The organism is Sedimenticola hydrogenitrophicus (genome assembly GCF_029017505.1).
Lineage (GTDB): Bacteria > Pseudomonadota > Gammaproteobacteria > Chromatiales > Chromatiaceae > Sedimenticola > Sedimenticola hydrogenitrophicus_A.
Genome location: NZ_JAQGEI010000014.1, coordinates 57,065 through 108,695 on the forward strand (window position 1 = coordinate 57,065; position 51,631 = coordinate 108,695).

At 61.1% G+C, this 51,631-nt stretch carries 74 protein-coding genes and 2 pseudogenes (2 of these 76 cut by a window edge); 49 read left to right on the forward strand and 27 right to left on the reverse strand.

Annotation, left to right across the window (positions count from 1 at the left end; genetic code table 11):
• Nucleotides 1-481 carry the 3' portion of an NAD(P)-dependent oxidoreductase gene (locus tag O9K64_RS10575; protein WP_275098031.1) on the forward strand. It extends 395 nt beyond the left edge of the window, so only the last 481 of its 876 coding nucleotides appear in the window; its start codon lies beyond the left edge, outside the window; the stop codon is at nt 479-481.
• A 380-nt stretch (nt 482-861) separates the two neighbouring features.
• Here O9K64_RS10575 and O9K64_RS10580 read toward each other — a convergent pair.
• The 20 genes and pseudogenes from O9K64_RS10580 to O9K64_RS10675 all read right to left on the reverse strand — a co-directional run.
• Nucleotides 862-1,218: pseudogene (locus O9K64_RS10580) on the reverse strand (transketolase-like TK C-terminal-containing protein); the annotation flags it as partial.
• Nucleotides 1,219-1,232: 14 nt separating this feature from the next.
• Nucleotides 1,233-1,352, reverse strand: coding sequence for a hypothetical protein (locus tag O9K64_RS10585; RefSeq protein ID WP_275098032.1), 120 nt, complete (start codon nt 1,350-1,352; stop codon nt 1,233-1,235).
• 29 nt (nt 1,353-1,381) lie between these two features.
• Nucleotides 1,382-3,028, reverse strand: a complete 1,647-nt coding sequence (gene pgm / locus O9K64_RS10590; RefSeq protein ID WP_275098033.1) for a phosphoglucomutase (alpha-D-glucose-1,6-bisphosphate-dependent) — start codon at nt 3,026-3,028, stop codon at nt 1,382-1,384.
• The gene (locus tag O9K64_RS10595) at nt 3,018-5,126 is read right to left on the reverse strand and encodes a glycogen debranching protein (RefSeq protein WP_275098034.1); all 2,109 of its coding nucleotides are present in this window, start codon (nt 5,124-5,126) and stop codon (nt 3,018-3,020) included. Before O9K64_RS10595 ends, pgm begins: the two co-directional genes overlap by 11 nt.
• A 44-nt stretch (nt 5,127-5,170) precedes the next feature.
• Nucleotides 5,171-5,758 carry a histidine phosphatase family protein gene (locus O9K64_RS10600; RefSeq protein WP_275098035.1) on the reverse strand — a complete coding sequence of 196 codons (588 nt, stop codon included), beginning with the start codon at nt 5,756-5,758 and terminating at the stop codon, nt 5,171-5,173.
• A complete protein-coding gene (locus O9K64_RS10605; RefSeq protein ID WP_335342273.1) occupies nt 5,755-6,075 on the reverse strand; it encodes a hypothetical protein in 321 nt (106 codons plus the stop codon). Before O9K64_RS10605 ends, O9K64_RS10600 begins: the two co-directional genes overlap by 4 nt.
• Before the next feature lie 48 nt (nt 6,076-6,123).
• Nucleotides 6,124-8,703 carry a heavy metal translocating P-type ATPase gene (locus O9K64_RS10610; protein ID WP_275098036.1) on the reverse strand — a complete coding sequence of 860 codons (2,580 nt, stop codon included), beginning with the start codon at nt 8,701-8,703 and terminating at the stop codon, nt 6,124-6,126.
• Between the two features lie 153 nt (nt 8,704-8,856).
• Entirely contained in the window at nt 8,857-9,117 is a 261-nt protein-coding gene (locus O9K64_RS10615) for a heavy-metal-associated domain-containing protein (protein WP_081822465.1), read from the reverse strand.
• 102 nt (nt 9,118-9,219) lie between these two features.
• Complete coding sequence (locus O9K64_RS10620; protein WP_275098037.1) at nt 9,220-10,518, reverse strand: glucoamylase family protein; 1,299 nt, start codon at nt 10,516-10,518, stop codon at nt 9,220-9,222.
• A 156-nt stretch (nt 10,519-10,674) separates the two neighbouring features.
• Nucleotides 10,675-11,241 carry a hypothetical protein gene (locus O9K64_RS10625; protein ID WP_275098038.1) on the reverse strand — a complete coding sequence of 189 codons (567 nt, stop codon included), beginning with the start codon at nt 11,239-11,241 and terminating at the stop codon, nt 10,675-10,677.
• A 148-nt stretch (nt 11,242-11,389) separates the two neighbouring features.
• Nucleotides 11,390-11,872, reverse strand: a complete 483-nt coding sequence (locus O9K64_RS10630; RefSeq protein ID WP_275098039.1) for a hypothetical protein — start codon at nt 11,870-11,872, stop codon at nt 11,390-11,392.
• Nucleotides 11,873-12,017: 145 nt separating this feature from the next.
• The gene (locus O9K64_RS10635) at nt 12,018-13,304 is read right to left on the reverse strand and encodes a class I SAM-dependent methyltransferase (protein WP_275098040.1); all 1,287 of its coding nucleotides are present in this window, start codon (nt 13,302-13,304) and stop codon (nt 12,018-12,020) included.
• A gap of 53 nt (nt 13,305-13,357) precedes the next feature.
• Nucleotides 13,358-13,489 (reverse strand): hypothetical protein, encoded by a 132-nt coding sequence (locus O9K64_RS10640; RefSeq protein WP_275098041.1) that lies wholly within the window; start codon nt 13,487-13,489, stop codon nt 13,358-13,360.
• Nucleotides 13,490-13,684: 195 nt separating this feature from the next.
• Nucleotides 13,685-14,815, reverse strand: a complete 1,131-nt coding sequence (locus tag O9K64_RS10645) for an NAD(P)/FAD-dependent oxidoreductase (protein ID WP_275098042.1) — start codon at nt 14,813-14,815, stop codon at nt 13,685-13,687.
• Between the two features lie 8 nt (nt 14,816-14,823).
• The gene (locus tag O9K64_RS10650) at nt 14,824-15,108 is read right to left on the reverse strand and encodes a DUF5676 family membrane protein (RefSeq protein WP_275098043.1); all 285 of its coding nucleotides are present in this window, start codon (nt 15,106-15,108) and stop codon (nt 14,824-14,826) included.
• Complete coding sequence (locus O9K64_RS10655; RefSeq protein WP_275098044.1) at nt 15,105-15,407, reverse strand: YHS domain-containing protein; 303 nt, start codon at nt 15,405-15,407, stop codon at nt 15,105-15,107. Before O9K64_RS10655 ends, O9K64_RS10650 begins: the two co-directional genes overlap by 4 nt.
• An 80-nt stretch (nt 15,408-15,487) precedes the next feature.
• A pseudogene (petA, locus tag O9K64_RS10660) lies at nt 15,488-15,775 on the reverse strand (ubiquinol-cytochrome c reductase iron-sulfur subunit); the annotation flags it as partial.
• Nucleotides 15,776-15,816: 41 nt separating this feature from the next.
• On the reverse strand, nt 15,817-15,963 hold the full coding sequence (locus tag O9K64_RS10665; RefSeq protein WP_275098045.1) for a hypothetical protein: 147 nt from the start codon (nt 15,961-15,963) through the stop codon (nt 15,817-15,819).
• Nucleotides 15,930-16,190 carry a copper resistance protein B gene (locus tag O9K64_RS23785; RefSeq protein WP_420493166.1) on the reverse strand — a complete coding sequence of 87 codons (261 nt, stop codon included), beginning with the start codon at nt 16,188-16,190 and terminating at the stop codon, nt 15,930-15,932. The genes O9K64_RS10665 and O9K64_RS23785 overlap by 34 nt, the downstream gene beginning before the upstream one ends.
• A gap of 376 nt (nt 16,191-16,566) precedes the next feature.
• The gene (locus O9K64_RS10675) at nt 16,567-16,854 is read right to left on the reverse strand and encodes an Arc family DNA-binding protein (protein WP_275098046.1); all 288 of its coding nucleotides are present in this window, start codon (nt 16,852-16,854) and stop codon (nt 16,567-16,569) included.
• A 104-nt stretch (nt 16,855-16,958) separates the two neighbouring features.
• Here O9K64_RS10675 and O9K64_RS10680 point away from each other — a divergent pair, with 104 nt between their 5' ends.
• The 8 genes from O9K64_RS10680 (at nt 16,959) to O9K64_RS23790 (ending at nt 20,555) form a co-directional block, all read left to right on the forward strand.
• Complete coding sequence (locus tag O9K64_RS10680; protein WP_275098047.1) at nt 16,959-17,120, forward strand: Arc family DNA-binding protein; 162 nt, start codon at nt 16,959-16,961, stop codon at nt 17,118-17,120.
• Nucleotides 17,121-17,191: 71 nt separating this feature from the next.
• Nucleotides 17,192-17,818 (forward strand): Bro-N domain-containing protein, encoded by a 627-nt coding sequence (locus tag O9K64_RS10685; RefSeq protein ID WP_275098048.1) that lies wholly within the window; start codon nt 17,192-17,194, stop codon nt 17,816-17,818.
• Nucleotides 17,811-18,380, forward strand: coding sequence for a hypothetical protein (locus tag O9K64_RS10690; protein WP_275098049.1), 570 nt, complete (start codon nt 17,811-17,813; stop codon nt 18,378-18,380). Before O9K64_RS10685 ends, O9K64_RS10690 begins: the two co-directional genes overlap by 8 nt.
• 1 nt (nt 18,381) lies before the next feature.
• Nucleotides 18,382-18,585 carry a hypothetical protein gene (locus O9K64_RS10695; RefSeq protein ID WP_275098050.1) on the forward strand — a complete coding sequence of 68 codons (204 nt, stop codon included), beginning with the start codon at nt 18,382-18,384 and terminating at the stop codon, nt 18,583-18,585.
• Between the two features lies 1 nt (nt 18,586).
• Complete coding sequence (locus tag O9K64_RS10700) at nt 18,587-18,793, forward strand: hypothetical protein (RefSeq protein ID WP_275098051.1); 207 nt, start codon at nt 18,587-18,589, stop codon at nt 18,791-18,793.
• Between the two features lie 16 nt (nt 18,794-18,809).
• The gene (locus O9K64_RS10705; protein ID WP_275098052.1) at nt 18,810-19,424 is read left to right on the forward strand and encodes an antA/AntB antirepressor family protein; all 615 of its coding nucleotides are present in this window, start codon (nt 18,810-18,812) and stop codon (nt 19,422-19,424) included.
• A gap of 85 nt (nt 19,425-19,509) precedes the next feature.
• On the forward strand, nt 19,510-19,689 hold the full coding sequence (locus tag O9K64_RS10710) for a hypothetical protein (protein ID WP_275098053.1): 180 nt from the start codon (nt 19,510-19,512) through the stop codon (nt 19,687-19,689).
• A gap of 608 nt (nt 19,690-20,297) precedes the next feature.
• Nucleotides 20,298-20,555, forward strand: coding sequence for an ogr/Delta-like zinc finger family protein (locus tag O9K64_RS23790; protein WP_420493167.1), 258 nt, complete (start codon nt 20,298-20,300; stop codon nt 20,553-20,555).
• Nucleotides 20,556-20,803: 248 nt separating this feature from the next.
• Here the strand turns inward: O9K64_RS23790 and O9K64_RS10715 are convergent, their stop codons facing one another.
• From O9K64_RS10715 to O9K64_RS10725, 3 genes are all read right to left on the reverse strand, one after another.
• Nucleotides 20,804-21,565 (reverse strand): DNA adenine methylase, encoded by a 762-nt coding sequence (locus O9K64_RS10715; protein WP_275098054.1) that lies wholly within the window; start codon nt 21,563-21,565, stop codon nt 20,804-20,806.
• Between the two features lie 156 nt (nt 21,566-21,721).
• On the reverse strand, nt 21,722-22,732 hold the full coding sequence (locus O9K64_RS10720) for a phage portal protein (RefSeq protein ID WP_275098056.1): 1,011 nt from the start codon (nt 22,730-22,732) through the stop codon (nt 21,722-21,724).
• A complete protein-coding gene (locus O9K64_RS10725) occupies nt 22,732-24,492 on the reverse strand; it encodes a terminase large subunit domain-containing protein (protein WP_275098057.1) in 1,761 nt (586 codons plus the stop codon). The genes O9K64_RS10720 and O9K64_RS10725 overlap by 1 nt, the downstream gene beginning before the upstream one ends.
• 147 nt (nt 24,493-24,639) lie before the next feature.
• Here O9K64_RS10725 and O9K64_RS10730 point away from each other — a divergent pair, with 147 nt between their 5' ends.
• The 24 genes from O9K64_RS10730 (at nt 24,640) to O9K64_RS10845 (ending at nt 37,673) form a co-directional block, all read left to right on the forward strand.
• Nucleotides 24,640-25,479 (forward strand): GPO family capsid scaffolding protein, encoded by an 840-nt coding sequence (locus tag O9K64_RS10730; protein ID WP_275098058.1) that lies wholly within the window; start codon nt 24,640-24,642, stop codon nt 25,477-25,479.
• A gap of 9 nt (nt 25,480-25,488) precedes the next feature.
• The gene (locus O9K64_RS10735; protein ID WP_275098059.1) at nt 25,489-26,532 is read left to right on the forward strand and encodes a phage major capsid protein, P2 family; all 1,044 of its coding nucleotides are present in this window, start codon (nt 25,489-25,491) and stop codon (nt 26,530-26,532) included.
• A 70-nt stretch (nt 26,533-26,602) separates the two neighbouring features.
• Complete coding sequence (gene gpM / locus O9K64_RS10740; RefSeq protein WP_275098060.1) at nt 26,603-27,247, forward strand: phage terminase small subunit; 645 nt, start codon at nt 26,603-26,605, stop codon at nt 27,245-27,247.
• Nucleotides 27,248-27,339: 92 nt separating this feature from the next.
• Complete coding sequence (locus O9K64_RS10745; protein ID WP_275098061.1) at nt 27,340-27,804, forward strand: head completion/stabilization protein; 465 nt, start codon at nt 27,340-27,342, stop codon at nt 27,802-27,804.
• Complete coding sequence (locus O9K64_RS10750) at nt 27,801-28,007, forward strand: tail protein X (protein ID WP_275098062.1); 207 nt, start codon at nt 27,801-27,803, stop codon at nt 28,005-28,007. The genes O9K64_RS10745 and O9K64_RS10750 overlap by 4 nt, the downstream gene beginning before the upstream one ends.
• Nucleotides 27,998-28,345: a DUF6107 family protein gene (locus O9K64_RS10755; protein ID WP_275098063.1), complete on the forward strand. Its 348-nt coding sequence runs from the start codon at nt 27,998-28,000 to the stop codon at nt 28,343-28,345. Before O9K64_RS10750 ends, O9K64_RS10755 begins: the two co-directional genes overlap by 10 nt.
• Complete coding sequence (locus tag O9K64_RS10760; protein ID WP_275098064.1) at nt 28,315-28,872, forward strand: D-Ala-D-Ala carboxypeptidase family metallohydrolase; 558 nt, start codon at nt 28,315-28,317, stop codon at nt 28,870-28,872. Before O9K64_RS10755 ends, O9K64_RS10760 begins: the two co-directional genes overlap by 31 nt.
• Complete coding sequence (locus O9K64_RS10765) at nt 28,872-29,423, forward strand: hypothetical protein (RefSeq protein WP_275098065.1); 552 nt, start codon at nt 28,872-28,874, stop codon at nt 29,421-29,423. The genes O9K64_RS10760 and O9K64_RS10765 overlap by 1 nt, the downstream gene beginning before the upstream one ends.
• Nucleotides 29,410-29,997 (forward strand): 3TM-type holin, encoded by a 588-nt coding sequence (locus tag O9K64_RS10770; RefSeq protein ID WP_275098066.1) that lies wholly within the window; start codon nt 29,410-29,412, stop codon nt 29,995-29,997. Before O9K64_RS10765 ends, O9K64_RS10770 begins: the two co-directional genes overlap by 14 nt.
• A gap of 2 nt (nt 29,998-29,999) precedes the next feature.
• Nucleotides 30,000-30,215: a TraR/DksA C4-type zinc finger protein gene (locus O9K64_RS10775; RefSeq protein WP_275098067.1), complete on the forward strand. Its 216-nt coding sequence runs from the start codon at nt 30,000-30,002 to the stop codon at nt 30,213-30,215.
• A complete protein-coding gene (locus O9K64_RS10780; protein ID WP_275098068.1) occupies nt 30,212-30,721 on the forward strand; it encodes a phage tail protein in 510 nt (169 codons plus the stop codon). The genes O9K64_RS10775 and O9K64_RS10780 overlap by 4 nt, the downstream gene beginning before the upstream one ends.
• Complete coding sequence (locus O9K64_RS10785; protein WP_275098069.1) at nt 30,718-31,179, forward strand: phage virion morphogenesis protein; 462 nt, start codon at nt 30,718-30,720, stop codon at nt 31,177-31,179. The genes O9K64_RS10780 and O9K64_RS10785 overlap by 4 nt, the downstream gene beginning before the upstream one ends.
• 62 nt (nt 31,180-31,241) lie before the next feature.
• Nucleotides 31,242-31,673 carry a phage baseplate assembly protein V gene (locus O9K64_RS10790; protein ID WP_275098070.1) on the forward strand — a complete coding sequence of 144 codons (432 nt, stop codon included), beginning with the start codon at nt 31,242-31,244 and terminating at the stop codon, nt 31,671-31,673.
• A 21-nt stretch (nt 31,674-31,694) separates the two neighbouring features.
• The gene (locus O9K64_RS10795; protein WP_335342274.1) at nt 31,695-32,117 is read left to right on the forward strand and encodes a PAAR domain-containing protein; all 423 of its coding nucleotides are present in this window, start codon (nt 31,695-31,697) and stop codon (nt 32,115-32,117) included.
• 9 nt (nt 32,118-32,126) lie between these two features.
• Nucleotides 32,127-32,450 (forward strand): GPW/gp25 family protein, encoded by a 324-nt coding sequence (locus O9K64_RS10800; protein ID WP_335342275.1) that lies wholly within the window; start codon nt 32,127-32,129, stop codon nt 32,448-32,450.
• Nucleotides 32,447-33,346 carry a baseplate assembly protein gene (locus O9K64_RS10805; RefSeq protein WP_275098072.1) on the forward strand — a complete coding sequence of 300 codons (900 nt, stop codon included), beginning with the start codon at nt 32,447-32,449 and terminating at the stop codon, nt 33,344-33,346. Before O9K64_RS10800 ends, O9K64_RS10805 begins: the two co-directional genes overlap by 4 nt.
• Nucleotides 33,339-33,575, forward strand: a complete 237-nt coding sequence (locus O9K64_RS10810) for a hypothetical protein (RefSeq protein WP_275098073.1) — start codon at nt 33,339-33,341, stop codon at nt 33,573-33,575. Before O9K64_RS10805 ends, O9K64_RS10810 begins: the two co-directional genes overlap by 8 nt.
• Nucleotides 33,572-34,147, forward strand: coding sequence for a phage tail protein I (locus O9K64_RS10815; protein WP_275098074.1), 576 nt, complete (start codon nt 33,572-33,574; stop codon nt 34,145-34,147). Before O9K64_RS10810 ends, O9K64_RS10815 begins: the two co-directional genes overlap by 4 nt.
• Nucleotides 34,140-34,778 carry a gp53-like domain-containing protein gene (locus O9K64_RS10820; protein ID WP_275098076.1) on the forward strand — a complete coding sequence of 213 codons (639 nt, stop codon included), beginning with the start codon at nt 34,140-34,142 and terminating at the stop codon, nt 34,776-34,778. Before O9K64_RS10815 ends, O9K64_RS10820 begins: the two co-directional genes overlap by 8 nt.
• Before the next feature lie 11 nt (nt 34,779-34,789).
• On the forward strand, nt 34,790-35,443 hold the full coding sequence (locus O9K64_RS10825) for a hypothetical protein (protein WP_275098077.1): 654 nt from the start codon (nt 34,790-34,792) through the stop codon (nt 35,441-35,443).
• A gap of 1 nt (nt 35,444) precedes the next feature.
• Complete coding sequence (locus O9K64_RS10830; RefSeq protein ID WP_275098079.1) at nt 35,445-36,620, forward strand: phage tail sheath protein; 1,176 nt, start codon at nt 35,445-35,447, stop codon at nt 36,618-36,620.
• 78 nt (nt 36,621-36,698) lie between these two features.
• On the forward strand, nt 36,699-37,208 hold the full coding sequence (locus tag O9K64_RS10835; protein ID WP_275098081.1) for a phage major tail tube protein: 510 nt from the start codon (nt 36,699-36,701) through the stop codon (nt 37,206-37,208).
• Nucleotides 37,209-37,275: 67 nt separating this feature from the next.
• Complete coding sequence (locus O9K64_RS10840; protein ID WP_275098082.1) at nt 37,276-37,515, forward strand: phage tail assembly protein; 240 nt, start codon at nt 37,276-37,278, stop codon at nt 37,513-37,515.
• Nucleotides 37,516-37,538: 23 nt separating this feature from the next.
• Nucleotides 37,539-37,673 carry a GpE family phage tail protein gene (locus O9K64_RS10845; protein WP_275098119.1) on the forward strand — a complete coding sequence of 45 codons (135 nt, stop codon included), beginning with the start codon at nt 37,539-37,541 and terminating at the stop codon, nt 37,671-37,673.
• Here O9K64_RS10845 and O9K64_RS10850 read toward each other — a convergent pair.
• Nucleotides 37,642-37,860, reverse strand: a complete 219-nt coding sequence (locus O9K64_RS10850) for a hypothetical protein (RefSeq protein WP_275098083.1) — start codon at nt 37,858-37,860, stop codon at nt 37,642-37,644. The two genes, O9K64_RS10845 and O9K64_RS10850, sit on opposite strands and share 32 nt — an antisense overlap.
• Between O9K64_RS10850 and O9K64_RS10855 the strand changes: the two genes are divergently transcribed.
• The 6 genes from O9K64_RS10855 to O9K64_RS10880 all read left to right on the forward strand — a co-directional run bounded on the left by O9K64_RS10855 (nt 37,859) and on the right by O9K64_RS10880 (nt 42,691).
• Nucleotides 37,859-40,225, forward strand: coding sequence for a phage tail tape measure protein (locus O9K64_RS10855; protein ID WP_275098084.1), 2,367 nt, complete (start codon nt 37,859-37,861; stop codon nt 40,223-40,225). The two genes, O9K64_RS10850 and O9K64_RS10855, sit on opposite strands and share 2 nt — an antisense overlap.
• Before the next feature lie 7 nt (nt 40,226-40,232).
• Complete coding sequence (locus O9K64_RS10860; RefSeq protein WP_275098085.1) at nt 40,233-40,631, forward strand: hypothetical protein; 399 nt, start codon at nt 40,233-40,235, stop codon at nt 40,629-40,631.
• 3 nt (nt 40,632-40,634) lie between these two features.
• On the forward strand, nt 40,635-41,039 hold the full coding sequence (locus tag O9K64_RS10865; protein ID WP_275098086.1) for a phage tail protein: 405 nt from the start codon (nt 40,635-40,637) through the stop codon (nt 41,037-41,039).
• Complete coding sequence (locus O9K64_RS10870) at nt 41,036-42,037, forward strand: contractile injection system protein, VgrG/Pvc8 family (RefSeq protein ID WP_275098087.1); 1,002 nt, start codon at nt 41,036-41,038, stop codon at nt 42,035-42,037. The genes O9K64_RS10865 and O9K64_RS10870 overlap by 4 nt, the downstream gene beginning before the upstream one ends.
• Nucleotides 42,038-42,117: 80 nt before the next feature.
• Nucleotides 42,118-42,372 carry a type II toxin-antitoxin system RelE family toxin gene (locus O9K64_RS10875; protein WP_275098088.1) on the forward strand — a complete coding sequence of 85 codons (255 nt, stop codon included), beginning with the start codon at nt 42,118-42,120 and terminating at the stop codon, nt 42,370-42,372.
• Entirely contained in the window at nt 42,356-42,691 is a 336-nt protein-coding gene (locus O9K64_RS10880) for a helix-turn-helix domain-containing protein (protein WP_275098089.1), read from the forward strand. The genes O9K64_RS10875 and O9K64_RS10880 overlap by 17 nt, the downstream gene beginning before the upstream one ends.
• 165 nt (nt 42,692-42,856) lie before the next feature.
• Here O9K64_RS10880 and O9K64_RS10885 read toward each other — a convergent pair whose 3' ends face one another.
• The gene (locus tag O9K64_RS10885) at nt 42,857-43,648 is read right to left on the reverse strand and encodes a hypothetical protein (RefSeq protein ID WP_275098090.1); all 792 of its coding nucleotides are present in this window, start codon (nt 43,646-43,648) and stop codon (nt 42,857-42,859) included.
• 111 nt (nt 43,649-43,759) lie between these two features.
• Here O9K64_RS10885 and O9K64_RS10890 point away from each other — a divergent pair, with 111 nt between their 5' ends.
• The 9 genes from O9K64_RS10890 to O9K64_RS10930 all read left to right on the forward strand — a co-directional run bounded on the left by O9K64_RS10890 (nt 43,760) and on the right by O9K64_RS10930 (nt 48,066).
• The gene (locus tag O9K64_RS10890) at nt 43,760-43,951 is read left to right on the forward strand and encodes a hypothetical protein (RefSeq protein ID WP_275098091.1); all 192 of its coding nucleotides are present in this window, start codon (nt 43,760-43,762) and stop codon (nt 43,949-43,951) included.
• A complete protein-coding gene (locus O9K64_RS10895; RefSeq protein WP_275098092.1) occupies nt 43,948-44,622 on the forward strand; it encodes a hypothetical protein in 675 nt (224 codons plus the stop codon). Before O9K64_RS10890 ends, O9K64_RS10895 begins: the two co-directional genes overlap by 4 nt.
• A 145-nt stretch (nt 44,623-44,767) precedes the next feature.
• Nucleotides 44,768-44,965 carry a hypothetical protein gene (locus O9K64_RS10900; RefSeq protein WP_275098093.1) on the forward strand — a complete coding sequence of 66 codons (198 nt, stop codon included), beginning with the start codon at nt 44,768-44,770 and terminating at the stop codon, nt 44,963-44,965.
• Nucleotides 44,966-45,082: 117 nt separating this feature from the next.
• On the forward strand, nt 45,083-45,562 hold the full coding sequence (locus O9K64_RS10905) for a phage regulatory CII family protein (RefSeq protein WP_275098094.1): 480 nt from the start codon (nt 45,083-45,085) through the stop codon (nt 45,560-45,562).
• Entirely contained in the window at nt 45,559-45,849 is a 291-nt protein-coding gene (locus O9K64_RS10910; RefSeq protein WP_275098095.1) for a hypothetical protein, read from the forward strand. The genes O9K64_RS10905 and O9K64_RS10910 overlap by 4 nt, the downstream gene beginning before the upstream one ends.
• Nucleotides 45,850-45,881: 32 nt before the next feature.
• Nucleotides 45,882-46,184: a hypothetical protein gene (locus tag O9K64_RS10915; RefSeq protein WP_275098096.1), complete on the forward strand. Its 303-nt coding sequence runs from the start codon at nt 45,882-45,884 to the stop codon at nt 46,182-46,184.
• A 12-nt stretch (nt 46,185-46,196) separates the two neighbouring features.
• Nucleotides 46,197-46,787 (forward strand): Nmad5 family putative nucleotide modification protein, encoded by a 591-nt coding sequence (locus O9K64_RS10920; RefSeq protein ID WP_275098097.1) that lies wholly within the window; start codon nt 46,197-46,199, stop codon nt 46,785-46,787.
• A 10-nt stretch (nt 46,788-46,797) separates the two neighbouring features.
• Nucleotides 46,798-47,850 carry a DNA polymerase III subunit beta gene (locus tag O9K64_RS10925; RefSeq protein WP_275098098.1) on the forward strand — a complete coding sequence of 351 codons (1,053 nt, stop codon included), beginning with the start codon at nt 46,798-46,800 and terminating at the stop codon, nt 47,848-47,850.
• Between the two features lie 15 nt (nt 47,851-47,865).
• Nucleotides 47,866-48,066: a hypothetical protein gene (locus O9K64_RS10930; protein ID WP_275098099.1), complete on the forward strand. Its 201-nt coding sequence runs from the start codon at nt 47,866-47,868 to the stop codon at nt 48,064-48,066.
• Between the two features lie 43 nt (nt 48,067-48,109).
• On the opposite strand, the gene O9K64_RS10935 is transcribed toward O9K64_RS10930, so the two are convergent.
• Nucleotides 48,110-48,418, reverse strand: coding sequence for a hypothetical protein (locus O9K64_RS10935; protein WP_275098101.1), 309 nt, complete (start codon nt 48,416-48,418; stop codon nt 48,110-48,112).
• 96 nt (nt 48,419-48,514) lie between these two features.
• Here O9K64_RS10935 and O9K64_RS10940 point away from each other — a divergent pair, with 96 nt between their 5' ends.
• Nucleotides 48,515-51,181 carry a toprim domain-containing protein gene (locus O9K64_RS10940; RefSeq protein ID WP_275098102.1) on the forward strand — a complete coding sequence of 889 codons (2,667 nt, stop codon included), beginning with the start codon at nt 48,515-48,517 and terminating at the stop codon, nt 51,179-51,181.
• A gap of 315 nt (nt 51,182-51,496) precedes the next feature.
• Here the strand turns inward: O9K64_RS10940 and O9K64_RS10945 are convergent, their stop codons facing one another.
• On the reverse strand, nt 51,497-51,631 hold the 3' portion of the coding sequence (locus O9K64_RS10945) for a HigA family addiction module antitoxin (protein ID WP_335342277.1). It continues 150 nt past the right edge of the window; the window shows 135 of its 285 coding nt (coding positions 151-285); its start codon lies beyond the right edge, outside the window; the stop codon is at nt 51,497-51,499.

A 51,631-nucleotide genomic window follows, 5' to 3' on the forward strand; every position in this document is an offset into this window, starting at 1 on the left:
CGCCATCAACGGCACCCTGACCATCATGGCGGGTGGAGATATCGAATCCATACAGCGCGCCCTCCCCCTCTTCGATGTGCTCGGATCGAAGTTTACCCATGTCGGTGATGTCGGGGCCGGTCAAATCGCCAAAGCGGCAAACCAGATCATTGTCGGACTGAACATCGGTGCGGTTGCCGAAGCGCTGGCGCTGGCGAAGAGTGCCGGTGCAGACCCGGCCAAGGTTCGTGCGGCGCTCATGGGCGGCTTTGCCGGCTCACGGATACTTGAAGTGCATGGTCAGCGGATGATCGAGGAAAATTTTAAACCGGGCGGGAAAATCACAACACAACACAAAGACCTCATTCAGGCGCTTGAATTGGCCGCCCTGTGTGGCCTGGATTTACCCGCTACCAAACTCAATACGCAACTCTACAAATCCTTGATCGACCAGGGCCTGGGCAATCTCGATCACAGCGCGTTGATCAAGGCGTTAAAGTAAGTTATTGATGTACGGTGCCCGGGGCCGGGGTCGAACCATTAATTATATCAATTACTTATATACGTCAGGCGATGCCTGCTTCATGTCCGCGCCTCGACCCGCCCGGATGCGGGTGGACAGGCGCAACTCGCCGGCGGACAGTCACAGGCATGAAGTGAGGCGTGCACCCGGTCCAGATGCCGCGCATGCCCATCGAAACCGTGCTCCCAAAGGTCGAGGACCCAAACGCGGGCCGCATTGTTGAGCGGGAACCAGGCGAGCGCATAGGCCCACACCAGCAGAGCATAAGTCCAGCCGATCGGCTCGAGCAGCCAGCCGTAGACGGCAACCAGCGTCCCGGCGACCTGCGTCGCCTCCGTGGTCCAGAACAGGTGCGGAGATCAGACATCCTTCCTTTCGATCAGGGCCAGCGCTCGTTGGCACACGTTTTCCACACTGAATCCATATTCGCGCAGCATGGCCGGCCCCGGCGCCGAAGCGCCGAAGCGTTCCACACCCAGAACGTCTCCCCGGTCACCCACGTAGCGATGCCACCCCTGGCTCACCCCGGCCTCGACCGCGAGCCGCGCCGTGATGGAGGGCGGCAACACTGCGTCGCGATACGCCTGGGATTGGGCCTCGAACAGTTCCCAGCTCGCCATGGAGACGAGGCGCACTGCGACGCCCTTTCCCTGCAGACGTTCCGCCGCGGCCACGATCAGTCCGACCTCGGAGCCGCTGGCGATCAGGGTCAGCTCGGGCTTGCCGTCCGCTAAGCCATCGCGGCCGCACCGAGTGGCATGCCCGGATGCCCGCTGTTCGCCTGTTGCACGGCGTCCACCGACAGAAACCGCACGGTGTTGATGCAAAGCTGATCGAGTAGGTCTGACATGGTCACTCCTTCTATATGTGCAACGCGCGTCAACGATCCGACAGCGCGCGGTCGACGATGGCCTGCGCCTCGCGCAGGATGTCGCGCAGATGATCTTCGCCGCGGAAACTCTCCGCGTATATTTTGTAAATGTCCTCCGTGCCGGACGGCCGTGCGGCGAACCAGCCGCTGGCGGTGATCACCTTGATGCCACCGATCGGCGCGTCGTTGCCCGGCGCGCGGTCGAGCACGTGCTCGATCTTCTCGCCGCCCAGTTGCGTGATCCGCACCTGCCGTGGCGAGAGTTTTGACAGCCTCTCTTTTTGCGCCGGCGTGGCGGGCGCCTCGACCCGGTCGTAGGCGGGCTCGCCGAACTCGCGCGTCAGCTCGCGGTAAATCTCGCCAGGATCGCGGCCCATGCGCGCCGTGATTTCGGCGGCAAGCAACGCCGGGACGATGCCGTCTTTATCCGTCGTCCAGACGCTGCCGTCACGCCGCAGGAAGGATGCCCCCGCGCTCTCTTCGCCCGCGAAGCCAAGCGAGCCATCGAGCAGACCATCCACAAACCACTTGAAACCGACCGGCACTTCATAGAGCTTCCGGCCGAGCTTCGCCGCGACGCGATTGATCATCTGACTGCTGACTACCGTCTTGCCAACCGCCGCATCCTTGCTCCACTTCGGTCGATGCTGGAACAGATAGTGGATGGCGACGGAAAGATAGTGATTGGGCGGAAGCAGGCCCGTGCTCCGGGTAACGACGCCGTGCCGGTCGTGGTCGGTGTCGCAGGCGAAGGCAATGTCGAAGCGATCCTTGAGGCCGATCAAGTTCCGCATGGCATAGGACGAGGACGGATCCATGCGAATACGTCCGTCCCAATCGAGCGTCATGAACCGGAAGGTCGGGTCGACAGCATCGTTCACAACCGTGAGATTCAAGCCATAGTGTTCGGCAATCGCGGCCCAGTAATGGACGCCGGCGCCGCCGAGTGGATCCACGCCCATACTGATGTTGGCACCACGAATCGCCTCCATGTCGATCACCTTGTCGAGCTCGTTCACATAAGCGTTGAGATAGTCGTGTCGGTGCGTCGTGGCGGCGCGCAGCGCCCGCTCGAAAGGCATTATTTTCATGCCCTGGAGGCCGCTTTCGAGAAACTCGTTGGCCCTGGCTTCGATCCAGCCGGTGACGCCGGTATCCGCCGGCCCGCCGTTGGGCGGGTTGTACTTGAAACCGCCATGGTCGGGCGGGTTGTGCGACGGCGTGATGACAATGCCGTCCGCCAGTCCTTTATCGCGTCCGTGGTTGTAAGTGAGTATCGCGTGAGAGATCACGGGGGTGGGCGTGTATTCGTCGTTCTCGGCGAGCATGACTTCCACACCATTGGCCGCCAACACTTCGAGCGCACTGGCAAACGCCGGCACGGAAAGCGCGTGCGTGTCGATACCCAGAAACAGCGGGCCATCGATACCCTGCTGTTTGCGGTACTGGCAGATGGCCTGACTGATGGCAAGCACATGCCATTCGTTGAAGTTATTTTCGAACGAGGAACCACGATGTCCCGACGTTCCGAATGCAACCCGTTGCGTGGGCACCGAGAAGTCAGGCATGTCGGTATAGTAGGCCGTGATGAGCCTGGGCACATTGACCAGCATCGCCGGCGGGGCGGGTTTCCCCGCCAAAGGATTAATTTTCATTGCGGTCACCCCCGTCCTGGTCGCGGACCAGCACAACGACGGCCCGGGACGGCACGCGATATTGCAAGGACTGCATGGGACTTTCGTTGCCGGGTTCGAGAAAGTCGAACGGGCTTTCGAGACTGGTATCGACCACCCGCCGCCACGCGTTCGTTGCGCCCTCCTGGATCTGAAAAGTCAGTTCCTCCCACCAGGCGTTGATCATCACGTAGATGTCGAGGTCATGGTGCGATGCGCCGTGCAGCGCAAAAGCGAGGCTGCGGGAATCGTAGGCCAGATCGGTAGCGTGGCCCACCCCGTACCAACGGACATCCTCGCGCCAGAACCGGCTCCGCGCCAGCGACGGATGCGCCTTGCGAAACGCGATCATCAGCTTGAAGAAGCGGATCATGTCCGCGTTTGCGTGCAGACGGCTCCAATCGATCCAACCCGCTTCGTTATCCTGATTGTAAGGGTTGTTGTTCCCGGCCTGGGTGTGCATGAACTCGTCCCCGGCGCGGAACATGGGCGTCCCGTTCGACAGGAACAACAGGCAGCAGAAGTTCTTGATCTGTTGTTTGCGCAGATTCATCACTTCGGGTGGCGCGCCCTCGTCGCCTTCCCAGCCGCAGTTCCAACTGTGGTTTTCCGCCATGCCGTCCGTATTGCCGTGGCCGTTCGCCCAGTTCCGCTTCTGGTTGTAGGCAACCAGATCGTAGAGGGTGAATCCGTCGTGCGAGGCGATATAATTGACGCTCTGATGGGGGTGATAGGCGTTCATCCGATCGTCGGGGAACAGATCGTCGCTGCCGTACAAGCGGCGCATCAGGGCCGACACCCTACCGGGATCTCCCTTTAAGAAGCGCCGGAGATCGTCCCGGTATCTGCCGTTCCACTGGCAGGTCATGATCCCCGGAAACGCCCTGCCCAGTTGATACACCCCGGCGGCGTCCCAGGGCTCGGCAATCAGACGCAGGTGCGCCAGATCCGGATCGGAGGCCATGTCGCTGAGCAGCGGCACGTCGTTGGCATTGACCGAGCCGTCCGGGTTTCGGGTAAAGAGGGAAGCGAGATCGAAGCGAAATCCGTCCACGTGCATTTCGCACGCCCAATGGCGGGCGCTGTCCATGATCATCTTGCGCACGGCGCGGTTCGCCGTATTGAGCGTGTTGCCGGTGCCGGAGAAATTTTCGTAGGGCGCGTCCGGCCGGTCCGCCATCAGATAGTAGGTGCTGTTGTCGATCCCCTTGTAGCTGTAGACCGGGCCGGTGTGATCGCCCTCGCCCGTGTGATTGTAGACAACGTCGAGGACCACCTCGATATCCGCCTGGTGCAGCGCCTTGATCATGTCGCGCACTTCGTTGTGTTGCGCCCTGACCGTGTGGTCGCTGAGATAGCCATGGTGGGGGGAGAAGAAGTTCAGCGGCATGTAGCCCCAGTAGTTGCCGTCGGAAGGGTCGTATTGGAACACCGGCATCAACTCCACCACGGTGACGCCCAGGTCCTTCAAGTACGGGATTTTCTCGATCAGGCCCGCAAATGTTCCGCGCGCTTGATCCCTGACTCCGGAATTGGGATTCCTGGTGAATCCTCCGACGTGCAGCTCGTAGATGACGGTATCGGCCTCGTGCCGGGGGCGCTGGTCGCCTTGCCAGTTGAAGCGCTCGCTGTCGCCGGTCAGGACACCCAGGAGCGCCTTGCCGGCGTTCGAACCCGGCCGGATGGCGGCGAGCCGGTCGAAAGCCGGGGGAAAGAACACGGACTTTGCATAGGGGTCGAGCAGGATTTTTTCGCGATCGAACCCGTGCCACTCGAACCGGCCATTGGGAGCGGGTCCCTCGACACTGTACGCGTAGTAGGACGCGCCCTTCATTGACGCAAGGGGTATGCGGCAATGCCAGATCCTGCCGGTTTTGTTCTTGAGGTAATCGAAGCGATAGGCCAATAACGGATTGACGATGTCGCGCTCGGAGTAGAGCAGCAACGTGACGCTCTCCGCGTGCTTCGAGTACAGCGCGAAGTTGCAGGCGTCCTCTGCTTCTATCCTGGTCGGGCCCAGGGGGAACGGCAGCCCTTCGGTGGTCGCCCATCGGGATGATGTGGTCTCTGGTAAGGTCATGTTTGCTCCTTTGTCATTTTCCATGTCGGTGACTGGTAGCGCCGTCATTGTCGCGCGTCGTTGAGCAGGCGAATGACCGGCTCATCCAGGTCATGGTCGTAACCCAGAACGCTCAGGGAAGCTGCCTCGAGATACAAGCGGCGCGCTTCCAGAGCAGGCAGTGCAATCCAGCGCGCTATGAGGATGCGTAACAGGTGGCCGTGCGCGAAGACCAGCACATCACTCTCCAGCGCACGAATCCGAGCAATGACGCGATCCACGCGCGTACTCAGCTCCGCCAATGTTTCCCCTCCCGGGCAACCGTCCTCGAACAAACGCCAGCCGGGGCGTTCGGCCCGGATGTCTGACGTGCGCCGGCCTTCGTAATCGCCGTAGTCCCATTCCATCAGATCGGGATCGATCTCTGCGGATTCTCCGAAACCTGCCAGTTCACCGGTCCGCCGTGCCCGTTGCAGCGGGCTGGTGAGCACTTTGGCGAAGGTCAAGCCCCACAGCCGCGCGCCCAGCTCCCGCGCGTCGCGCTCGCCCCGTTCGGTAAGCGGAATGTCCGTGCGGCCGGTGTGCTGTCCGCTGAGCGTCCACGCGGTCTCGCCATGCCGGACTAGATAGACTTTGGGAAGTACGCCGCTCATTTGCGCGTGGAGCCTTTCATCCCTGTTTCCTTACCACCCCATTTCCAGACGTAGATCATGTCGAGGTCGTATTTTTTGATGAGCCGGTTCAAATGCACGTAAATAAAATTTTGCCCGGGGATCGTGCCCCAGTGGCCCAGCAGCATGTGCTTCACATCCGCAAGCGTCAGCGGCCGCTTCAGCAGCGGATTGTCGTACAGATAAATCTGGCCGACCGACAGGTAGTTGGCGGCCCGCCAGTAGGGATTCATCTTGCGCAGTAGATCAGGCGACAACGGTTTGGCTGTGAGCTTAGGCTTTTTCGTCTTGATGACCATGCTCATTCTCCTTTTCAATTGGAGGGCCCTCACGCGGCTACTTTCTGGTTAGGCTGCGGGTTCGGCCGGCACCGCAGACGCTTTGGTTGGCTCTGGGGTTGCTGGCCCGCCAGGCGTCCCGGGTGCCGCTGGCTTGCCAGGCTGGCGGATGCCTGCCAATTTGGTGCGCTTCAGCAACAGCGCATTGATCGCCACGATGAGGGTGCTGCCGGACATCGACAGCGCCGCGACTTCCGGGCTCAGCACGAAGGGGTACAGGACGCCCGCAGCGAGCGGGAACGCGATCACGTTGTAGCCCACCGCCCACCACAGATTCTGGTGCATCTTTCGCACCGTGGCACGCGACAGCTCGATCGCGCCGACGATGTCGTACGGGTCGCTCTTCATCAGTACGACGTCGGCGCTTTCCATCGCGACGTCGGTGCCGGCGCCAATGGCGATTCCCACGTTGGCCTGAGTCAGCGCAGGCGCGTCGTTGACGCCATCGCCCACCATCCCTACCTTCTTCCCGGTGGCCTGCAGCTCCTTTACCTTCTCGGCCTTCTTGGCCGGCAGCACGTCGGCCAGCACGCTATCGATGCCGAGATCTGCGGCGATGCGCTTGGCCGTAGCCGCGTTGTCGCCGGTCAGCATCACCACCTCGATATTGCGTTCGCGCAGCTTGGCGACCGCAGCTTTGGAAGTGGGCCTGATCGCGTCGGCGATGGCGATCAGGCCAATCACGCGGGCGGCCTGGGCCACATGGACCACGGTGCGGCCGTCCCCCTGCAGGCGAGCGGCCTCGGCCTCCAATGGCCCGAGCGCGAGCTTTTGCGTATCCATCAGAAGCCGGTTGCCGAGGAACACCGTTCCGTCGGCAGTCTCGGCGCGCGCGCCTCTACCGTCGAGGCTTTCGAATCCGGTCGGTGCCGCGACGGTGAGGTTCTCCGCCCGGCGCAGGATGGCCTGGGCCAGCGGATGGTCGGATCCCTGCTCGACGGCGGCGGCGGCGGTCAGCAACACGTCCTCGGTGACCCCTTCCGCCGTCACCATCTCCACCACCTCCGGCTGGCCGATGGTGAGCGTGCCGGTCTTGTCGAAGATGATGACATTGAGCTTGGTGGCGTCTTCCAGCGCCGAGGCTTTTTTGAACAGGATGCCGTTCAATGCGCCCAGGCCGGTACCCACCATCACCGCCATGGGCGTGGCCAGTCCCAACGCATCCGGGCAGGCGATCACAAAGACCGTGATGGTCAGCGTTACCGCGAACAGCAGCGGCTGTCCGATCCACCAGAACCACACCGCAAAGGTCGTTAGACCGATGACGATCGCAGCAATTACCAGCCATTGCGCGGCCTTGTCCGCCAGGAGTTGCGCCGGCGCTTTCGAGTTCTGCGCCTCCTGCACCAGCTTTACGATCTGCGCCAGCGCCGTGTCGGCCCCGACCTTCGTCGCCTTGTAGCGAAAACTGCCACTCTTGTTGATGGTCGCACCGATTACCGTGGCGCCCGGCCCCTTCTGCACCGGCATCGACTCGCCGGTGAGCATGGACTCGTCGACCAGTGATTCGCCGGTCTCCACCGTGCCGTCGACCGGAATCTTGTTGCCAGGCCGGATCACGACAATCTCGCCCGCCAACACCTCCGCCGTCGGAACTTCAACCTCGGCGCCGTTGCGGATGACAGAGGCCTTCGCCGGGGCAAGGTTCATCAGCGCTGAAATGGCCGCCGAGGCACCGGCACGGGCGCGCATTTCCAGCCAGTGGCCGAGCAGGATGAAAACCAGCAGGACGGCCACGGCTTCGAAGAACTGCCCGCCCTCCTTGAAAAAGAAAGTAGTGACTACACTGAAGAGATACCCGGTGCCGACGCTCAACACGACCAGTACCGCCATGCTCAGGGTGCCGGTCTTGAGCGCGCGCCAGGCGGAGACGAAGAACGGCCAGCTCGGATAGACGACGGCGAGGGTGGCAAAGATGAGCAACCACACGTTGAGGTCCAGATCAAACGGTGGCGCGGGCGGAGTAAACAGCCCCATCGGTGAGTAGAAAAAGATCGGCACGCTGAAGACCAGGCAGATCCAGAAACGGTTACGCATGTCGCGGACCATGGCCGGCAGGTCCTTGCCGCCATGCCCCATCTCGTGCGCTATCTCCGCCGCCTTCGCGGGCGGCGCATCCGGCCCCGTGTGGCCTTCGTGGCCCTTGCCTGCGGGAGCCGCGGGCGCGACGTCGGGTGCGGCAGCGGCGTCCGGTGCGGATTTCGGCTCAGCAACAACGGGTGTTGACGGCGGCGTGCTAGGCGGCGCTTGGTCGCTTCTTCCACCACCTGCTGAAGCGGCCGGCGTGGGGGCGTCAACAGGCGCGTCGTGGGGTGGTTTCGGCTCGGCGGCTGCAGTGGTGGGCGGCGGCGCGACCGGGACCGCTTTATCCTGTTGTCCGTCGCCTGCGGACAGCTTCCCGCGTTGGTGCATGAGTACCTTGATATCGGCGACGTTGAGCAGGGTTTCGTCGTAGCGCACCGTGGCGTTTCCCGCAGCGTAATTGACTGTCGCGCTTTCGACACCCGGCACCTCGCCAATCCGCTTTTCCACTTCGTCCACGGTCAATACCGACAGCATGTCGCGCAACTCAATAACGCTCGTTTTCATCGTGCCTCCTTAACGGTCTTCGTATTCAAAATGCCTTGTTACATCTCCGATCACTTCGCAAGCGGCTATGTACCGAAGAAACTTTCTACGCGCGGTCGTATTCAGCTCGGATGCTTCCTTTCGTCGATTACGGTGCCGTTGGTGGCATCGTTACTACCCTTCGGAGGGCGGATTCCCGGGCTTGCATAGATGCTTGGGCACGAGTTCGCCGCTGCAGTGGTAGCCACACTCATGCACCTTGGCCTTGATCGTCTTGAGGTCGATCACCGTTTCGTCATAGACCACCGTCGCGCTGCCCGAGACATAATTCACTTCTGCCCGTTCGACCCCGCGCAATTTGCCCAGCTGCTTTTCCACTCCATGCGCGCTCAATGCCGACAGCATCCCGCCTACTTCAATAACGCTCGTTTTCATCGCGCCTCCTTAGTCGTCTTCATCTTTGACATGTCTCGTTGCATCCCTGGTTACTGCGGATCCAGCCGGATCAGCCGCTCATTTTTTAGATGAAGCTGGCCTTCATAGCCAACCCCCCGTGAAACCCGCTCGGCGCAAGCCGCCGACGATGTATGGGCAGTTTCGCATCAACCGCCACAAGAACCCCGTCTGATGATTTTCGATCATCAGAACAGTCGGCCCTTCATTGAGCCCGAAATGCCACGGCGATACCCAGCCGTGGGGATTGCCGGATGCAGCAGGGTAGGTCGGATTGAAGGACGCTTTGAAGCCGTAGCGGTTGGACTCTGTCAATTTAACATCATGAATACAGTAATCGAGCACGGGCAGCACAATCTCGGGCGCGAATGGCAGTGACGCCGCCACCGCCCACGGCGCGATCGTGCCGTCGTCGGGTCCGTACGGCACGCCACGGCCCACGTAATCGAAGAACTGGCGCTCGATGCCGGCTACGTTGATGGTGTCCGGACCGGGACCTTCGCTCGCGGTCAGGCCCCAGCAGTGCCCGCCGTAGTGCGCGAACTTGAGCGGGTTATCGATGGCGTACTCGTGTTGCACATAGGTCGCGCGCCGGCTGTTCTCGAAATAGTCTATGTCCTTGGCACGCATGAAAGCGTCCTGGATACCGCGAAAGTCGACCCAGATATGGGAGAGCTGGTGCGTGAATAGCGGCCCCGCATAGAGATAGTCGTATCCGTAGCAGTGTTCCCACCGGTAGGTGGCAGCCCACGCCGCATAGGCGCTCTCGGGCAGCGGATGAGTCGGCGAACCCAGCCCCAGAATGTACAGCAGCAGTGCCTCGTCGTAGCCTTCCCAGCGGTAGTTGAGGAAGCCGCTTTCAGGCTTCCAGCCGTGCGTCACGGTCGCACCCTGGTTCTGCGCCCACGGCCAATCGGCGCGGCGATAGAGCGCGTCGGCGAGGGTGCGGATCTCATGTTCTTCGGCCGTATCTGCGTCAAAGTACATACCCGCCGTCAACGCCCCCGCCAGCAGTAAAGCGCTGTCTATCGTCGACACTTCGCATTGCCAGGCGCGCCGCCCGGTCTGCATGTCAAGAAAATGGTAGTAAAACCCCTGATAGCCAGTCGCATCAGGCTCGGGGCCTTGCGGGCTGTTCCAGAAAAACCGCAGGGTCGCAAGCGTTCGTCCCACCGCGGCGCCACGCGACATGAATCCGCGCTCGACGCCCACCGGGTAAACCGCCAGCGCGAGGCCGGTGGCGGCAATACTGGCAGGCCAATCTGCTTCGGTCTTGTCGATCACCAGCCCGTTGACTGGATTCGTCTCGTGCAGAAAGTAATTAAATGATGCGCGCTGCAGCGTTTCCAGTTCAGCATCGGCGGTCAGTTTCTTGCTGCTCATGGTTCCCCCTGGCCTGCGACTCCCGGGATAACTCGCCTAGTGGTACCTAACGTTCTTCGGCTCGACCACGGCTTTCCTCGCCCGGTGTGGGCTTGTTCGGTTTGCAGCTTTTGTTCCATGACCGTCTCCTCCATCTGAGGTGGAAAAGTGAATGTCTTATGTCGTCGCCATGCTCAGGCAACGCTGGGTGTCCAGCGCGATGAGTGCTTCCTCGTCGACCGGAATGACATAGGTCGCCGGGCGGGAATCTGCTGTGGAGATCCGCGTCTCTATGCTCGGAATCACCTGATTGGTCTGGGCATCGCGCTCAAGGCCACACCAGTCCATCCCGGCGCAGATCCGGGCGCGTATCCCGGGGGCGTGCTCGCCGATACCGCCGCCGAAGACGATGGCATCAGCACCGCCGAGCACGGCGAGATAGGCGCCGAGGTATTTGCGGGCACGATGGCAGAATGCCTTGATGGCAAGGCTCGCACCGGTATGGCCCTCTGCTTCCAGCGCAAGCAGTTCCTGCATGTCAGCACTGGCACCGGACAGCCCCAGCAGGCCGGCGCGGTGATTCAGGCCATCAGACAACTCTCGCGCCGTCACGGTACCGCGCTCGAGCAGACTCAGCACAACACCAAGCAGACTGGTTGGCACGTCCGCGCCCACCCCAAACAGCTGGAACTTCAGTGAGGAGCTGCCGCTGTTCAACACAAGAATGTTATCGTCGATTTTCACATGTAAGCCGCCTCCATTAATTCACGTATTCCCAGTATTCTGCTGCTTCATTCATGGACGTTTCTCCCCCCAATCTGCGATTCCATATACCGGCCTCGTACACTCACTTTCACTCGATCTAACTGCGCACGGAAGCACGGCGCACCCTTCATCGCCCGACCTGCCCATGCGTGAAGGTCGCTTCGATCGCCCGCGCCTGTCCCGGACGGCGTAGGCGCAGCTGGATGCGGTAGATCCCTGTGCTCGGCATGCTGAAGTAGTTGCCATAGGTGGTCGTATCCGCGATGCGCATGGGTTCCAGGGTCTTCCGTTCGAGCCGCATCCCCAGTTCGCTCACCGCCGCCGTCACCTGCGCATCCTCGATGCGCCGTCCGGTGGCATTGTCGAACAGCGCCACCACCAGGTGGTTGCGGTAACGTCCCGCCGATACACCGCCGTGCATCTTGCTCTCCTCGTGTTCCCTGGCATGCCCCTGGACGATCTGGGCCGGCATCACACCCAGATAGATCGTCACGCCGTCGACGACCTGGAAGGTCTCGGGGGCATCCGTCGCTACTGCGGCGTTCAGCGCAGTCATGCCGATCACCAGCAGCAGGGTTTTCCACAAGCGTTTTACAGAGTCGGTGTGCATTTCGTGTCCTCCTGTCCAGAATCTGTCTCAAAGGGAAACGGCGTGGTTGAGGCGACGATATCAGAGTGGTCCCCCGCGGCGCGGTCCGGATACAACCTGCCCTGCCGTGCCGCCCATCGCGGTCCCCTCACCTCTTCGCGCATCTTCAGTCATACAGATCCCTCCACGTCAGCCGCAACCGATCCGGACTGCCGTCCCTAGTGGCTGCCAGAATCTGGTACACGCCGATCGTGCCCTGCTCGAACTGCAGCGCGCAGGCCGCCATGTACAGGCGCCAGAGACGATAGATGGATTCCGGCACCAGGCTCTGCGCCTCGGCCTTGCGGCTCTCGAGCCGCTCGACCCAGTGCCGCAGTGTCAGTGCGTAATGCCGCCGCAACGCCTCCACGTCGAGGATCTCGAAACCGGCGTGCTCCATGACGCGCTGCACATTGCCGACCGTGTCCAGTTCGCCATCCGGGAACACGTAGCGGTTGATGAAACGCGTGCCCACGGACTCGCCCCAGCCTTCCCGATCCTGCGTGATGCCTTGATTGAGAAACAGCCCGCCGGGCCTGAGCAGACGCCTGGCGAGGTCGAAGTAGCGCGGCAGGTTCTTGAGACCGACATGTTCGAACATGCCGACGCTAGCGATCTTGTCGTAGCGGGCTTCCCCTTGCAGCTCGCGGTAATCCCTGAGTTCCACCGTGACCCGATCATGCAACCCTTCGTCCCGAATGTTTTCCAGAGCATAGTCGTACTGGTTGCGGCTCAGGGTGATGCCGTGCGCCTGCACGCCGTAATGTTTCGCCGCCCAGCGGATCAGCGCGCCCCAGCCGCAGCCGATATCGAGCAGGCGTTCACCGGGCTTGAGTCGCAGCTTGCGGCAGATATGGTCCAGCTTGTTGCACTGTGCCTGGTCGAGACTGTCGTCCGGGGTCTCGAAATAGGCACAGGAGTAGATCATCTGCTCGTCGAGCCACAGCCGGTAGAAGGCGTTTGAGACGTCGTAATGGAAGGCGATGGCCTCGCGGCTGCCGCCTTTCGAATGAGCACGCCACGGCCGCACGGTCTGGAAACTGCGCAGTGCCGGTGCCGCATGGACGGAAGCGGATGCGCCACCGATGAACAGCGCCGCGAACAGGAAGTCCGCCTTCTCGAAGACGGACAGGTTCAGGGTCTGGAGATGGTCCCGCATTTTCAGGGCCGTATAGAGGTCACCCTCGACGTCCAACCAGCCCTGGAAGTACGCCTCGGCCAGTCGTAACGGATCACGAAACAGAATCAGGTTACGCAACAGGCGGGGCTCATGAACAATTAGGGTAACCTCAGGCGCTCCCGCCCCGAAGCTCAAGGTGACCCCATCCCACAGGCGCACCGCCAAGCTGCCCGGGTAACCGCGGAACACGCGTTGCAAGATCTGCCGGGCGCGTGCCGATGCGGTGAGTTCCATTGATGCTGCTTGACGTTGGTGCAGGACCATTGTCGAATCCTCCGCGTGGCCGGTCAGCGCACATAGGCGTCGCTGGTGTAGCGACGCAGCATGCGGTGACTGTTGAAGAACGATGCGTTCTTGGCGATGGTGCCATTCATGACCGCGATCCAGCCCGGGCGGTTGTCGTTGTACAGGGGCAACACCACTTGCTCGAGCTTGTCGTAGAGCGCGGCCGCGACCTCCTTGCCCGTGCCGTGCGGGCCTTTTGTTCACCGATCAGCGAACCTGTGGAGTACCTCTCTTCGTCAGACCGATGCGGCCATATGCCGACACTGACGCCGTGTCACTGACAAACAGCCAAGCTGTCATCCCTCTTGCGGCCGGGCCGCCAACCAGCGTTATGCATGCCACTCCCGGCCATGCCGGCACCAGACGCAGCTGCAATCGACGTGATTGCAACTCTCGTCCTTGCGCTGACTCCGGAAACGCCGACGTGCCAGCGGTGCCAATAGCCGTCTGACGAGTGAAGGGCAGTAGTAGCGATGCAACAGTTCACGAGCATCCGAACGGTTTTCCTGCTGGTGCAGCAGCCAACGATAACCGCGATTGCCCAGCAGGCCGTACAGGGCGCGGTTCACCATCGCCGCTGCCATCAACGCCCCCAGTTCCTGCCGCCAAAGCCTGTCGTAGTCGCTGCCTTCCAGCAGACTGCACGCCGCCAGCACCCCGGAGGTCATGGCCGCGCGCATCCCGAACCCCCACAGGGTGTCCTGGAAGCCCGCCTGTTCACCCACCACCGCATGCGCGCCGGAACGCGCAGTGACCGGGATGCGGAAATTTCCCACGCCGCCGTGTGGACGAGGGTCGATCATCTCCAGTCCGACCAGTCGTGCGAATGCCTCGACGGTGCGCTGCACGTAGCGTGCCTCCTGTTTGAAGCCGGTGAACATGCAGCTCTTCACCGTACCCTTGCCGCCCATGACCAGCAGATAGGCATACCCTTTAGGGGCGAGATCGTCGTCGCAGATCGCCCAGAAGCCGTCCGCCATATGCGTGTCGAAGTGATAGCCGACCGCGATGACATCGGCCGCCTTCGGGCCGGTGGCGAAGATGGCGGGACCATGCACCTGCTGGACCCGGCTGTTGAAGCGCACCTCCACCCCCAGTCCGATGGCCTGGCGCAACAACGCCGTGTCCAGCGTGTCCGGCCCGGGACCGCGTTCCACCATGTAAAACAGTGGCTCGTGGCTGTAGATGGCATACGCCTTACCCCAGGCGTCGAAGACGGTACCCTGGCGACAGGGGAGCCGCTTGAAGTCGGTGGCGACCCCCAGTTCCCGCAACACCGCCAGGGCATCCTGCCGGGTGGTCCAGTTCTCCAGTCCCTGCAGATCGCGCTTGAAGCGGTAGCCCACTTCGGCCTGTGCCTCGTGCACGATCACCGGCCGTCCCGCGCGCGCCAGGGTGATGGCGGCCGCCAGCCCGGCCGGCCCGGCCCCGGCGATTTCGATGGCGGTGTCACTCATCATTCCACTTCCTATTGCCGTGCTGTTTTCTTTGCGCTGGCGCTGCGCGCGGCAAACACGTTATAAATAGGCACCCAGACCAGCGCGAAATACCAGCCGTAGCCGTAGCTCTCGATCAGTCCCAGGAAAAAGCCCTGCCAGCTCAGCCACTCGAAACCCGGCAGTAGCGCCTGCCAGGTCTGGTACATCGCACGCGCGGGGAACAACAGATCGAACGCCACGCACAGGGTAAAGGTGATGGCCAGAAACAGACTGGAAGCGTGGCCCACCGCGACCAGAGAGATCCCCGGTTTCATGACACACCTCCCACATCGCTGCCGGTGGGCTTCAGGTACTTATCCGGGTCGGCCTCGAACTTGTCCAGGCAGTTACGGCTGCAGAAGCGGTACAGCGTGCCCTGGTGCATCTTGCCGTAGCCCTGGTCCGCCGTTACCGTCATGCCGCAGACAGGATCGGTATGCTCGCCTGCCGATCCGCCGTGGCCCGCCTGCCCGCCATGGCCTCCGTGACCATGCACCATGTGCGCCCCGCAACCGTAACGCATCATGATATAGAACAGTCCTCCGAGAATCAGAAACCATAGTAGCCCTTCCATATTCACCTCCATGACCGGTATCGATTCGCATGCACTACCAATTCTGCCCCATCAGTACTCTGGATGGCTCACCCGGCGATTCAAGCCCGATGCAATCCGCTGTTATCCGGACCGATTCCCGCCACCTCCGCAGCCGGATCGACGCCAATCTCCACCACTGTCTCACTGATATAGCGGTACGGCGGCACCACCAGGTTGGTGGGTGCGGGGACATTCTTGTAGACTCGTCCGGCAAAATCGAACTTCGAACCGTGGCATGAACAGAAGTAGCCCCCCGGCCAGTCCTGGCCGAGACCCAGTGGCCCCACTTCCGGGCGGAACGTCGGTATGCAGCCGAGATACGTGCAAATGCCGATCACCACGAACAGCTAAGGCATAGTCGAACGCATGGTTGTTCTGTTCATCGTCTTCATTGCTGACGTTCTGGCGCCTGCAGCGGGCAGCAGATGGATTCATCCCCGAATTCCGCTTCGGGGCTGAGCAGCAGCGTTGTCGGTACAAATTTGACCCCGAGTCGGCGCGCTAGTTCAGGGTTCTCGTCATAGTTGACCGCCACCGGTAGCCACTCCTCTCGCACCAGTTGGCGTACACCAACACGAACACCGGGCGCCGGGACGCGCTGGCCTCCTCAAAGGTATCGGTCCCGTACCCGCGCCAGTCGATAGCCGTGTTCTCGAGAGCGAACTCGCGCCGGATCTCATAATGCATACGGACACCCGCGGCCACCTCGGAGTGGCCGGACCCGATACCGCGCTCGCTATCGTCTTCGCCATAGAAATCCACCTCGATACGTTGTAGTGGTCCATAGAAAGCGCTCTGACAAGAACCAATCTACCTTGTCACTTCCCGAGAGCGCCAGGTTCGTATCTGTCGGTAAACCGCTGGATGAAGGGCGTCCGGAATTAGACAGACCATCATTCTACTGGCAGTGGCGATAGGAGGCCCCGAAAAGACGGGTGGAATGATTGTGCAAACTCGCTGTGCAAACGCTTCCGTTCGCACCTCGTTCTTGATCGTGGAATTTTAAAGTGAGTTATTGATATATGGTGCCCGGGGCCGGACTTGTTGATTACTAATTTATCAATACGTTAGGTTATATTCGGTGCCGTTTTTTGTACTGTAGATTTGATTTCAACATCTGAAGCCCCCTTTTTTGGGCTTATTCTTTTTCCGTCACTTTGACCTTTCCGCTATCGATCCCGGCCTTGAGTGCCAGGCTGGCGATAGAGGCAATGCCCTGCCCCATCATCTCGCACATCACCACGATCCCCTTTAAAGGATCATCATCCATGAATTCCTTGGCCTTATCGCCTACAGCAAAGCTCTGTTCCAGGCGATGAGTGATTTCGGCGTTCATTGTTCGACCATTCGCCTTTGCAGCACTCTCAATCGAATGCTTTAGCTCAAGAGAAAGCCGGATCTTCATTTGTGGGGGTTCTTTACTCATCCGCTAAAAATAAACCACAACGGTTCTTGACACAATAAACCGTGACGGTCCATACTGCCAATGAACCGCAACGGTTTATCTGAATAATTTGGAGAAGAGAAGATATGAGCAGAACCGACCCACAAGTAAAAGTAAGGCTTCCTGCTGAACTCAAGGATTACATCCAGGAGACGGCCGGAGAAAACCATAGAACCATGAATGCGGAAATCGTCTTCCGGCTGGAGCAAAGCAAAAAACAGGACAACGTCAATGAACAGCAGAAATGATGAAGGCCCAGGTGCTGGAACACCTGAGCCTTCGATGAACATCACCCAAACCACAATGTAAGGACAGTTCAATGAACAATAATACGCCACATCAGAATTTCCGCAATAGCACCAACATTCAGGTGCTGCCCAATCCGTTCGACTTCGAGACTCATAACGTCCGCATCGCCATCGGTCGCGATGGAGAGCCATGGTTCTGCGCGAAGGACGTATTTGAAACCCTTGGAATTGCCTGGAAAGGTGTTTCAGGGAGTCTGAAAAACACCCCGGAAGAGTGGCAAGGGGTCTGCTATCTTCAGACCCCTGGCGGCACTCAAGAGGCGGTTTTCCTCTCAGAACCGGCTGTCTATCAGACCGCTTTTATCTCCAGAAAGCCCGAATCCATCGCTTTCACCAAGTGGGTGTGCGAGGAGATCCTACCCGCCATCCGCAAGCAGGGCTACTACGGCGCCCTCCCCGCCGGCAACCAGGTGCAGCTCACCACGGTGATGATCAAGCTGCTGGACCCGGAGCGCACAAGCGCTCACTCGATGGCGCTTTTTTTGTGCCCGCCCGTTTTATGGCGGGTCGCATGGGGGCACCCTCGGGTGCGCCGCTCTCCGGGCGGTAGTTCCAACCCTGTGCGGCCTGCCACCCTTTCCCGATTGGAACCGGACGGTGGCAGCTCTTCAACATACCCGGAGAACTGTCATGACTAATACCACCCAGAGCTTCCAGTGGGGCGACATCGCCCTGAGCCAGGTCGCCTACGTCGACGGCATCCCCCACGCCACCCGCCAAGCCATCGGCGAGTGGCTGGAATACGCCGATTCACAGAAGGCGGTCGACAACCTTCTCGACCGAAATCCACACATCGAGCACTACTCAACACCCCTCAACCTGAGGGCCGTTGACGGCAAAATGAGGGACGTTTCGGTCTACCACCCCATCGGCTTTTTGCTGATTGTCATGGAGTCCGGCCAGCCCAAGGCGCTCGCCTGCAAGGTCGCCGTGGCTGAGTTCGTCTGGCACTTCGCCGGGCCGCACGGGGCCGACACCAAGGAGCGCAACGCCTACCTCAAGGAGATCGAGCGCCTCACCGACCGCATCGCCGGCGCAAGGAACGCCATGGTCTACCGCCAGCTGGTGCGCATGATCGAGTATTACTGCCACCTCGCTGCCTGGCCACAGCCGGATCTCACCCTGCGCACCACCGAGATCGACCAGCTCCCCCTGCCCCTCGGCGAGCAGACCCCGGCCCTGCCGGGTAAGGGGGTGTAGCATGGTTGAGCGCACAGCCCGGCCGGGCGACATCCCGGCAGACCAAGCGGCCCAGCTGCGTAGCGGGCTCGCCTACACCCGCCAGGCGCTGATCGCCGCCATCGACTCCCTCGAAGAGGACCTCCTTGACCTCGAGGACGTACGCAACATCATCCACGCGCAAATGGACACCCTCGATCGGGCCGCCCTCGGCCAGGGGGTGTGACATGACTTCTGAGCAGATGCGCAAACGCATCAACCACCAGTGCGACTGGATCGATGACCACCTGCAGGCCCTGGATGCCGCGGCTATCGGGATCGGCAAGAGCGGCCCGGAGATCCAACGGGAAGCCGCCAGCCGCCTGCTGCGGATCGTTATCGACAGCACCCAGAGCCTGGTCAGCGAGCTGCGGGAAACCGTGGATAATCTGTAAGGAGATGTAAATCGACATGAATGAACTAATCAAGATCGAAGCCCGCGAGCTGTCGGGTACCTCTATCCAGACCTGCAATGCCCGCGTGCTGTGGGAGTTTGTCGAGAGCAAGCAGCAATTCGCCGACTGGATCAAGGACCGCATCGAAGAATACGGCTTTGTCGAGGGCGAGGACTTTTACTCAATTTTGAGTAAAAGTACTGGAGGCCGGCCCCGCACTGACTACCACCTGACCCTGGACATGGCCAAGGAGCTGGCCATGATCGAGAACAACGACATCGGCCGGCAGGTGCGGCGCTATTTCATCCGCGCCGAGGCCGAGCTGCGCGCGCGCATCGAGGCGGAGTGGCATGCGCGTGAGAAGGAGTTACTGGAACAGGCCAGTCACATGCTGCCGCTGCCCGGCGTGGATAAGCGGGCGCGCGACGGGCTGCGGCTCAGGGATACACTGACCCTGCGCGATCAGAGCCGCAAGACGCTGGCGCAACTGCTGGAGGCCGACCATCCGGCGCAACGGAAGAATCTGTGGTATCTGTTCAAGCAGGTGAATGACGCGTTGGGTGTGCCGACGCCGACACTGGCTGAGATCGAGGCAGTGCAAAATCCAGGGCCGGACCATGGATTGAGATAAACGAACAGGAAGGAATAAGGGGCCGCAAGGCCCCTTTTCTGATATACCGTTACTAGTAACGATAAGCAACAATGATAGGTATCAGATGAGCGATAAGAGACACGACCACACCAAGAGAGAGCGCCAGGCCAGGTACCGGGCACGCCGGCAAGTGGAAGGCTTGGTTCTGGTGCAGTATTGGGTTCATCGATCAGATGCGGAGACCGTGGACCAACTGATCGCGCCCTACCGAGCGAATCCGGAATCCAGCAAGGCATCAACGTAGAGGGCGAGGATTGGACTATTTCATAAATTTATGAAAAAGCCCTCCGCTGGCGGCAGGCCCCGCACCGGCTAACACCTTACCCGCCGTGGACACCATTAATCCAGTAGATCATATCGCATTGATAATTATGACTTTTCATATAATCCCTGTGGCCACACGGATAAGGGATGGTTTTGAGCAGCGCCGGCCGTATTTGGTCGCTTTCTGAAAATCCGTGGGGGGTCCGGAAAAAGGTGGTTATGGTGATCAAGTCAGCAAAAGCGACGCACCCTATTGAATAATCAGGAGAATTCCGAATCGCCAAAAGGTTGTTTTCTGGTGATATGAGGGTAATCTGATTACCCTATATAGGGGTGATTATTATAAAAATATATTCCCTTTACTATCAGTACATTACAAAAAACAACCTTTGAAACCACCCTAAACCACCTTTGAAGGGTTGTTTTTTTATTCAACAACTTCAACAGGATACGTGCGGTTTTTTGGAAAATAACCCTGACCACCCTTTTCCGACGCCCCCCCGGCACATTTTTTAGTACACGAAGAGATTTCTTTAGTAAAATCAGTCCTGTACAACACGCTGCTCTAATAATAATGGAGAATCATTAATGGCCCGCCCGACCATTACTCAATGCCCTCACTGCCATTCAAACTGCACCGTTAAACGAAGCCAACAACTGTCCCCCATGTGCCGAGAAATCACCGCCGCCTGCTCGAATGTTGAGTGTGGCTGGACCGGTGTTTTCTACCAGGAGCCCGTCCGGACACTGAGTCCATCCGCCCTACCCGATCCGGCTATATCGATTCCGATATCAAGCCACATCAATACCGACAACGTTAAGAAATCGCTGCAGCAAACTGCATGAATATGCCGATTCCCTGACCGACGCTCAACCGCACCTAGCGCCAGGCCCACCCCGGGCTGGGGCTTATGTGCGGCTGCGTAAATTTCGACACTTTTAGCGGGCAGGCGCGGCGGGGGGAGAACTGCGCGCGCGCCGTGGTGGTGGGAGGCCTGGGCCTGGGCGGTGGCCGGGCTGAAGGCGTGTGCCGTGTGCGGTGGGCGTAAAAAACCCGGCGGCTGCCGGGTGTGGTTGGTGAGTGTCCGTTTTGACTATGGCCAGTTTCGGATAATCAGCTCGTTACGCTTTGCCTGGGAGCTCTTCGATACCGTGTAGGCGATGGGAACCGTTTCAATGTTCAGTCCTGCAAAGATCTCCCGCATCTCCGGGATATCATTCAGGGTGATCAGCATGTGCCCCTGGATCGATCCGGCCAGGTCGGCGATCTGCTGATACTGCTCCAGACCGAACTCCACGTCATACCCTTCGGTCCCCCAGTAAGGCGGATCCAGAAAGAACACCGTCTCCGGCTTATCATACCGTCTAATGCATTCGGCCCATGGCAGGTGCTCGATGTAGGTTCGTGCCAACCTCAAGTGGGCTTGGCTGAGATCCTCCTCTATACGCAGCAGGTTCAGCCTGGGCGGGGTACTGGCAGCCACACCGAAGGATCGGTTCTGCACCAGCCCGCCAAAGGCAGATTTCTGCAGGAAGAAGAACCGCGCCGCCCGTTGGATATCTGTCAGGGTCTCCGGGTCCACCCGCTTTGCCAGCAAGAATTCCTCCCGGCTGACCAGCGCCCAGCGGAAGTGCCTGATCAGTTCGTCCAGGTGGTACTTCACCACTCGGTACAGAGTGACCAGGTCGCTGTTGATGTCGTTAATCACCTCAACCTTGGAGGGTTCCTTCATAAAGAAGATGGCCGCACCGCCGGCGAACGGCTCGACATAAGTCTGGTGCCCGTTAATGTGGGGAAGGATATGTTTTGCGAGGCGACGCTTGCCGCCGATCCAGGGAATGATGGGTTTATGCACCTTGATACCTTTTAATTATTTAAGCGAATAAGTACAATCCACCCGCCGTGTGCACGGTCGGGAGTCTTGGCTCGATCTGGTGCTTGCTCACCTGGTTGGGTGTTGCCCGGATGTGTTCCAGCACTCCGGGCATCGCTCCCGTTTGCGCGGCCGCTGTCAGGCAGCCGTTTCTTCAATGGCGTAGGGTGCGAAGCGGATCACTTCGATTTCCAGCCAGTCGTTGATCTCTTTGAACCGCTCCTGCAGTGGGACGATCTCGTTGCGATTGAACACCTTGGCGGCGTCCTGTACCGATCCGAAGCCGCTGGTATTGGTGGGGATGATGCCCATCAGGTGCGGCGGTACCCGGTGCACCGCCAGGACATCGTCGCGGGTGACGTTCTTGATATTGAAAAATTCGTCCTTGGCCTGGACCTCGCTGATCGGGATGATCTGTATGCCGTCCTTTTGGCCGTTGGGGGCATACATGAAGAGGTTGCGGAAGTTTCCAGGGCCTTTGGACTCCTTCAGCGCCTTGCGCAGGGCGTCGATATCCCCCTCCTCCTGGGCGGCATCGCTCATGTAGAGGATGAACCCGGCATGGCTGCCGTTTTGGTAATACTTGCGCCGGAACAGGGTGGCCGATTCATTCAGCCAGGCGCTGTTCAGACCGGCGATATACTCGGGTACCCCGTACAGCTCCTGGTTGAAGTCGGGCTCCTGCAGCTGGAACACGGTCCCGGGATCGAACTCCTGCGCATCGTAGAGGTTCGGCACGTACCAGAACCGATCTTCCTGTCCGCGGCGGGTGTACTTTGACGGGCTGGTCTTGAGTTTCAGCGGGCCGTTCATGCGGTTGTTGACACGCTGCAGGTAGGCATCGCCGAAGATCAGGTAGTCCAGCACCAGGCGGGAGAACTCCTGCTTGGACAGCAGCGGGTGGGCCATGTAGGAGCTGACCAGGATGTTGCGCTTTACGTAGATGGCGCTGCTGTGGTGCGGATTGGCGTTGAACGACTTGGCCAGGCCGGGGCGGCTGATCGGCGGTTCGTACCATTTGCCGTTCCACCAGCTTTCGACCAGGCCGAGGATGTCGCGCCCCTCCAGGACGGGTGACGGATCACCAAAGGTGAACGCCTCGGCGATTGTGTTCTGAGTCCGCTTGGACTGTTTTGCCTTTTTGGCCATCAGTAGATCTCCAGTATTGAACCGCTGCCCCCGCCGGCAATGGATTGCAGGGGCTGTTTATCCAGGGCATGCATGGTGGCCCACGCCAGATCGGCATGGCCGGTTTCGTTGGATCGGGCCGCTTCATAGGTGACGCGATTACCCGAGGCGGTGAGGGTCTTGCGAATCATCAGGAAGGCGGACGGGACATCGGTCCAGCCGGCGTCGAACTCCAGCCGGCCAGAGCCGATTACGTCCTTGGCCTTCAGCACCAGCCGGGTTTTCACCTCCGGGCTGTACTTGATTTTGGTGGCGCCCGGGTAGAACTTCTTCACCAGGTCATAGACGCCATAGCCGATACCGGTGATATCGATGCCGATGTGCTGCACGTTGAACCGCTTGGTCAGTGCGCGGATCTTCTCGGCCTGGTCGGGGAAGTCCATGCCGCGCCAGCTGTACTTCTCCAGGATGCGGAACTTTCCGCCGGGTACCAGCGGCGGCGCCAGCACCACGCAGCTGGCATCGTCGGTGGTGCGGCTGGGGTCATAGCCGATCCACACCGGCCGCTGGGCGAAGGGCCGGGTGGAGAAGGGTTTCCAGTCATTCCACACCACCCAGGTGTCCACCATCCCCTGCTGCAGCTCCGCCAGGCTGAAGATGCTGGCGGTGTCATCGATGAATTGACACATCAGGAGGTTGTCATACTCCTCCTGGCTGTACTCCAGGCGCAGTTCGTCCAGGTCGAACAGGTCGCAACCCTGGGCGACGGCGTCCTCCACGGTGACGATGTGGCGCCACTGGCGATCCTCGCAAAGCAGGCCATCCTTCAGATTGGCGTGGGTAGTATCGATAACGATCTGGCTGTCTTTCTTGCGGCCGCGGTTAAAGTGGCTGCCGTCCCAGAACGGATAGGCCTCATGGGTGATGGATGACGGGGTTGAGAAATAGGTCTTGGTCCACTGCTTGTGCATGGCCATGCCGCTGGCCACCTTGTTCAGCTCCTTGAAGCGCTGGATCCAGAAGTACTCATCGATATAGAGATCGCCGTGGTAACTCTGGGCGGTGCGGAAGTTGGTCCCCAGAAAATAGAGGTGCGCGCCGTTCGGCAGCACGATGGGGTCACCGGTCAGGTCGATGCCGCCCACCTCCCGGGCAAACTGGACGATGTACTGGCGGAACACGTGAGCCTGATTTTTTGATGCCGACAGGAAGATCTTGTTGCGGCCGGTGCGCAGGGCATGAATGAACGCCTCACGCGCGAAGTAGTAGGTGGCGCCCACCTGCCGGCTCTTCAGGATATTGCGGATGCGCCGATTCAGTTCGCGCTGTTTCCACCACTCCGTCTGATAGCCGAACAGTTCATCGTGGAACGCCTCTTCCAGTCGCTCCAGCGCCTCCTCCGGCACCTCGTTTCTGGTCGGCTTGCTCTTCCGTTTGCGATTGCGGTTGCGCAGCTTCGGGTTCAGGTCGGCTTCATTGCCGCCCTGGTCATAGCGGCGGATCCGCGCCGTGCGCTCCAGCGCCTGGGTCAGGACCTCCACCTCCCGCAGATCGCCGGCGGTCTTCTCGTCCAGCGCGATCACCTTGGCCAGGCGGACCTCCAGACTGGTCTCGGTGCGCTGCACCGATGTGCTGGTATCCCATTCATCCCGCTTCTTCCATGAGTGCACCGTCGCCGGCGGCTGCCCCAGTTTTCTGGCGATATAGGCCACCCGGTAGCCCTGCCAGTAGAGCAGCTTGGCTTCCAGCCGTGGGTCCAATTGAGAACAGGCAACAGTCATGGGTACAGGCTACCCGGCAAAACCGGCGGCGCTGACACGGGCGCGCGTTAAACCCCGGGGTTTAACGCTTGATCCCGTTGCCATCCGTGCCGTCAGCCGCGACCCTCTCCATTGAACCCAAAGAGCACGCAAACAGGACCAATGCCCATGAAGAAGCGCTCAAAATTTTTCCGGGTGGCGCAGGAAGGCGACACCATCGACGGCCGCAAGATCACCCGGCAGGATATCAATGACGCGGTTTCCAATTTTGACAGCAAGCGCTATGGCGCCCGGGTATGGCTGGAGCATGTCCGCGGTTATGTGCCGGGCGGCCCCTTCGATGCCCTGGGCGACGTGTACGCCGTCCAGGCCAAAGAAGATGACGGTGTCATGGGGCTTTATGCCCAGATCGAACCACTGCCGGAACTGATCGCCATCAACCAGCGGGCACAAAAGATCTACAGCTCCATTGAATTGACGTTCAGCAAGGGTAAGGCGTGGCTGACCGGCTTGGCCGTCACCGACTCCCCCGCCTCGTTCGGTACCGAACGCCTGGCGTTCAGTGCAGGCTCCACCCTCTACCATGGCCCGACCATGGATGATGAGCACCTCTACTCTGTCGGCCTGGAAACCGAAATCGAGTTTGTGGACTCCTCCGACGATGATGCTGGAAACAAGGACGGTAGTGGGGCTGGGACGCCCACCCTTTTTACCCGCGTAAAGGCTCTGCTGGGTCTGCACAAGAAGGACACCGACAACTATCTCAGCGATATCGATGCGGCGGTGATGCAGATCGCCGAGAGCCAGCAGGCGTTGATCGAGGGCCAGCCGGACCCCGCCGCCTTCACCCAGATGCAGACCGATTACAGCGAACTGAAGACCGCCCATGACGCCCTGAGTCAGCAGTTCAGCGACCTGAAAACGCAGCTGCAGGGAGAGGTCGCAGGCCAACAGTTCAACCGCCCAGCCGCCACCGGCGGCACCGTACACATCCAGACCGATTGCTAGGAGCACCCAATGCGCAACGAAACCAGAGAACTTTTCAACGCCTACCTGGAGCAGGTGGCAGCGGTCAACGGTGTACCGGATGCCACCAAGAAGTTCGCGGCCTCCCCCAGCGTCGAGCAGACCCTGGAGAACCACATCCAGGAGAGCAGCGCCTTCCTCGGCGAGGTGAACATCATCGGCGTCGGCGAGCAGCAGGGCGAAAAGCTGGGCCTCTCGCTCGGCTCCACTATCGCCGGCCGCACCGACACCAGCCTTGCCGACCGCGAGCCCCAGGACCCGTCCGGTGTGGATGACCGCGGCTACTTCTGCAAGCAGACCAACTTCGACACCCACCTGACCTACGGCAAGCTGGACGCCTGGGCCAAGTTCCCCGACTTCCAGACCCGCATCCGCAACCAGATCATCCGCCAGCAGGCGCTGGACCGGATCATGATCGGGTTTAACGGTTCATCCGCCGCGGCAACCACCGACCGCAACGCCAACCCGCTGCTGGAAGACGTGAACATCGGCTGGCTGGCGAAGCTGTTGGCCGAGGACCCCGCCCGATTCATGGACCAGGGCACCGTGGTCGGCGAGGTGCGTGTCGGCCCCAATGGCGACTATAAAAACCTGGACGCCCTGGTGTACGACATGCGCAGCAACCTGCTGGCCCCCTGGCATCGGCGCAACACCACCTTCACCGCTATCTGTGGCGCCGACCTGGTGGACGAGAAGTACTTCCCCATGATCAACACGCACGCGGAGACCCCGACCGAATCCCGGGCGTTGGATCTGATGATCAGCAACAAGCGCCTGGGCGGCCTGCGGGTGGCCGAGGTTCCGTTCGTGCCGGACCGCAGCATCATGATCTCGCTGCTCAGTGCCGGCGGAGACTCCAACCTCTCCATCTACCACCAGAACGGCACCCGGCGCCGCACCATTGTGGACAACGCGCGGCGCGACCGGATCGAGAACTTCGAATCGGTCAACGAGGCCTACGTGATCGAGGACCTGACCGGCGCCGCCGCCTGCATCAACATCAAGCTGCCGGACGGCATCGGCGGCTGGGCATAACCGGTAGCGCATGAGCTGAAGAGTCCCCGGCCGCGCGCCGGGGATTTTTGAAACCAGATGAGGACCACCCATGTTGACCCCGGCAAAAAAGCATTTCATGAAGACCAAGGCGGCCAGCGAGACCGCCGCGGATGACCTGGACAGCTACTCGGACGCCACCCAGTACGAACTGATGCTGGCCCAGCTGGCCCAGCACAAGCGCCAGCTGAAGGCCATCCAGAGCACCGAACTCAAGTGCGCCAAGAAGGCCGAGATCCTGCCCGAGTACGTCCCCTATGTGGAGGGCGTCATCGAATCCGGATCTGGGGTACAGGATGATGTGCTGATGACCATCATGCTCTGGCGCATCGATGCCGGCGACATCCCTGGCGCGATCCGCATCGCCGCCTATGCCCTGGCTCATGGTCTGCGGATGCCGGACCAGTACAAGCGCGACCTCGCCACCACCCTGGCCGAAGAGGTGGCGGACAATGCCGCCCGGGACCCTGCCGCCATCCCCACCGATATGTTGCTGGCCGTGTATGAGATGACGGTGGAACGGGACATGCCCGACGAAGTGCGGGCCAAGCTGCAGAAGGCAATCGGCATCCAGTTGAGCGATACCGATAAACCGGCCGCCCTGGACCATCTGAAACGCGCCCTGCAGCTGCATGATCGCAGCGGCGTGAAGAAGCAAATCGAGAAGCTGGAACGCGAGATCCAGCAGGCAAACTGAGTTCTCCGGCCTACGGGCCTGGCGGCCCGGTGTGGAGTCAGCTCCCGCTACACGAAGCACCGTAAGCCGCCACTCTATTCCTAGGGGTATTGATGAGCTTTATCGCCACCGGCGCCAGTCAGGAAAGCGGCCTCACCGTCAAGAACCTGGCCTTCTATCCGGACCTGAATCTGGACAACTTCCGCGCCCTTTATCGCATCGACACCACGGTTAAAAATGAAGTGGCGATCGATGCACTGATCAATGCCATGGTAGCCACCAATGCCGAGCTGAAGGCGTGGCGCGCCGAGCAGGAGGCCGCCGGTCATGCCGCCCTGGCGGACGTGCCGGCGGACAGCTACGACGGCACCTCCGAGAAGATCACCCACTACCTCACCGCCGTTTACAGCCGCGCCAAAGCACTGCTGGTGGAGCGCTTCCGCGACTTCGACAGCACCGGCGCAGGCCACGGCCGCGCCGATGATCTGAACCTGACCACCGGTGACTACCTGCAGCAGACCCGCGAATCCCTGCGTGCGCTCAAGGGCTTGCCCCGCACCATCGTGGAGCTGATATGACCACGGTCATCAGCCAGCAGAACGACACGGTGGACCAGATCTGTCGGCGTCACTACGGTCGCACCGCCGGCGTCACCGAACAGGTACTGGATGCCAATCCCGGGCTGGCGGAGCGTGGCCCGGTCATCCCGTCCGGCGTCACCATCACCCTGCCGGAAATCACCGTCCAGGCCGAGATCAAAACCGTCAACCTATGGGACTGAAAACAGACATGCCGATCAAGGAGTACACAGCGGGCAAGCTGATCACCGCGCTGGCGGGCGGCACCGGTGCCGCCATAGCGATGGCGGTGCTCATACCCCGATCAAAAAAGGAGGCGTTCCTGCGCGGGTATGTCGGATTGGCCAGTTCGGTCATCAGTACCGACATGATCATCCGCCGGCTGCAGCTCCCGGCGGATACCGAAACCGTGATCTTCGTCGCCGCGGCGGTGGGGTTCAGCGCCTGGTTCACCCTGGGTGCCGCCGCCCGGTCCCTGGAGCGGATACGCCAGATCGGCCTGATCCAGGCATGGGAAGAGCTGAAGGGGTGGCGACGGTGAGCCGGGTGCAGTTATCCACCAACTTCTTCCTGGATGAGTTCACCCGCTCACAGATAGCGGCCCGGCGGGGCATTGATATGTCCGTCTGCCAGGGCGACGTGATCTATTTCAACCTGCGCCGCCTCTGCCGCCGCGTGTTGCAGCCGCTGCGCGACGCCCTGGGCCCGACGCATATCTCCTCCGGCTATCGCCCGCCAAAGCTCAACCGGTTGATCGGTGGCGCGCCAACCTCACAGCATCAGTACGGCCAGGCGGCCGACCTCGTGGTCACCGGGCACACCCCTCTGGAGGTGGCGACCTGGCTGCGCGACCACGTCACCGGCTACGACCAGCTGATACACGAGTACGGCGCATGGGTGCACGTCTCCGTGCCGTCCGCCGCCCTGCCCGAACCGGCCCGCATGGAGCGGCTTACCGCCATCAAGGTGCCGCGGCTGATCGGCAAACCCCGCACCGTCTACATGCCAGGGCTGATCGCCATCGACGACGCCCTGGCCCGTCACAATAACCACAAGGAGGCCGCCTGATGGATTGGTCACTATTCGCCCAGCAACTGCTGCTGGTTGTGTTACTCGGCGGCGCTGACCGTTTGCGCGGCGACCACTACCACCTGCTGGTCTCGGGTTACGTAGACCGCCTGATATACGGCTGGCTGATGGCCGCCCTGTTCGGCCACCCCTGGGACGGACTGACATTGCCGATCATGGTGGCCATGTACGTGGGCATGTTGCCGGGCTGGGGCGAAGCCATCGGCTGCGCACTGACCGGGCGACAACCCGACCCTGAGCGCGCGGCATGGTGGCAGCGCGGTCCGCTGCTGGATAACGCCTGGCTGGCCCTGGTGGCCAGGGGCGTGATCTGGGGTATCGGGTTCGTGCCGCTGGCGCTGTTAGACCCGCGCCTGCTGCTGGCGCTGCCCGCCTACACCATCGCCATGCCGCTGGCGGTCTGGATCACGGTGCGGGTAGAGCGCCCAAAACCAGGCAACTGGGAACATCAAGAGTACCTGCGCGGCTGGATTGCCGGGGCGCTGATCACCGCTGGGCTCTACCTGGAGGGATGGTATGGATTGGTCTGATATAAGCGGCGCCATTGCCAAGGCGGCGCCGCTGGTCAGCACCCTGCTGCTAGGCCCGGCCGGCGCCGGTGTCGGCGCCCTGGTGGCCTCGGCCCTGGGCACGGAGGCGAACCCCGCCGCCGTGGCGACCGCGCTGCAGGACCCGGCCTCGCTGGAGCGTATCCGCCAGATGGAGCTGGACAACAAGGCGGACCTGACCCGCATGCACCTTGAAGCGGAGACCGCCCGCCTGGCCGAGGTCAATCAGACCATGCGCGCCGAGGCGGCGAGTATTGATCCCTATGTGCGCCGCTGGCGGCCGACATACGGGTATCTGACGGCGCTCGCGTGGTTCGTGCAGATGACCGGATTCACCTTCATCCTTGGCTTGGTCGCTTATCAGCATCCGGCAGATCTCGCGGCCGTTGTCGGGGCGCTGGGCAGCGTACTGGCCGCCCTTCTGGGTCTGTGGGGTATCGCCCTGGCTGTGCTGGGCGTCAATGTCACCAGTCGCTCAAAAGACAAGCAGGTACATGCAGGCCAGGAGCCGGCACCCGGACTGATGGCCGCCCTGGCAAAACGGCTGGCTGGGTAGACATGGACTTCTACGACAGCGCCTCTCAACTCGAAGAGCACGAACGGGAAAAGGCCATTGCCCGCCGTGTGCAATACCGCGGCGCCAGCGCGGCAACTTGCGAGGAGTGCCTCGACCAGATTCCGCAGGCCCGGCGCGATGCCATCCCCGGCGTCCGCCTTTGTATCACCTGCCAGCAGGACAATGAACTGCGCGATAAAACCGGGGGTGGCCGATGAGCGCAGACACACAGCCGGCCGGTGGATTCGTGAAACTGAATGCCCTGCGGGAGTATTTGCTGGCGGCACCACTGGGGCTTAACCCCGACCACCTGATCACCTTCATCGACAAGGGCAAAGTGATCAGTTACCCGGGCGGCAATAACAAGAACTTCAAATTCGTGTTCCCGGCGCAGCTTATCGTCATCGGCTATGCCGACGCCGTGGACAAGCTGGCCTTCTTCATCCTCCAGTGGCTGGACCAGTACCAGCCGGACCACGACGGCGAAGCGTTCACTTTTGATGCGGAGATCATTGATCACCGCCAGACGGATATCTCCATCACCCTGACCCTGACCGAGACCATCACGGTCTCCGAGTCGGCCGAAGGCATCACCCTGAACCACTGCACAGAACCCAGCATCCTGCCCGTCACCATACCGGGCGCCACCCTGGAGGTGTTGCTCAATGACGAGCCGATGGCGGACTGGGTGAATGGCGGCAAGTATGAATCCTATCCGCTATGAGCGATGACCTCACCGCCCTGGAGAACTGGGTACAGCCGCTGCTGGACCAGCTGACCCCGGCCGCGCGCCGGCGCCTGCTGCGGCAGCTCGCGGTCCAGCTGCGCGCCGGTCAACAGGCGCGGATCGACCGCCAGCAAAACCCGGACGGCACACCGTTCGAACCACGGAAGGAACGGTCAACAAGAAAGCGCGGACGCATCAGACGACAGGCAAAAATGTTCCGCAAACTGCGCCAGGCGCGGCACCTGAAGATCCGCACCACAGCCAGCCAGGTGGCGGTGGGTTACTCCGGCAAAACCGCGCGGATTGCCCTGGTACACCAGGAGGGCAAGCTGGATCGCGTCAGTCCGGGCGGGCCACTCTACCAGTACGCGCGCCGCATCCTGCTGGGGTTCACCGCCGATGATCGTGACGCGATAACAGAGACCGCACTGAGTCACCTCCTGGACGAGCGTTAAACCCGGGGGTTTAACGCCTGTCGCGCCTGCCAGGGCTCACGCCTCCCCGCATAATCAGGCGCATGGACTTTACGCTTGTTGAACTGGCCCGCCGTATTGAAAACCTCATCCGCCCCGGCGTGGTGGCGGAGGCCGATTACGCCACCGCCCGGGTACGCATCAAGGTGGGTGGGCTCAAAACAGATTGGGTTCCCTGGCTCACCTCACGCGCCGGCGGCGATCGCAGCTGGTGGGCGCCGGAGGTCGGCGAGCAGGTACTGCTGCTCTCCCCGGGCGGAGACCCGGCACAGGGTTACGCCCTGCCGGCCATCTACCGGGCGGCGCACCCGGCCAACGCCAGCAGCCCGGACATCCACCGCGTGGACTATGGCAACGGCAGCTGGATCGAGCATGACCGGGCCTCCGGAAAACTGAGCATTCACGCCGCGGGGGACATCGATCTGGTCGCCGGCGGCAATGTGCGTATCAACGGTCAACGCATTGACCTCAACTAATTGACCCACTGGGAGATAACCATGCGCCGATTACCACTGCTGTTCATCACCGCCCTACTCTGTTTCATCGCCCTGCCAGCCAGCGCCAGCGGCCAGGTTGGACACTGCACCGAGTGCCACGCCATCGCGGCCGACCTACAGGAGGTTTCCATGCCCGCTGTCACCCGATTGGGAGACCAATGCACCGGACACGGTTGCTGGCCGTCCCGTCCCAACGTCGAAGCCTCGCCGGATGTGTTCGCGAACGGTATCGCCGCCCACCGCCAGGGCGACGCCTGGGCGGCGCACACCTGCCCCAGTATCCCGGAAACCCATGCCAGCGTACTGGCCGCCGGCAGCGGTAGCGTCTTTGTCAACGGCCGGCAGTTGGCGCGAATCGGCGACCCGGTCGCTTGCGGGTCAGCCTGCAGCCAGGGCTCGCCGGACGTATTCGCCGGCGGCTGAACCATGGGCATGCAGGCGACCACAGGCCGGACCCTGGACGGGTTCGAGCATATCCGGCAGTCCATCGCGGACATCCTCACGACCCCCATCGGGTCGCGGGTGATGCGCCGCGACTACGGGTCCGGCCTGTTTCGCCTGCTCGATGCCCCAATCACCAGCGCCACCATCCTGGCGCTGTATGCCGCCACCGCCGACGCCCTCATGCGCTGGGAACCGCGAATCCAGCTGCACCGGATCCAACTGGATATGACCCAGGCAGAACAGGGCGGACTGAAACTGATCATTGACGGCCGTACCGTCGATGGGGATGTCTCGCTGGAGGTGTCGCTGTGAGTTTCACCGCCATCGATCTCCCCAATCTGGCCGCCCCGGGCGTCATCGAGGCGCTCGATTACGAAACCCTGCTGGCCGCCATCCGCGCCGACTTTATTGCCCGGGCTCCTGAACACGCCGCCCTGCTGGATCTGGAGAGTGAACCGCTGACCAAGCTGATGGAGTCGGCCGCCTATATAGCGCTCACCCTGCGCCAGCGGGTCAATAATGCCGCCCGCGCCGTCATGCTGGCCTACGCCACCGGTAGCGACCTGGATCAGCTCGGCGCCCTGTTTGGCGTGGAACGGCTGCTGGTGGATGCCGGCGACGCCACGGCCGTGCCGCCGGTCCCGCCCACCTATGAGACCGATCAGCGGCTGCGCCAGCGCATCCAGCTCTCGCTGGAAGGGCATAGCACCGCCGGCCCGGAAGGCGCCTACATATTCTGGGCGCTGACCGCCTCCCCGGACGTGTTGGACGTCGGCATTGAAAGCCCAAATCCGGGCGAAGTGCTGGTCACCGTGCTGTCCACCGAGGGTGACGGCACCGCCACCCCGGAACTGCAGGATGCCGTATTCCAGGTGATCAACAGCGAGAACATCCGGCCGCTGACCGACAACGTCACGGTACAGGGCGCCACCATCATCCCCTATGCCGTGGATGCCACCCTGACCTTCTACGACGGGCCTGGATCCAGCGTCGCGCGCCAGGCCGCTGAAGATGCCGCGTCCACCTACGTCACCGAACACCACCTCCTGGGCCACGACATCACCCGATCCGGACTGTTCGCCGCCCTGCATCAGCTGGGGGTACAGAACGTGGTGATCGCCTCGCCGGCGGCTGATATCCCGGTCTCCTCCACCGAGGCGGCCTATTGCTCGTCGATCACCGTCACCGCCGGGGGTGTGGATGAATAAGCCCAGACGCTACGGCTGGAATCTGTTGATCGCCCTGGATCAGCTCGTCAACGCCCTGCTGGCCGGCGACCCGGACGAGACCCTGAGTAGCCGCATGGGGCGGGCGGTGCGTGATGGCCGCTGCCGCGGCTGCTACTGGATCTGCCGGGCCCTGCACCGGCTCGACCCGGACCATTGCCAGAAGAGCATCGAGCACGACGAAGGCGATGACGAGGTGATCGGGATATGACCACCCGCCTGTTGCCGCCCAACGCCAGCGCCCTGGAACTGGCCGCCGAGGCCGCCATCAACAGCGCCATCGAGTCCATTGATGTGCCGCTGCGCGATCTCTGGACCCCTGCATCCTGCCCGGCCTCGCTGCTCCCCTGGCTGGCCTGGACCCTGTCCGTGGATGTGTGGGACAGCAGCTGGCCGGAGGCGACCCAGCGCGCGGTCATCGCCGAATCGGTGGCGGTGCACCGTACCAAGGGCACCCCGGGCGGATTGCGCCGCGCCCTGCAGGCCATGGGCTACGGTGATGTTGAAGTGCTGGAGCGGGTCAAGCTCCTGCGCGACGGAACCTATACCCGCAGCGCCACCATCACCCACGGCGTCCTGCTGGACCCCTACGAGTTTGATGTGGTGCTGAATATCGGTGCCATTCCGGACCAAGCGACGGTGGACGAAATCCGCACCCGCATCCGCCATTACAAGAACGCGCGCAGTCATCTGAAGACCCTGCGCTACATGCAACTGCACCACAACGGTACCTACAGCCGGGATGGTTCACAGAAACACAATGGAGGCCTGACCTATGGCTGACCTGCCAGAAGCCGATCAGTGGGAAGCCGGTATTTATCAGCTCGAGATCACCGACCCGGTGCTGGGCGGCGCGGAAGGTATCGACAACCTGCAGGCCAAGCAGTTGGCCAACCGCACGTTGTACCTGAAGAACCTGCTCGCCAATCTGCTGGCGGCCGAAAGCGTGGCCGATCATGAAGTCAAGGCGGATCCGCACCCGCAATACCTAACTGCGGACGACGCGCCTGGTGCGGCGTCCGAGGTCGTGCAGGGGATTATTGAGTTAGCCTCCCCGGCCGAGGCGCAAGCGCTGACCGATGCAGTGCGGGCGATTACGCCGGCAACGCTGGCTGCGGCGCTGCAGGGATCGAATCGGTCGCCGACGTACAACGGGTATCAAAAGTTGCCCGGTGGGTTGATCGTGCAGTGGAACAAGAATGTTCTGAAAAGCACAACGGCTTCGCCGTTGGCGATCACGTTCCCTGTCACGTTCCCTAACGGTGTCCTGTGTGTCTGCCCATCGCTTGCCGGGCAACAGAATCCAAACGGCACGCCAGTTTCAGCGTCGTCACAGACGACAACTGGGTTTGATGCATGGACGACAACTGGCGGAGCCGGTTACTACGTGACGTATATCGCCATCGGCTACTAGGAGGATTAGTAATGTTCTATGCAACGTCAACTGGCGGATTCTACGCCGAGGAAATTCACGGTACGCGCCAGATTGAGGTCGTGCAGACTGACCCGGAAACGGGCGAAACGATTGATCGCTGGATGGAGAAAAACCCGGGTTGTCTGATCCCGCCCGACGCCGTAGAGATCTCGGCAGCAGATCACGTCGCGCTGCTCGCCGGCCAGGCAGCCGGCCAGCGCATACAGCCGGATGCTGATGGCCGGCCGGTATTGATTGATCCGCAGCCACCCACCGATGCCGAGATCATCTCGGACGCCATACAGCGCATCGATGGGTTCTGCGACATGGTCTACACCAGACTCACCAGCCGCGCCACCCGCTACGAGCAGAAGTACCAGGAGTCCCTGCGCTTCCGGGATGCCGGGTACCCCGGCACGGTATCGGCCAACGACTACCCCTACCTGGCGTATGAAGCGCCCCATCGCGGCATGACCAAGCGCGATCTGGCCGACCTGATCATTGCCAAGGCTGAAGCCTTCAACCAGTTCGGCGCCCGCGCGGAAGCGGCTCGTGCAGAACTGCCCGGGGCCGTGGCCGCTGCGGATCCCACCGAAAAACAAAACGCGGCGGACGCCATTGTGTCCGCCATCAATGCCCTAGTTCAAGCGCTCATGGAGGCCTGAAATGCCCGCTGATTACCACCACGGCGTACGCGTCGCCGAAGTTACCGAGGGCACCCGCCCCATTCGCATGATCAACACCGCCGTCATCGGCCTGGTCGGCACCGCGCCGGATGCCGACGCGGCCAAGTTCCCGCTCAACACGCCGGTGCTGATCGCCGGCAACCGGGCCGAGGCCGGCGCGCTGGACCTGGTCGGGGACGGCAACGGCTCCCTGCCGGGCGCCATGGATGCCATCTTCGACCAGATCGCCCCCAACGTGATCGTGATCCGGGTCGATGAGGGGATCGACGCCGCCGAAACCACCAGCAACGTGATCGGTACCGTGCAGGCTGACGGCAGCCACACCGGCCTGCAGGCGCTGCTCACCTGCAAGGCCAAGCTGGGCCTCAAGCCGCGCATCCTGGGCGCCCCCGGGCTGGACGTGCAGGCGGTGGCCACGGAGTTCGAGGGCATCGCCGACAAGCTGCGCGCCTTCGCCTACGTGAGCTGCGCCGGCGCCGCCACTAAGGAAGACGCCGTCGCCTACCGGGCCAACTTCGGCAGCAAGCGCCTGATGCTGGTCTGGCCGGAGTTCACCGGCTGGGACGTGGCAACCAGTCAGGAGGTGGAGCTGGCGGCCGTGGCCAGGGCCCTGGGCCTGCGCGCCAAGATCGACAACGATATCGGCTGGCACAAGAACCTCTCCAACGTCGCCGTGGCCGGGGTGACCGGCATCAACAAGGATCTCTATTTCGACCTGCAGGCAGAGGCCACCGATACCAACTACCTCAACAGCAACGAGGTCACCACCCTGATCCGCGAGGACGGCTTCCGCTTCTGGGGCTCCCGCACCTGCAGCGCAGACCCCAAGTTCGCCTTCGAGACCGCCACCCGCACCGGCGACATCCTGGCCGACACCATCGCCGAGGCGCACATGTGGGCGGTGGACAAGCCCATGAGCAAGACCCTGATCCGCGACATCGTGGAAGGCGTCAATGCCAAGTTCCGCGAACTCAAGGCCCTGGGCTATATCGTGGACGCCCACGCCTGGGTGGATCCGGACAAGAACACCGTGGAGGTGCTGGAGAGCGGCAAGCTGTATATCGATTACGACTACACCCCGATCCCGCCGCTGGAGAACCTGCAGTTCTTCTCCCGCATCACCAATGATTACCTGGTGCAGCTGATACAGCAGTAAGCGCCGCCGCCCGCCCTTCGGGGTGGGCGGTCAACCCATACGGTTAACGCCATCCGGTTCACACAAGAGGATTAAACGATGTTGCCCAAGAGCCTGAAGAATTTTAACGCCTTCGTCGACGGTGAAGGATATGCCGCCCGGGTGGACGAGTTCGTACTGCCCAAGCTGGCCCGCAAGATGGAAGAGCTGCGCGCCGGCGGCATGAACGCCCCCATCGATATCGACATGGGCATGGAGAAGCTGGAAGCCGAGTTCACCCTGCACGAGGTCTCCCGCGCCATCCTGAACCAGTTCGGCCTGTGGGATGTGGCCGGTGTCGGCATGCGCTTTCGCGGCGCCTACCAGGCCGACGACAGCAGCTGCACCACCGACGCGGTGGAGGTGGTCATGCGCGGCCGCTTCAAGGAGATCGACATGGGCACCGCCAAGGCCGGCGACGAGACCAAGATGAAGGTCAGCGGCGGCCTGACCTATTTCAAGTACATCGTCAACGATGAAACCGTGATCGAGATCGACGTGTTGAACATGATCGAGATGGTCAACGGCCAGGACCGCCTGAAGAAACAGCGGGACGCCCTGGGCTTGTAGTCTGGGAACCCGAACGAGCAACAAGCGGCCAGGGACGGCCACCCTATTTTAATCTGGAGAACAACCCATGACTGAATTCACCCTCAAGCACCCCATCACCGGCGACAACGGCCGCGAGATCAAAACCATCACCGTGCGCCGGCCGCGCGTCAAGGACATCGAGATCATGGAGGAAGAATCCACCCATCTCAAAAAGTCCATTCGCCTGCTCTCTCTGCTGGGCGAAGTATCGCCCGACGAGGTCCGCCGACTGGACGCGGCCGACTTCAACCATATCAGTGATGAGGTGGTGGGTTTTTTGGAATAACCATGCAGCGGCTGAGGCCGGTAATGGCCAACCTGGCCGCTGTATTCCATTGGCAACCGTCCGAGCTGAAGGCGTTAACGCTGGACGAGTTGAGTGAATTTCACCAGCTGGCGAAAGAGCGGTCCACTACCAGTCCCAAGCGAGGCCGGCAAAGGTGAACAGCAGAAACACCCCGCCCCCGACCGTGGCGGTCAAGGCGAGCAGCACGATTAGCGGCAGACCCCAGAACGCCCACAACGTGGCGCCGGCCGCCAGCAGCGCGGGAACCCACTGGGGCCAAAAGGCGCGAAGCCAAAAGGCGCGACGAAAGTGTTTAGCGGCATCCATGCCCGGAGTATAGCCCATGAGCGATCTTGATCTCAAAATTACCCTGCGGGCCATTGACAAGTTCAGTGAGCCCGCCCGGAAGGTGGCGGCCATATCGGGCAAGCTGGCACAGCACCTGGGCGAGAGTCAGAAAGAGCTGTTCGCTATCGGCAACAACAGGAAGGCCATCAAGGCGTTCGAGGAGGCGAGCCAGAAGCTGGGCAAGCTGAATGGCAACCTCACCGAGACCACCAGCAAAGTGAAGCAGGGCCGCCGCGAGATGGCCTATCTGCACCGCCAAATGGAGTTGGTCGGCTCCAGCTCCAAGGCGGGCAAGCAACTCGCGAAGGAGTTCGAGGCAGCGAGAAAGAGCGTCCACGCCCTGGAGCGGCAGGAGCGCCGCCTCACCGAACAAATCTCCGAGAGCAGCAGCAAGCTGGACGAGCGTAGCGCCAAGTTGCGCGAGGCCGGCATCGACACCAAGAACCTGCGCCAGGAGCAGGACCGGCTGGGTGCGTCCTACGCCAAAACGACAGGCAAAATGGAGGCCATGTCCAAGATGGCCGCCCAGGTGCAGAAAGCCCGAGAGCGCCACGACCGCGCCCTGCAGCGCGCCGCCAATGCCGCCCTGATCGCCCATGGTGCCCAGCGCGTCGGACAAGCCGCCATGGGCATGGTAACCCAGCCGGTCCAGCAAATGCGCCAGGTGGAGCGATCCAAGGGCGAGCTGGCCTCGTTGGGCATGCAGGACACCGAGGTAGTGGCGGCCAAAGGCCGCGAGATGTCCACAAAGCTGGCTGGCATCACGACATCGGCGTTCGTCTCGGCGGCCTACGACATCAAGAGCGGCATCTCCACCCTCACCGACCAGAGTGTGGCCAACATGACGGCCCTGGCAGCGCTCACCGCCAAGGCCACGAAGTCGAACGTGGACCAGATGACCAGCCTGTTCGCCACCGGCTACGGCTCGTTCAAGAACAGTCTATTTGCCGACATCGGGGACGATGAGTTCGGACAGGCTTTCTCCGCCTCTCTCGCCAAGGCCGTGCAGCAGTTCAAGACCGATGGCGCCAAGATGCAGCAGGCCATCCAGTCGATGGGCTCAGGGCTGGCCGAATCCGGCATCGCGCTGTCCGATCAGTTCACCGCGCTCGGGATGCTGCAACAGAAGATGGAGGCCGGCGTGGCCGGTACCACGCTCAACGCCCTGGAGCGCACGGCAGGCCGTGCTCAAAAACGTTTCGAGCAGATGGGTATCGCCGTCAACACGCTCGACAAAAACGGCAACCTGCGCAGCCTGCCCGAACTGCTCGAACAGATGCAGGGCGCATTCGGCCAGGAATACACCACCGAGACCGGCACACGCATCCAGGAGGCGTTCGGATCAGAGGAGGCGGTGCGCTTCTTCAAGGCGATGTGGGGACAGCAAGAATCTTTCCGCGCCAACGCCAAGGCGATCGAAGAGGCGCAACGCCAGGGCGAGGCCTTCACCGGGACGATGGCTAAGGCAATGGATAGCAACATGGACGCCCGCCTGCAGCTGATGCAGCAACGCTGGGCAGCCGTACAGCAACGCATCGGTGACGCACTGCTGCCGGTGCTGGAGCGGTTAATGAATGTCATCGAGCCCATTATTGACGGCCTGGGCGCCTGGATCGACAAGCACCCCTACCTGACACAGGCACTGGCCATTGTGGTCGGCGGTGTCGGCGCGCTGGCCCTGGCGATAGCGCCGGTGATTACCGCGGTTACCGGGCTGGGCGCCGCCATTACCTGGATGGGGTATCGGGCCAAAAAAGCCCAAATGGAGGCGATGCTGGACGGCATGGGTGGTGGCAAAGGCGGCAAAGGGTGGCGCAATAAACTCAAAGGCCTCGGCCGGGGCGGCCCGGGTGGAAAAGGGTGGGGTGGAAAACTGCAAGGCATCGGCAAGGGGCTTTCCGGCAAGGCCGGGCTGATCGGCGCCGGCGTGGGCGCCCTCACCATCGGCGCCACCCTGATGGATGATAAGTTGAGCGCGGGAGAGAAGGCCGCGTCCATATCCGGGGACGCCGGAGGTATCGGTGGCGCGCTGGCAGGGGCCGCCGCCGGCGCAGCGCTGGGATCTGTGGTGCCGGTCATCGGTACCGCCATCGGCGGCGCCCTGGGGGCCTACTTCGGCGCCCAGGGCGGCGGCTGGCTGGGAGAACAGTTTGGCAGCCTGTTCACCGACGATGAAGAAACACCGGTCATGGCGGGCGCCGGTGCCGCCACACAGAACGCCGACAACAGCACCAACACTTTCAATTTAAGCATCCAGCAACAACCGGGAGAAGATGAAGAGAGCCTGGCCAAGCGCGTGATGGGGAAGATTCAGGACCAACAGCGGCAGCGGCAAATGGCCGCAATCTACGACAGCCCGTGAGGTGTACATGACCAACATCGAACTCTTCAACGAATACACCGCCCGCATCCTGGGGCGACTCTACGCCAGCTTCCCGGAAAAGATCACCCTCGATCCCCGGCAGATCTCGGGGCATGACCAGGTGGATGACTTCGGACGCCTGGAAAAACCGGCCGAACACTGCCTGGCCACCCTGCAGTGGCTGGCGGAGGCGGGACTGATTCGCACCGACGGTTGTGACCGGCACTATTGCCGCGCCTGCGTACTCACCCCCAAGGGACTGCACCTGCTGAATGCCGTACCGGATAGCCTGCAGGGCAAAACACCCCTGGGCGCGCGCCTGGCCGCGCTGATCGGCGAGGGCGCCATCGATCTGGCGAAAGAGGCCGTGAAAACAGCCATCACCGGCCTGGCGGCGGGGAGCTGATCCATGATGACCCTGGGACAATTCGTCTTTCAGCTCCGCTCGGCTCCCTTCCAGGAGCTGCGGCGCGCTACCCGCCAGCGCTGGGGCAGCAACAACCGCATCGGCAAACGCCCGGTCTATCAGCACCTGGGACCGGGCGAGGATACCATCACCCTGTCCGGACAGCTGATGCCGGAAATCACCGGTGGCCCCCTGCAGCTGACCAAGCTACGCGACATGCAGGCCAGCGGACGCAGCTGGATCCTGATAGACGGCCAGGGGTATGTTTACGGTCAGTGGTTCATCGCCCAGATCGAAGAGACACGCAAGCTGTTTTTCCAGAACGGCCAGGCCAGACTGATCGAGTTCAGCCTCAACCTGACCCGCGCCGATGATGACCGGGTGGATCATATGGGTAACCTGCAGTGACCCGTCCACACAACCAGCCTGACTACCGGATCATGATCGATGAGGTTGACGCCACCGATCGGTTCAACGGGCGGTCGATCCGCCTCACCCTGTCGGATCGGAAGGGCTTCGAGGCGGACCAACTGGATATTGCTGTGGATGACCACGCCCAGAATGTCGCCCTGCCCCGCCGCGGCGCCAAGGTTAACGTGGCGATCGGCTGGGTGGGTGGTCCGCTGGTGGACAAGGGGCTGTTCGTGGTGGACGAGATCGAACACAACGGACCGCCGGACCGCCTCACCATCCGCGCCCGCTCGGTCGATTTTCGCGAGAGCTTCAAGACCCAGCAGACCCGGGGCTGGCACGACACCACGCTGGGCGCACTGGTCACCACCCTGGCAAAGGCTCACCAGCTGATACCGGCCATCTCCCCGGCCCTGGCGGCCATTGCCATACCGCACATGGACCAGACCAACGAGTCCGACGGCAACCTGCTGACGCGCCTGGGCCGCCAGTACGACGCCATCGCCACCATTAAATCGGGCCGGCTGCTGTTTACCGCCCAGGGCACCGGCGCCACGGTGAGCGGAAGGCGCATCGAGCGCCGCCGGATACAGCGATCAGACGGCGACCGGCACCGCTACAGCGAGGCCGACCGCAGCGGAAAATACACCGGCGTGACGGCCAACTACTACGACGCGGACCAAGCCGAACTGATCGGCGTCACCGCTGGAGATGCTGCCACCGCAAAAACCCTGCGCGAGACCTACCCCACGCGGGCGGAAGCGGCCGACGCGGCGGATGCCGAGTGGCGGCGTATCCAACGCGCGGGATCACAGATGCAGATCACCCTGGCCCGGGGCGATGCACTGCTGGCACCGGAGACCCCGGTGTCCCTAAACGGCTGGAAACGGGAGATCACCGAAAAGCCCTGGATAACGGGGAATGTGACTCACTCCATTGGTGAGGGTGGGTTTGTGACGAGTGTGGAATTGGAACTGGAGAATGCCAATGCCTGACACCTAGTCGGCGCCCGCCTGAGCTTATATTATACTTATATTTTATTGCCATACTTATATTTTGGCTTATAATAACCCGCATGAACACCCTCACCTGGACCAACAAAGCCCGCAAGCAGTTGCTCAAGATCCAGCGCCAGGACGCCGCACGGATCTACGCCCAGGTGGGTGCACTGGCCGACTTCCCGCACTGCGATGAGGTCAAGCGGCTGACCAATCACCGCTACGACTACCGCCTGCGGGTGGGCCGCTACCGAGTGTTTTTCAACCATGATGGAGCGGTCCGGATCATCAGCATTGAAGAGGTGAAAAAACGCGATGAGCGCACATACTGAGGTACAGATCATCAATCAGGACGGCCGCCCCGCCTTTGCCGTGGTGCCCTACAATCAGTGGCTGGAACTCACCGGCCAAGCGGACGACAGCGTCCAGTTCCCCCACGAGGTGGTGGGCTACCAGGTGGAGCAGGGGCTCTCCCTGATCGCCGCCTGGCGCAAGTACCGCCGCCTGACCCAGGCCGATCTGGCCGCCCGGCTGGGGATCAGCCAGCCCGCCCTGGCGCAGATCGAAAAGCCCGGCGCCAACCTCCAGCCGAAAACCCTGGCGCGGGTAGCGCACGCCCTGGGCGTCACGGTGGCGCAGCTGCAGGAGTGAGCGGCGAGTCCGGCTACCGTATCTCTGGGGAGATTCGCACACAATGTGCGCGATTCAAAAAGGCAGTAACTCGGTCGAGTCGGATGCAAGTTTGAGGTTTATCACCACACTTAAGTGTGGTGGTTTTTGTGCCTAATCGACGGCCAAGATACTTTTCTGGCTTTTCTACCGGCTCATCACCTTGAGAAGATTCAGAATGACGGACCGCGCCTTGGCATCCAGTCTCTTAAAGTAGCCCGCCAACTCATTCAACTGGGTTGCAGTATCTTCAGATCCCGCCGTTTCAACCTGCCTGGCATCGGTCACCGATGACTTGTTATCTGAGCGACCACTTTCCAGAATTTCCCGAAGGGTTGAGTCATGCAGCGTTGACTTGACTTTGGAGTACAGCCCCTTCTTTGACTTTCTGGGATCATCAAATCCGAAAAGCTCCATATTGCCCATGTAGCCACAAGCTAGACGATTAAAATCATCTTCAGTGAGATACAGCACCCAGTTTGCTTGATCACGCTGATCAAGCACACGAATAGTATCTAGCGTTATATTTCCTGAGAAAACTTCGACAATAAGATACTTAATTTCCTTAAGAGAGGTACTGCCTTTGGTTCTTAATGAATAAGATCCAGGCTGATGAAGAACAACAACAAATTCACCATCATTGTGAGTCACCAACAGTACAGACCAATCTTCGTCATCGAGATGCGCCTCTAACTTCTCCAGCGCTTCTTGGTCATCGACGACTCGCCAGACGTCATAAACCGGTCCACCGGCACCTTCAAGCCACCGCAGTGATACGCGTTCGGTTCTGGATAACGATCTCAGCAGGTCGGCACTGGCTGGCTGCCCTTTTAGCACCTTACCCACTAGCCCAGCTGAAAACCCCATTGATTTTAGCCAAGGGGTGATATCTCTATCACCTGATAGATAACGTAATTTAGATAAGAAATCGTTATCCACTAATCACCTTTTGAGTATTGTTAATACGCATATGGTTATTTATGATTCTCTTTAGGTTATCTATGTAGCAATGCTTCATATATAGCTTCACACACTCAAGGGATACTAATTATGAGCGTTCAAAAACAAACCGTCCACGAGCAGTACGCCCCTCGCCCAAAAGCGCTGTTTGTAAAGCCGGACATCCATAGCCGCCTGAAGAAAGCCTCTTACACGTACTGCGTATCAATGCAGAACGCTACAGAAGAAGCGGTCGAGGAATGGCTGGCCAAAAAAGAGAAAGAACAAGAGGCCGAATCATGAAATCGATCACCGATCTTGAAATCGCCGTACTGAATCAGGATTACAGCGAGGTCCAATCAATCCTGGCCGACCTGGACAAGCACACCGAGCTTATGGCCTTCCGAAAAGCTGCCGCCCATTTCGGCTTCAGCCTCTTCGAACATCATGGACGCGGATACGCTATGCGCCGTGAATTGGGTCTGATTTATGGCTACATGGATGAATCTGGACTGCGTAAGTTGTGCGAAAGATGGGGTACAGAGACCCTATCCCTGGGGACATTCGGACATGATGTCCGCGATCTTGCCATCCAACAGCTTGGTTTGAGTCGCAATGATGGCAAAACCATCTTCGTTGGCTGGGACACCTTTCTTCTGGCTGGCATGGAATCCCAGACCGACGCCGCAAAAAAGGTCAAAGCCTATCTTCTCCACATGGAGCGCGCTGGACGCATCGCAGGCGGTGCCCTCTCGGTTGTTCAGTCCCGGCATATTCGCCTCGAAGAGGCGGAGAAGGTCTCCAAGATCGCTTCCCGCATTGACCGCATGAAAAACACCCAGTTTAGAAGCCGGGTCGCCAGATACATCGACGACGTACTGGACGGTGCTCTCGATGTGCAGGGACAGCTAAACCTCTTTTCCAGCTTGCTCCCGGATGCGGCCGAAGAAAAGCAAGAGGACCACTCCTCTTAGGAACCTGCCCTGCCTGTTTTTTTGGATGCATAAGCATCCGGTAACTGGGTTTTAAGCCCACAAAAGGCGCATGTAAAGACCTTCTGAGGGGGTGGTGCTAGCGCCACCCTCAGATGCAAAAAACGACTGATTGAGAACAACAACAATGGCTGACATACAAAAAGAAATCAGAAAACCCCTAAAGAACGCCTGGCCGGAGACAACCATCGAACTGCTCCGCCTGGAGGTTGACGCCTTCCGTGAACGTCGCATTGCAGTCGCTGCCGAGCCAGTTGACCTTGACCTGGTCAAGCGTATCGACGGTGTGATAACCCGCATTGAAAAAGAGCTGAACAAGCAATAAAAACCCCCACCGGGATGCCCGTCCCGGCAGGGGTTGGTTGGTAGGCGACGTCTGCGCCCAACACGCACATAAAGCGTAGACCCTCGCCTCCGGTTTGTCACATGACTGGAGAACAACATGTCATCACGTGAGGAATGGACGCTCACCGAGCGCACGGCTTATGAAATGGTGCACAGCATCGGCACCGACCGGCTGGCCCGGCATCGCCGGGTTGAGCCCCGCACCATATCCAATGAGGTCAATGCCTATCTTTGCTCCAACAAACTGGGGTTTGAGGATGCGGTGGGATACGAATTGGCCTTCAACCGCACCGACCTGCTCCACGCCCACGCCAGGCGCCTGAGCCATATCTGCGCACCCCTGCCCTGCCCCCATAGGCGCCTGGGCGATGCCTCGCTGTTCGAGCGGTTCACCGCGTGGCAGGGCGCCATGGGGCGCACCGTGCTGCATATCCATGACGCCTTCGATCCGGACAGCCCGGGCGGCGCCGGGGTGAGCCGCCAGGAGGCCGAGCGGATCGCCACCGCCGGCTATCACCACATGACCCAATTCATCACCTTCCTGGAGGAGATCAAGGCGCTCCAGGAGGCCGAATGACCAACCCAGCATTACCAGCATCAGGAGAACAGACCATGAATATGGCAGAGGCAAAACAACGGCTGATGGAGCTCGCAGAGGGCGGATTCCACACGCTGGAATACGAGATCAAAGACCACGGCAAAGGCAACGTAAGCCAGGAATGCACGGTGTATTTGCCAAAACACGGCCACTTTAAAGCGGCCCATTGGGAGAACGCCCTCGCACAACTGGAAGCGGCGATGGATGGCAAAGCGGCCATCAGCGAAGACCTTCCCATTTCGACTGCAGACGAACTGCCCATTTGAACAGCGGACACGGACTGAACAGGGAGCACATCATGTCATCACTCACCACCCACGACCACGCCCTGGCCTTTATCTGCCAGCATGCCGACGAACACTTGACCGGTGACGGCATGCAGCTGATCCGGCGCACGGCGGACCACTTGACCTGCACCATGGAGATCTCCGCGGCCACCGCCATGGATATCGCAGGCCAGGCCTACGCCGAACATGCGTCCCGCGGCCGGCGGGAATCGATCGATATGTCCCGCACCACCGCCCACTGTGTGTTCATCAACCTGCCAAACGGCGGCCGGCGCTGCATCACCGCGCAACGGTTGGCCGAGCTGATCCAGTAAAGGGGGTACATCATGCGACTGAATAAGCAGATCAAGACCAAGATCATCGAGGCGGCCGTGGAAGGCGCCATCAAGAAGCGGATCGCTCAACTCAAGGACATGGAATCGGCCCTGGCGGATGCCATCTACAGCGACCAATTCGGCCGCCATGCGGAATACATGGGTAAGGCGCCGGAGGGCTTCTTTGTGGCGAAACGCAGTTTTCAGCTCTACATCAGGGCCGCCGACAAGGGGAGATCACCCATTCCCTACGATAACGATGAGCGCCCGTATCGTTGCGACAGCAGCGTCACCATGACGGCCACCCGGCGGATGCCCTACACCTCGCTGCAGGGTATCTACCTGGACCACGACCACCCGCTGGCCATCGAGGCCAGGGCGATCATGGACAAGCATAAGCGGTTGTGGACGGGGAAAAAGGAACTGCAGCAACAGATAGCCGCCATGGTCAACAGCCACTACACCACCGAGCGGCTGCTGGAGACCTGGCCGGAGGCGGCGCCTTACATCCCCAAGCCACCCGTGACAGAAAACAGGCTGCCGGCCGTCACGGCGGACCAGATTAACCACCGGATCGCCTGTGTGGCGGCCGGCAACTGCTGAGGGGAAGGCTATGGAATTCTCAATCAACCCGGGTGCCCTGGCAGAAGCCCTGCAGCACAACGTCGCCGAAAAGCGGTCGGTGCTGGAGATCTTCAACCATGTGCGCATCGATGCCCTGGGCGACCACATTACCCTGACCACCTGCGACGCGGCGCGGGAAATGGCAATCACCATCCCGGCAGCGGTCAAGACCGCCGGCGGCGCCACCCTGGATCTGCAGAAGCTGAAAACCACGCTGCAGGGCTTGACGGGTGAGATTCAACTGAAGACCACCGGCACCACCACCAAGCTGGTGCAGGGGCGCCGCCACTATCTCTTCCAGGGCCACGCTCTGGACGGCTGGCCCGCAGGCGCCGATCTGAAGGACCACCAGCGAATCGACATCGATGCGGCCGCCCTGGCGGATGCCATCGAGGCCGTCAGCTACTGCACCGCCAAAGACGATGTGCGGATTTTTCTGAACGGCGTGACGTTGATGGATGACTGGGCATTCGCCTCGGACGGCCACCGCCTGGCCGCCGCGCCCTGCCCCGGCTTGCCCACCAGCATCATCCCCAACGACAGTCTGAAGGCTCTCTGTTTTTCCCTGCGCCTGCCGAACGCATCGCTGACCATAGGCAGTGCGGTCGAGGTGAAGGCGGACAACTTCCGCTTCCGGACACCGCGCATTGACTACATGCCGCCGCAGATGAAGCGGCAACTGGCGATACCGGAGGACGCCGCCGAGCTGGAGTGTCAAGCGGCCGACCTCAAGACCGGCATTGCCCGCATTATGCCGTTTGCACTGTCCATCAGCGGCAACGGTAAATTCGGGACGGTTGAGATCAAGCGCGGCGACGCCGAGACCGTCCTGCTGGTGGCCAATGACGGCGAAGACTCAATCCCGGCCCGTTTCAGCACCGATACCTGGCCGGAGGTGGCACTGGAACCGGCCTATCTGCGGGACGCGATCACCGCCTGCGGAGGCGCGTTCAAGTGGATCAACGGCGGCGCGAATGTCGCCCAGTTTTTACTGCCAGAAGGTAGCGACAACATCCACGTCGTGATGCCAAAAAAAATATAGGACACGGAGATCATCATGCAAAACCTGACCATGTATACCGACCCCGAGATTATCCGCTATGTCGATCGCACCGATCCGGTGGTGGATGACCTGTGTAACCGGCTGGAGGCGCGGTTTGATGAGGCTGTCGAGTTGGAGATCGCGGAACTGCGCGGCACGATTCAGCGCCTGGAGACCCGGGTGAAACAGCTGCTGGCTCAGGGCGTGGCGGCATGACCGAGCAGCAGCTCCTGTATTGCTTCCGGATCGCCTGGCGCCGTCAGAATAACAGTGCGACGCAGCCGGCCGAGAACAAGCCAATGGTGACAAACGTCAATAACACCATTGACGGAGGGCGGCGGCCGGCGGTGACGGCTTCAGCTACCGCATATCTGATAAATAGTGGATTTACCAGCAAGGCTGATGCAAGCACAAACGCACCTGCTGCACGGTTAATGCCGAAGAACAAACTGGCAATACCCAGGAACACCAATGACCATAGCCAGAGAAAGATCGCGACCCCGGCGTCGATTGCCGCTGTAGCAGCCCCTGACATTTCACTGCGCTGCCCTTCCTGCTTATTTCCCATGACGCCTGCTCCTATAAGTGATTTGCCCGTAAACGCAAACGGACAATTTAGCCATAGCGCGGCGGCGGAATCAAATTCTTTGCTTGTGGGTTATCGATGAACCAGGACACCCTCAACGAAGTCAAGCGCCGCCTGATCAACGACTATGGACTGAAAGAGCGCGGCGACTGGCTGCAGTCCGGCCGCTGCCCGAGCTGCGATAAGAAGGAGCTGTTCACCCGTGCGGACAATCCCTGGACCGTCCGCTGCGGCAGGGAAAACAACTGCGGGTGGGAGGGGCGCGCGAAGGAGCTCTATCCCGAGGTGTTCGAGGGGTTCAACAAGCGCTACCAGCCGACAGCGGCAAACCCCAACGCCACCGCCGACGCCTATCTGCAGCTGCAGCGCGGGTTCGAGCTGGAGCGCATCAAGGGATGGTATGAGCAGGGCAAGTTCTGGCACCCGCAGGCCATCAACGACAAGGGCACGGCCACGGTGCGCTTCTATGTCGATGCGGCGCGCACGGTCTACATGGAGCGGTTTGTTGAAGAGGTGACCCTGGTCGATCCGGAAACGGGCGAGAAGGAGAAACGCAAGGCCCACTTCAAGGGTGGCCATCGCGGCCTCTGGTGGCAGCCGCCCGGCATGGAGATCAACGAGGGGGATACCGTCTACCTGGTGGAGGCCTGCATGGATGCCATTGCCCTGATGCTGAACGGCTTCAAGGCAGTGGCGCTGCTCTCCTGCGTCAACTACCCGGACAAGATGCTGGAACAGCACCGCGGCAAAAACGTCACCTGGGTGCTGGCGCTGGACAACGACAAGGCCGGGCGCAAGTACATCAAGAAGCACATCGAGCGGATGCGGGCCGAAAGCTACCCGATCGCCGCCGCTATCATCCCGCAAGGGGCCAAGAAAACCGACTGGAACGATCTGCACCAGACCGGGCGCCTGCATAGCCGGCTGATGGACGAATACCGCTACCGCGGGGCGCTGCTGATTGCCCAGTCACCCACCGAGAAGGCCCTGCTGATATATGAGCACGACAACCGGAGCGAGTTTCCCTTCGAGTACAACAACCGCCTGAAGTGGTTCAACCTGAACATTGACAAGTACCACAAGGCCGCGGAGCAGCTGCAGGACCGGGATACCGGACTTACCGAGGAGCAGATCAAGGAGCAGGCGCTGAAGGAGAGCAACGCCATTATCGAGATCGCCAACTGCTACCCCCAGTTTTTGTATTTCCAAGCCAACCCGGTGACCGATGAGAGCTGGTACTACGCCCGGGTGCGCTTCCCGCACGGTGGCGCCGCGGTGAAAAACACCTTCACCGGCGCGCAACTGAGCAGCGCCAGCGAGTTCAAGAAGCGCCTGTTGTCGATCGCCGCCGGGTCGGTGTTCACCGGATCCAGCCAGCAGCTGGACCGCATCATGAAAGACCAGCTCTACAACATCAAGACAGTGCAGACCGTCGACTTCATCGGCTACAGCAAGGAGCACGGCTGCTACGTCTACGGCGATATCGCCATCAAGGACGGTGAGCTGTTCCGCATGAATGACGAGGACTTCTTCGACCTGGGCCGGCTAAGTATCAAATCGCTCAACCAGTCGGTGGCGCTGCACCTGAACGCCAACCGGGACCACTACAAGACCGACTGGGTGGAGCAGCTCTATCGCTGTTTCGGCGCCCAGGGCATTGTTGCCCTGGCCTTCTGGATGGGCAGTCTGTTCGCCGAGCAGATCCGCGACATGCACAAGAGCTTCCCCTTTATCGAGATCGTCGGCGAGCCGGGTGCCGGCAAGTCCACCCTGATCGAATTTCTCTGGAAGCTGGTCGGCCGGCGCGACTATGAAGGGTTCGACCCCAGCAAGTCCACCATGGCCGCCCGGGCGCGCAACATGGCCCAGGTATCCAATATGCCGATCGTGCTGATCGAGTCGGATCGCGAGGACACAAGCAAGGGCCGGCTGTTCGACTGGGACGAGCTGAAAACCGCCTATAACGGCCGCAGTGTTCGCAGCCGCGGCATGAAGAACAGCGGCAACGAGACCTATGAGCCGCCCTTCCGGGGCACCATCGTCATCAGTCAGAACGCGCCGGTGAACGCCAGCCAGGCCATCCTGGAGCGTATCGTCCACATGACCTTTACCCGGGCCGCCCACAACGAAGAGACCCGCAACCTGGCCGTGGCGCTGGAACAGGCCCCCATGGAACAGCTGTCCGGCTTTCTCATTGAGGCGGCCAGGCGGGAAAGCCAAGTGCTGAAAATCGTCAAGGAGAACGCCACCGCCTACGAACGGGCGCTGATGGGGCTGGACGAGGTAAAAACGGTGCGACTGGCCAAGAACCACGGCCAGCTGATGGCCCTGGTGGATGCCCTGGCCGGTGTCGTCCCCCTGCCGACCGGCGCCCTGGCGGCGGCCCACGACACCCTGGAGCGGATGGCGATGGACCGGCAGCGCGCAATCAACAGCGACCACCCGTTCGTCCAGGAGTTCTGGGATATCTACGAGTACCTGAACGACGCCGGCAACCTGCTGCCACTGCTGAACCACGCCAAGGGCGAAGACACCATCGCCATCAACATGAACCACTTCCAGCAAGTGGCCATGGAGAAGAAACAGAACCTGCCCTGCCTGCTCTCCGACCTGAAAAAACACCTCAAGACCAGCAAGCGGTTCAAGTTCATCGATATCAGACCAGTGGCATCCGCCATCTGGAGCCGAGGCAACACCGACAGCCGTCCCAAGACGGTGAAGTGTTGGGTTTTTAAGAGTGCATAGAGGGAGTTTCTTATATGGGCATAACCCTAACCGAACTGGCAGAACTGTTGACCCCGCAGATCCCGATCACAGTCGATCTCTGGGGACCGAAAGAAGCGGCCGCTTATTTCAAAGTGTCGGCACGGCAGTTTAAAGAGCGCATAGCCGCCCGGGCGAACTTTCCGAAGCCAATCCGGCTACCGACCGACAAGGGACCTGGCCGCGGGCACCCTCGATGGAAGGCGATTGAGGTGATCAGGTGGGCGGAGTCCCAGGGTGATTAAAGTGCGTCAACAGATGGAGCAACGCGACTACCAGCAGGCAGACACCTTTTTGCTACGCGGCGCGGGGCTGCACCTCTTTGTTGATTTTGGGCGCGATCTCCTTGCGGGCGCATTGAAGCTCATGGTTCTTTTGCAGGTTCATCCAAAATTCAGGCGTGGTGCCAAAATAGCGAGCCAGGCGCAGTGC

Bases quoted from the DNA above. Each gene is read 5' to 3' on its own strand.
- O9K64_RS10585 (WP_275098032.1), bottom strand. From the start codon at position 1,352: ATGTCAGACCTACTCGATCAGCTTTGCATCAACACCGTGCGGTTTCTG.
- pgm (WP_275098033.1), bottom strand. From the start codon at position 3,028: ATGAAAATTAATCCTTTGGCGGGGAAACCCGCCCCGCCGGCGATGCTG.
- O9K64_RS10595 (WP_275098034.1), bottom strand. From the start codon at position 5,126: ATGACCTTACCAGAGACCACATCATCCCGATGGGCGACCACCGAAGGG.
- O9K64_RS10600 (WP_275098035.1), bottom strand. From the start codon at position 5,758: ATGAGCGGCGTACTTCCCAAAGTCTATCTAGTCCGGCATGGCGAGACC.
- O9K64_RS10605 (WP_335342273.1), bottom strand. From the start codon at position 6,075: ATGGTCATCAAGACGAAAAAGCCTAAGCTCACAGCCAAACCGTTGTCG.
- O9K64_RS10610 (WP_275098036.1), bottom strand. From the start codon at position 8,703: ATGAAAACGAGCGTTATTGAGTTGCGCGACATGCTGTCGGTATTGACC.
- O9K64_RS10615 (WP_081822465.1), bottom strand. From the start codon at position 9,117: ATGAAAACGAGCGTTATTGAAGTAGGCGGGATGCTGTCGGCATTGAGC.
- O9K64_RS10620 (WP_275098037.1), bottom strand. From the start codon at position 10,518: ATGAGCAGCAAGAAACTGACCGCCGATGCTGAACTGGAAACGCTGCAG.
- O9K64_RS10630 (WP_275098039.1), bottom strand. From the start codon at position 11,872: ATGCACACCGACTCTGTAAAACGCTTGTGGAAAACCCTGCTGCTGGTG.
- O9K64_RS10635 (WP_275098040.1), bottom strand. From the start codon at position 13,304: ATGGAACTCACCGCATCGGCACGCGCCCGGCAGATCTTGCAACGCGTG.
- O9K64_RS10645 (WP_275098042.1), bottom strand. From the start codon at position 14,815: ATGATGAGTGACACCGCCATCGAAATCGCCGGGGCCGGGCCGGCCGGG.
- O9K64_RS10650 (WP_275098043.1), bottom strand. From the start codon at position 15,108: ATGAAACCGGGGATCTCTCTGGTCGCGGTGGGCCACGCTTCCAGTCTG.
- O9K64_RS10655 (WP_275098044.1), bottom strand. From the start codon at position 15,407: ATGGAAGGGCTACTATGGTTTCTGATTCTCGGAGGACTGTTCTATATC.
- O9K64_RS10675 (WP_275098046.1), bottom strand. From the start codon at position 16,854: ATGAGTAAAGAACCCCCACAAATGAAGATCCGGCTTTCTCTTGAGCTA.
- O9K64_RS10680 (WP_275098047.1), top strand. From the start codon at position 16,959: ATGAGCAGAACCGACCCACAAGTAAAAGTAAGGCTTCCTGCTGAACTC.
- O9K64_RS10685 (WP_275098048.1), top strand. From the start codon at position 17,192: ATGAACAATAATACGCCACATCAGAATTTCCGCAATAGCACCAACATT.
- O9K64_RS10690 (WP_275098049.1), top strand. From the start codon at position 17,811: ATGACTAATACCACCCAGAGCTTCCAGTGGGGCGACATCGCCCTGAGC.
- O9K64_RS10695 (WP_275098050.1), top strand. From the start codon at position 18,382: ATGGTTGAGCGCACAGCCCGGCCGGGCGACATCCCGGCAGACCAAGCG.
- O9K64_RS10700 (WP_275098051.1), top strand. From the start codon at position 18,587: ATGACTTCTGAGCAGATGCGCAAACGCATCAACCACCAGTGCGACTGG.
- O9K64_RS10705 (WP_275098052.1), top strand. From the start codon at position 18,810: ATGAATGAACTAATCAAGATCGAAGCCCGCGAGCTGTCGGGTACCTCT.
- O9K64_RS10710 (WP_275098053.1), top strand. From the start codon at position 19,510: ATGAGCGATAAGAGACACGACCACACCAAGAGAGAGCGCCAGGCCAGG.
- O9K64_RS23790 (WP_420493167.1), top strand. From the start codon at position 20,298: ATGGCCCGCCCGACCATTACTCAATGCCCTCACTGCCATTCAAACTGC.
- O9K64_RS10720 (WP_275098056.1), bottom strand. From the start codon at position 22,732: ATGGCCAAAAAGGCAAAACAGTCCAAGCGGACTCAGAACACAATCGCC.
- O9K64_RS10725 (WP_275098057.1), bottom strand. From the start codon at position 24,492: ATGACTGTTGCCTGTTCTCAATTGGACCCACGGCTGGAAGCCAAGCTG.
- O9K64_RS10730 (WP_275098058.1), top strand. From the start codon at position 24,640: ATGAAGAAGCGCTCAAAATTTTTCCGGGTGGCGCAGGAAGGCGACACC.
- O9K64_RS10735 (WP_275098059.1), top strand. From the start codon at position 25,489: ATGCGCAACGAAACCAGAGAACTTTTCAACGCCTACCTGGAGCAGGTG.
- gpM (WP_275098060.1), top strand. From the start codon at position 26,603: ATGTTGACCCCGGCAAAAAAGCATTTCATGAAGACCAAGGCGGCCAGC.
- O9K64_RS10745 (WP_275098061.1), top strand. From the start codon at position 27,340: ATGAGCTTTATCGCCACCGGCGCCAGTCAGGAAAGCGGCCTCACCGTC.
- O9K64_RS10750 (WP_275098062.1), top strand. From the start codon at position 27,801: ATGACCACGGTCATCAGCCAGCAGAACGACACGGTGGACCAGATCTGT.
- O9K64_RS10755 (WP_275098063.1), top strand. From the start codon at position 27,998: ATGGGACTGAAAACAGACATGCCGATCAAGGAGTACACAGCGGGCAAG.
- O9K64_RS10760 (WP_275098064.1), top strand. From the start codon at position 28,315: ATGGGAAGAGCTGAAGGGGTGGCGACGGTGAGCCGGGTGCAGTTATCC.
- O9K64_RS10765 (WP_275098065.1), top strand. From the start codon at position 28,872: ATGGATTGGTCACTATTCGCCCAGCAACTGCTGCTGGTTGTGTTACTC.
- O9K64_RS10770 (WP_275098066.1), top strand. From the start codon at position 29,410: ATGGATTGGTCTGATATAAGCGGCGCCATTGCCAAGGCGGCGCCGCTG.
- O9K64_RS10775 (WP_275098067.1), top strand. From the start codon at position 30,000: ATGGACTTCTACGACAGCGCCTCTCAACTCGAAGAGCACGAACGGGAA.
- O9K64_RS10780 (WP_275098068.1), top strand. From the start codon at position 30,212: ATGAGCGCAGACACACAGCCGGCCGGTGGATTCGTGAAACTGAATGCC.
- O9K64_RS10785 (WP_275098069.1), top strand. From the start codon at position 30,718: ATGAGCGATGACCTCACCGCCCTGGAGAACTGGGTACAGCCGCTGCTG.
- O9K64_RS10790 (WP_275098070.1), top strand. From the start codon at position 31,242: ATGGACTTTACGCTTGTTGAACTGGCCCGCCGTATTGAAAACCTCATC.
- O9K64_RS10795 (WP_335342274.1), top strand. From the start codon at position 31,695: ATGCGCCGATTACCACTGCTGTTCATCACCGCCCTACTCTGTTTCATC.
- O9K64_RS10800 (WP_335342275.1), top strand. From the start codon at position 32,127: ATGCAGGCGACCACAGGCCGGACCCTGGACGGGTTCGAGCATATCCGG.
- O9K64_RS10810 (WP_275098073.1), top strand. From the start codon at position 33,339: ATGAATAAGCCCAGACGCTACGGCTGGAATCTGTTGATCGCCCTGGAT.
- O9K64_RS10815 (WP_275098074.1), top strand. From the start codon at position 33,572: ATGACCACCCGCCTGTTGCCGCCCAACGCCAGCGCCCTGGAACTGGCC.
- O9K64_RS10820 (WP_275098076.1), top strand. From the start codon at position 34,140: ATGGCTGACCTGCCAGAAGCCGATCAGTGGGAAGCCGGTATTTATCAG.
- O9K64_RS10825 (WP_275098077.1), top strand. From the start codon at position 34,790: ATGTTCTATGCAACGTCAACTGGCGGATTCTACGCCGAGGAAATTCAC.
- O9K64_RS10830 (WP_275098079.1), top strand. From the start codon at position 35,445: ATGCCCGCTGATTACCACCACGGCGTACGCGTCGCCGAAGTTACCGAG.
- O9K64_RS10835 (WP_275098081.1), top strand. From the start codon at position 36,699: ATGTTGCCCAAGAGCCTGAAGAATTTTAACGCCTTCGTCGACGGTGAA.
- O9K64_RS10840 (WP_275098082.1), top strand. From the start codon at position 37,276: ATGACTGAATTCACCCTCAAGCACCCCATCACCGGCGACAACGGCCGC.
- O9K64_RS10845 (WP_275098119.1), top strand. From the start codon at position 37,539: ATGGCCAACCTGGCCGCTGTATTCCATTGGCAACCGTCCGAGCTGAAG.
- O9K64_RS10855 (WP_275098084.1), top strand. From the start codon at position 37,859: ATGAGCGATCTTGATCTCAAAATTACCCTGCGGGCCATTGACAAGTTC.
- O9K64_RS10850 (WP_275098083.1), bottom strand. From the start codon at position 37,860: ATGGGCTATACTCCGGGCATGGATGCCGCTAAACACTTTCGTCGCGCC.
- O9K64_RS10860 (WP_275098085.1), top strand. From the start codon at position 40,233: ATGACCAACATCGAACTCTTCAACGAATACACCGCCCGCATCCTGGGG.
- O9K64_RS10865 (WP_275098086.1), top strand. From the start codon at position 40,635: ATGATGACCCTGGGACAATTCGTCTTTCAGCTCCGCTCGGCTCCCTTC.
- O9K64_RS10875 (WP_275098088.1), top strand. From the start codon at position 42,118: ATGAACACCCTCACCTGGACCAACAAAGCCCGCAAGCAGTTGCTCAAG.
- O9K64_RS10880 (WP_275098089.1), top strand. From the start codon at position 42,356: ATGAGCGCACATACTGAGGTACAGATCATCAATCAGGACGGCCGCCCC.
- O9K64_RS10890 (WP_275098091.1), top strand. From the start codon at position 43,760: ATGAGCGTTCAAAAACAAACCGTCCACGAGCAGTACGCCCCTCGCCCA.
- O9K64_RS10895 (WP_275098092.1), top strand. From the start codon at position 43,948: ATGAAATCGATCACCGATCTTGAAATCGCCGTACTGAATCAGGATTAC.
- O9K64_RS10900 (WP_275098093.1), top strand. From the start codon at position 44,768: ATGGCTGACATACAAAAAGAAATCAGAAAACCCCTAAAGAACGCCTGG.
- O9K64_RS10905 (WP_275098094.1), top strand. From the start codon at position 45,083: ATGTCATCACGTGAGGAATGGACGCTCACCGAGCGCACGGCTTATGAA.
- O9K64_RS10910 (WP_275098095.1), top strand. From the start codon at position 45,559: ATGACCAACCCAGCATTACCAGCATCAGGAGAACAGACCATGAATATG.
- O9K64_RS10915 (WP_275098096.1), top strand. From the start codon at position 45,882: ATGTCATCACTCACCACCCACGACCACGCCCTGGCCTTTATCTGCCAG.
- O9K64_RS10920 (WP_275098097.1), top strand. From the start codon at position 46,197: ATGCGACTGAATAAGCAGATCAAGACCAAGATCATCGAGGCGGCCGTG.
- O9K64_RS10925 (WP_275098098.1), top strand. From the start codon at position 46,798: ATGGAATTCTCAATCAACCCGGGTGCCCTGGCAGAAGCCCTGCAGCAC.
- O9K64_RS10930 (WP_275098099.1), top strand. From the start codon at position 47,866: ATGCAAAACCTGACCATGTATACCGACCCCGAGATTATCCGCTATGTC.
- O9K64_RS10935 (WP_275098101.1), bottom strand. From the start codon at position 48,418: ATGGGAAATAAGCAGGAAGGGCAGCGCAGTGAAATGTCAGGGGCTGCT.
- O9K64_RS10940 (WP_275098102.1), top strand. From the start codon at position 48,515: ATGAACCAGGACACCCTCAACGAAGTCAAGCGCCGCCTGATCAACGAC.